Genomic DNA, 56,671 nt, shown 5'->3' on the forward strand with positions numbered 1-56,671 from the left:
CGTACGGTGCGGGCCCGGGCGGCCCTGGCGGAGGCCGACGCGCTGGCCGCCCGCGGCGACCTGGACGCACTGCCGCTGGCCGGGGTGCCGGTCGCGGTCAAGGACAACCTCGGAGTGCGGGGCGAGTCGACCCGGGTCGGCTCGGCCGCGACACCGGACACCCCGGCCGACGCCGACCATGTCACGGTGGCCCGGCTGCGGGCGGCCGGTGCGGTGGTCGTGGGCCTGACCAACGTGCCGGAGCTGTGCGTCTTCGGCACCACGGAGGGCGTGCACGGCACCGCCCGCAACCCGTGGGACACCTCCCGCACGGCGGGCGGCTCGTCGGGCGGCAGCGCGGCCGCGGTCGCCGCGGGCATGGTGCCGATCGCGCTGGGCAACGACGGCATGGGTTCGCTGCGCATCCCGGCCGCCAACTGCGGCCTGGTGACGATCAAGCCGGGCCACGGGGTGGTGCCGGCCGGCATCGGGGACGGCGACTGGTTCGGGATGTCGGAGAACGGTCCGCTGGCGACGACGGTCGAGGACGCGCGGCTGATGCTGTCGGTCCTGGCGGACAGCGATGTCGCGGCGGCCGAGGAGCCCGGCGCGCTCAGGATCGCCGTCTCCGTGCGCAGCCCGCTGGCCGGGGTCACGGTGAGCAGGCCCTACACGGGTGCGGCGCGGGACGCGGCCGGGGTGCTGGTGCGGGCGGGCCATCATGTGGAGCGGGCCGAGCCGCCCTATCCCCTGTCGCTGGGCGTCACCTCGCTCGCGCACTGGACGGCGGGCACGGCCGTGGACGCCGCGAGCCTGGACGCCCGGCTGCTGGCCCGGCGCACCCGGGTGCACGCGGCCGTCGGCCGGCGCTTCCTGCCCGGGGTGCGCGGCGGCTCGGCGCGGGAGGTCCTGCGCCGGCGTCTCGAACCGTTCTTCGCGGAGTACGACGTGCTGCTCACGCCGGCGCTGGCGCGACGGTCGCCGAAGTCGGTGCCGTGGCACGAGCGGGGCTGGCTGCGCAACGTCCTGGTGAACACGAACTACTCGCCGCTGACCCCGCCCTGGAACCTGACCGGCTGGCCCGCGATGGCGGTTCCCTTCGGCGCCCTGCCGTCCGGTGCGCCGACCTCCGTGCAGCTGGTGAGCCGGCCGGGACGGGAGGGCGAACTGCTGCGACTGGCCGAGCAGTTGGAGCAGCTGCGTCCGTGGCGGCGGACGGCTCCGCTCGACTGAGCGGAGCCGCGAGCCCGGCGTGGGCGTGCCCGGGGGCACGCCCACGCGGGCGATCACGAGCGGGTTCAGTCCACGCTGGGCAGGATGTGGGGCTCCGCGAGGTCCTCCTCGTAGCCCGCCAGGCGGATGGGGGCGGAGCGGGCCCACACGTCGAGGCTGCCGATCTCGCCGGGCCGACGGCCGGCCCGCTCCGGGCGTTCCTTGGGGCGTTGCTCGCGATTCGTCTTCTCCGGTGTCACCGCGCACTCCTTATGTGTCGGGTCACCCTCGGGGCGTGCCGGCCAGTCTGCGGTCCGGCGTCTGACGCTCCCTCGGGGCTTGCTCAAGTCGGTCGAGGACGCGGTGGCGCCGGCAACTTCTTGGAGGGCGAGCCGTTGTGATGCGGCTTGTCCCATGACGGACCGTGGGTGTGGGTGGCACTCCGTACTGCTGCCCGTCGGTACAGGGTAACCAAATGAGCGGGTGGCCGCTCGATAGGGCTGAAAATTTGGGGTAACCATGGCAAGTCACCCACATGTCCCCGCAGGTGAATTGAACCTTTTTACACCCTGATGCACCTTCTGAGTTCACCCGTTCGGAGGACGGCGGTCCGCGTGGCGCACCAGGAAATCCGCACACTCGCCCGCCGGTCCGTCGCACAGTTCAAGTGCCGTTCGTCCGGAAGCAAGGCGGCCATGGTCTGCCGGCGTCCGGCAACGGCTGTCTCGCGGAAGGACTGAAGCATGGAGCCGCGCAGCGTCGAGGAGCTGATGGACCTGCTGTACGCCTGCCGCGGCGTGCGGGACACGAGGGACCGCGGCGGGCCGGGCGTCGACCTGCACGATCACGCGCTCCAGACTGCCGCACTGCTGCGCCGGAGCCGTCCCGCCGACAAGGAACTCCAGCTCACCGGGCTGGTCCGCCCCATCGGCCACGTGCTGTGCCCCACCGACGCCATCGGCCGGCCTGAGCGGGCCGCCGACGCCGTACGGCACCTGCTCGGCACCCGCGTCTCCCGCCTCGTCGCTCTGCACCCCTGGCACGGCGCCCCCGCCGACGACGACCAGCTCACCCTGCGCCAGGCCGACGAGGACGGCCGGGCGGCCGGGTTCGACGCGGGCGGGCTGGAGGACTGGCGCACCGCGCTGGAACTGGTGGCGACACGGAACTCCCGCCTTGGGGCTGTCGACTGACGGCCCGTCATGAGACGGTACGCCGATGACGTCGTCGTACGGGTTGCGGGGCAGGGCCGCCGTCGTCACGGGGGCCACGCGCGGGATCGGCTGGGCGGTGGCACGGTCGCTCGCCGACGCCGGGGCGCGGGTGTGCGTCAGCGCACGCGATCCGGACCAGGTGCGCCAGGCGGCCGACGAGCTGGACGGCGTCGGACTGGCCGGCGACGTCGGGGACCCGGGGCATCCGCGGGAGCTGACCCGGCTGTGCCTGGACGCGTTCGGCCGGATCGACGTGCTGGTCAACAACGCGGCGACCAACCAGCCCTACGGACCGCTCATGGACGCCGATCCGCTCGCCTGGCGGGAGGCCTTCACGGTGAACGTCGAGGCGCCGCTGCGGCTGGCGCAGTGCGCGTGGCGGGGCTGGATGCGCGAGCACGGCGGCGTGATCGTCAACGTCTGCACGGAGGGCGCGGTCCACGTCGGTACCGGCGTCGGCGCCTACGGCACCAGCAAGGCGGCCCTCCTCCACCTCACCCAGCAGCTGGCGGGCGAACTGGGCCCCGGAGTGCGGGTGAACTCCGTCTCCCCCGGCCTGGTACGGACCGAGATGGCCCGGTTCCGATGGGAACCGGGGGAAGCGGAGATCGCGCCGGCTCTGCCGCTCGGCCGGATCGGCGAGCCGGAGGACGTGGCGCGGGCGGTGCTGTGGCTGGCCTCGGACGAGGCCGACTGGGTCACCGGCGCGGACCTGGTGGTGGACGGCGGCACGCGAGTGCGGGCGGCACGCACCGGGCCCCGGAAGGACGACCGGTCGGGCGCCACCCGCACCGCGGGGCATCACCACTTGCCGGGCGCGTAGTCCTTCAGGAACACCCCGTACAGGTCCTCGCCGTGCTCGCCGCGCACGATGGGGTCGTAGACGCGGGCCGCGCCGTCGACCAGGTCGAGCGGGGCGTGGAAGCCCTCCTCGGCGAGGCGCAGTTTGTCGTAGTGCGGGCGCTCGTCGGTGATCCAGCCGGTGTCGACCGAGGTCATGAGGATGCCGTCGCTCTGGAACATCTCCTGGGCACTGGTCCGCGTCACCATGTTCATCGCGGCCTTGGCGGCGTTCGTGTTCGGATGCCCCGCGCCCTTGTAGCCGCGGCCGAAGACGCCCTCCATCGCCGAGACGTTCACGACGTACGCGCGCCCGCTCGTCGCCTTCCCGGCGGCGGCGGCCATGGCCGGGCGGAGCTTGCTGATCAGGATGAACGGTGCCGTGTAGTTGCACAGCTGGGTCTCGAGCAGCTCCACCGGGGAGATCTGCTCGATGGTCTGCACCCAGGTGTTGCTGTCGACGACGTCGGGGACCAGACCGCCGGCGTCGATGGCGGTCCCGTCGAGGTGCCGGGCGATGCTGGCGTTGCCCGCCACCAGGGCGAGGTCGGCGACCTTCTGCGCGTCCGGGCCGCCGGTCCCGAGCGGCAGCGCGGCGAGCCCGTCGACCGCGCCGGAGCCGAAGGCGCCGATGACGTGGTGGGCGGGCAGCTCGCCGGCCGGCAGCGGGGCGCTCTCGCCGCCCACCAGGGCGGCGTAGGCGGAGGGCAGGCGGCGCACGGTCTGCGTCGCGTTGTTGACGAGGATGTCGAGCGGCCCCGCCTCGGCGACCCGGTCGGCGAGGGCCACGGCCTGCGCCGGGTCGCGCAGGTCGATGCCGACGACCTCCAGGCGGTGCATCCAGTCGGCCGCGTCGTCCATGGCCATGAAGCGGCGGATGGCGTCCTTCGGGAAGCGCGTCGTGATCGTCGTGTGGGCGCCGTCGCGCAGCAGCCGCAGGGCGATGTACATGCCGATCTTGGCGCGGCCGCCGGTGAGCAGCGCGCGCTTGCCGGTGAGGTCGGCACGGGCGTCGCGGCGGGACCGGTTCTCCGCGGCGCAGTCCGGGCAGAGCTGGTGGTAGAAGTAGTCGACCTCGACGTACCGGTTCTTGCAGGTGTAGCAGGAGCGCGGGCGCTGAAGTATCCCCGCGATCCTGCCCTCCTCGGTGACCGAGGACGGCAGGATGCCCTCGGTCTCGTCGTCGATGCGCTGGGCGGAGCCGGTCGCGGTGGCCTCGGTGACCGCCTTGTCATGGGCGGTCTTGGCGGCCCGGCGGTCCTGGCGGCGGCGCTGCTTCACGGTGCGGTAGACGCCGGCGGTGGCCCTGCGCACGGTGATCGCGTCGGGGTGGTCGACGTCCAGCTTGTCGAGCTCGTCCAGCACGGCGAGGCAGACGGCGAGCCGCTCCGGGTCGATACCGGGCCCGTGCACGACCTCGTCCACGACCTCCTGCGTGATCGCCGCCGAGCCGTCCTCTGTCACCGTCATCGCGCTGCCGCTTCCCTGATCACCCGCGCGGCGCTCCGACCGAGTCCGCTCTCGAACGGTGAATTTTACGGAGCGCCGGGCCTCTCCTCCAAACCCGCTCCCGTCAAGAGCCGCAGGCCGTGATGAGCGTCTCCACCTCGGCGGTCAGGGCCTTCGCGAACCGGTCGAGGTCGGGAACCGCCTCGGCGTCGGCGACGAGCCCGTAGTGAACGTGGCCGCGGTAGGTGGAGACGGCGACCGCGAGGGCCTGGCCGCGGGCGAGCGGGGCGTACGGGAAGACCTCGGTCACCGGGTTCCCGCCGAGCTTCAGACCGAGGCTGGGCAGGGGCACGCTGGTGACGAGGATGTCGAACCAGAGCCGGGCGGCCTGGCTGACCAGCGGGCCGCCCAGGCGGTGGCCGAGGGCCGGGACGTGGTCGGCGAGCAGGGCGACGGCGCCGGCGCCCCGGCCGGGTCCCGCGTCCTTGTTGCGGTCCATGGCGGCGCGGACCGTGCCGAGGCGGCGCAGCGGGTCCGGGTCGTCGACCGGAAGCCGCATCAGGTACCCGGAGAGCCGGTTGCCCTGGGGGTGGGCGGTGCGCGGGCGGCGCTTGGAGACGGGGATGAGCGCACGCGGTACGACGCCCTCACTGCCGTCGCCGCGGTCGTCGAGCCAGCGGCGCAGCGCCCCGGCGACGACCGCGATCAGCACGTCGTTGACGGTGCCGCCGGCGACCTTGCGGATCCGGTGGACGTCGTCGAGGTCGATGACGACGCCGGCGGTACGGCGGGTGCCGGTGGGCGCCGCGGTGAGGGCGGGGGTGGGCCGCATGGCCAGGGTGTGCACGGCGACGGAGGCGCCGATGTCGAGGGCGCGGCCCACGTCGGAGACCGCTCCGCGCAGCAGGTCGGGCAGCCGGCGCACGTCGGGGATCAGCCCGCGGGCCGGTTCGGCGGGGCGCGTCCGGGGGGCCGGCAGATCCATGGGGTCGAGGACGGCCGCGGCCAGGGTCAGGGCGCGCAGACCGTCGGCCAGGGCGTGGTGGAACTTGAAGAGCACGGCGAAGCGGCCACCGTCCGCGCCGGGCAGGACGTGCGCCTCCCAGGGCGGGCGGCCACGCTCCAGGGGCCGTTCCATGAGCCGGCCGGCCTCGGCCTGGAAGTCGGCGGCGGGTGGGTGCAGGGTGACGTGGTGGAGGGGGTCGAAGCCGGGGTCCGCCTCCCGGGTCGCGCCGCCGAAGGCGAGCGGCCGGCGCAGGTCGAACGGCTCCGAGCGGTCGAACGGCCGCCACACGTCCCGGATCCGCATGCGCAGTCCGGGGACGGCGGCGGCCCGGGCCGCGAGGAGGTCGGCGGCGTGGGCGCCCGCGGTGGGCGACTGCGCCGAGAAGACGCCGAGCGCGCCCAGGTGCATGGGGTGCTCGGCCGACTCGAGGTTCCAGAACGCCAGGTCGAGGGGCGCCAGCAGATCATCAGCAGTCAAGGGCTTGCCTCGCGTCCGACTAAGGGTGAGGCAAGCAGTCAAGCGCGCCCATGCGATTACGGTCAAGTACGATCAGGCTACGCACAGTTAACAGCGCATTAAGTTCAGGGCACCTGCTGGCCCTTTCCCAGGGCGATCACGCCACCCTTCGACACCGTGTAGAGCTCCGCGTCGCGCTCCGGGTTCACGCCGATGGTCGCACCCGGAGGGACCTCCACGTTCTTGTCGAGGACCGCCCCGCGCACGACCGCACCCCGTCCGATGTGCACGTTGTCGTGCAGGATCGAGCCCTGCACGACCGCTCCCGGGTCGACCAGGACGCCCGGCGAGAGCACCGAGCGCGAGACCTGGCCGCGGATCAGGCAGCCGGCGCTGATGATGGACTCGCTGGCGATCCCGCCGGCGTTGAAACGGGCCGGGGAGAGCTGACCCGAGTGGGTGTAGATGGGCCAGCTGCGGTTGTACAGGTTGAAGGCGGGGCGCTCGGCGATCAGGTCCATATGGGCGTCGTAGTACGCGTCGAGCGTGCCGACGTCCCGCCAGTAGCCCTGGTCGCGGGTGGTCTCGCCGGGCACGTGGTTGTCGTGGAAGTCGTACAGCTGGGCCTCGCCGCGCTGGGTGAGCTGGGGCAGGATCGAGCCGCCCATGTCGTGCACGGAATTCTCGTCCTCGGCGTCCCGCTGGAGCGCCTCGATGAGCGCCTTGGTGGTGAAGATGTAGTTGCCCATCGACGCGAACACGGACTCCGGGTCGTCGGCGAGCCCCGGCGGGTCGGCGGGCTTCTCCAGGAAGCGATCGACCGTCAGCCCGTCCGAGCCCGGGGTGATCACCCCGAAGGACGAGGACTCACCGCGCGGGACACGGATCCCGGCCACGGTCACGCCCGCGCCGCTCTCGATGTGCTGCGCGAGCATCTGGCGCGGATCCATGCGGTACACGTGGTCGGCGCCGAAGACTGCCACGTACTCGGGCCGCTCGTCGTAGATGAGGTTCAGCGACTGGAGGATGGCGTCGGCACTGCCGAGGTACCAGCGCGGGCCGAGCCGCTGCTGGGCCGGCACCGGGGTGACGTAGTTGCCGAGCAGGCTCGACATCCGCCAGGTGGTGGTGATGTGCCGGTCCAGGGAGTGCGACTTGTACTGCGTCAGCACGCAGATGCGCAGGACGTCGGCGTTGACCAGGTTGGACAGCACGAAGTCGACGAGCCGGTACGTGCCACCGAAGGTGACCGCCGGTTTGGCGCGGTCCGCGGTGAGCGGCATCAGCCGTTTGCCCTCACCGCCCGCGAGCACGATTCCGAGCACCGATGGCCCACCACGACGCATGGTCGCTCCCCTCACGCTGGTTGAACCATGGTTGCCCCCGGCCGGGGGAACTAAGCCTTTTTGACGATCTCCTCATACAACCCGACCGTACGCCTGGCCACCGCGTCCCACCCGAACTCCCCCACCGCCCGGGTCCGCCCCGCCTCACCCATGCGTCGCGCGGCCTCGGGGTCGCCGAGGACGGCGTCCAGCGCGCGGCCGAGACCCGCCTCGAAGGCGGCGCCCCCGTCGCCCACCGGCACGAGCGTGCCGGTCACCCCGTCCTCGACGACCTCCGGGATGCCGCCGACCCGGGAGGCCACGACGGGAGTGCCGCAGGCCATCGCCTCCAGGTTGACGATGCCGAGCGGTTCGTACACCGAAGGGCAGACGAACACGGAGGCGTGCGTGAGGAGCTGGATCACCTCGGGGCGCGGCAGCATCTTCGGGATCCAGTGCACGCCGTCCCGGGCGCGGCTCAGCTCGGCGAAGAGGTCGCGGAACTCCTGGTCGATCTCGGGCGTGTCGGGCGCTCCCGCGCACAGCACGACCTGCGCCGCGGGGTCGATGTCCCGTACGGCCCGCAGCAGGTGGGGAACGCCCTTCTGCCGGGTGATGCGGCCGACGAACAGCACGAAGGGCCGGTCCGGGTCCAGGCCGATCCGGGTGAGCGCGTCGGTGCCGTGGTCGGGGCGGTAGAGGGCGGTGTCGATGCCGTTGTGGACGACGTGGACCCGCTCCGGGGCGAGCGTCGGATAGCAGGTGAGGATGTCCTCGCGCATCGCGCCGGAGACGGCGATCACCGCGTCGGCCGCCTCCACCGCGGTCCGCTCGGCCCAGCTCGACAGGGCGTAGCCGCCGCCGAGCTGCTCGGCCTTCCAGGGCCGCAGCGGCTCCAGCGAGTGCGCGGTCACCACGTGCGGCACGCCGTACAGCTCCTTGGCGAGGTGGCCGGCGAGGTTGGCGTACCAGGTGTGGGAGTGGACGAGTTCACGGCCTTCGAGGGCGGCCGCCATGGCGAGGTCCACGGAGAAGGTGCGCAGCGCGTCGTTGGCCCCGTCGAGCGCGGACCAGGGGCGGTGCCGCTGGACCCCCTCGGTGCGGCCCTCGCCCCAGCAGTGCACGTCGAGGTCGACCAGCTGCCGCAACTCGCGGGCGAGGAACTCGACGTGGACGCCGGCGCCGCCGTACACGTCCGGGGGATACTCCCGGGTCAGCAGTCCCACTCGCACCCGTAACCCCCATCTCAGCGACCGGCTCCCTTCATGGTCACCCAGACGGGGCGCGTGGGGAAGAGCGCGGGGGTCGTGTGAAGCAACAGTCCCCGCAGACGCCTCCGCCGGGCACCCGGTAGTACAGGCAGCAGCTTCGGCGCCGGAAGGCGGTGCCGGTCAGCGTGCCGGTGTCCGCGAGGAGGGGGTGGGTGAACAGCTCGGCGGTGAGGGCACGCGCGCGTGCGGCGACGTCCGGGCGGCCGTTCGTACGGGCCCACAGGTCCAGTTGGCGGGCGGCTCCGGCGAGCGCCGACGCGGAGTTGCCGCGCAGCAGGCCCGGCGCTACCGGGTGGCGGGCGCGCAGCGCGGCGGAGAGCGGTTCGAGGTGGCCGTCCAGGACCGCGGCGGCCACGGTCGCCGCGTCCCCGGGCCGGGCCCGCACCTCGGTCAGCCACAGGTCGTCCGGGGCGGTGGCGTCCGGATCCCAGAGCAGCAGCCCCGGGTCCGGCTCGGGAATGCTGCCGTACAGGACGGCGCAGCCCAGCGTCACCGACCACAGCCGGGCGGCGAGGCCCTGCTGAGCCACGGAGGCCCCGATCCGGCCCTCGGGGGCACGCAGAGCCCGGGTGACCTTCCGGACCCGGAAGGACAGCGGATCTCCGTGGACGTCCGGCGCCCCGGTCCCGGGGGCGTCCCGGTAGGCCCGGGCGAGGGTCGGCAGCGGTCGCGCCGGGTCTCTCGGGCCGACCGGCCGGGTGCGCAGGGCGAAGAAGGGGCCGAGCGGGCGGAGTGCGGCGAGATCGAGGTCCAGGTCCACGACGTGCAGTAATACCAAGGCCGGTAGGGGTGCGGGTCAGGGGGATCCCTGGTCCGTCACCCGCCTGAGGGAGGACAGAGGGCCCGCCGTACTCCATCGGTAGTAGGACTTATTGCGTGCTTAGGTACGACGACGGGAACAGATCGACAAGGCATCGTGTTGGTCATGAGAGCCGACCGTTCGCCGCGCCGGGCCCCGCGCCCCCGCCTCACGCAGAGGAGCTGCTCATGAGCGCCCTCGCGTTGTCCGTGGTCCTGTCGCTCGTCTCCGCTGTCGCGTACGCGGCCGGGGCGATCGTGCAGGAGCAGGTCGCGCTGTCCTCGCCCGCCGAGGAGTACGCCCCGCTGCGCCGTCCGGGCTGGTGGGCGGCGGTGGCGCTGAACGGTCTCGGCGGACTTCTGCACGTGGTGGCGCTCGCCTACGGTCCTCTCAGCCTGGTCCAGCCGCTGGGCGCGCTGACCATCGTGTTCGCACTGCCCATGGCCGCGCTGTTCGTCGGCCGCAGGGCCGGGGCGACGGCCTGGCGGGGCGCGATCATGGCGACGGTCGGTCTCGCCGGTCTGCTCTCCCTGGTCGGGGCGGCCGACGCGCAGTCGCTGAGCACCCCGCAGCGGGTCACCGTGGCCGTGGTCACCGCCGGCGCGGTCGTGGCCCTGATGGTGGCCGGGCGGGCCGCGCACCGGCACCCGGCGGTGCGCAGCATGCTGCTGGCGACCGCGTCGGGCATAGCGTTCGGCATGTCGTCGGTGTTCACCAAGACCGTCGCGGTCGACTGGACCGGCGGCGTCTCGGCGGCCGACATCCCCTCCCTGGCCGTGATCGGCGTGCTGGCCACGACCGGCATGCTGCTGTCGCAGGCCGCCTACCGGGGCGCGGGCCTCGCGGCCCCGCTGGCCACCCTGACGGTGGTCAACCCGGTCGTGGCCGCCGCGGTCGGCATCACGATGTTCGGCGAGACGTTCCGCTACGGCACCACGGGCACCGTGCTCGCCCTGGGCTGCGGTGTGGTGGCGGCGGGCGGACTCATCCTGCTCACGACGGAGCGCCTCCAGGCAGAACGTCCGGAGCCGGCGACGACCGGTCTCCCGGCCGCGCGCGACCGTGCGGAGACCGGTACGGCGACGGTCACGGCCCAGGCGGCCGGCAGGGCGACGTCCGGGATCGGGTTCCCGAAGCAGCCGGTCGCGCCACGGCCGGTGAACGTGCGGCTCGCGGAAGCGGTGCTGGAGGACCTTCGGCCGGCCTTGGAGGACCTGCGGCCGGTCGCGGCGGCGCTCGATGACGTACGGCCGGCCGGGGTACGGGACGAACGGCTCGTACCCGCACCGGCCTCGCCCGGCGGCGATGAACGCGTCGAGGAGGAGGGACCGCCCGGCGTGGACGTCCCTCCGTCGTTCTACACCCCGCTGTACGGAGGTCTGTACGTCCCGATGCCGGTCGTGGACCGGCATCGGGAGCGGGTCAAATCCTGACGCCGCCGGCGCGCAGATAGGCGACCGGGTCGACGTCCGTCCCGAACCCGGGCCCCGTCCGCACCTCGAAGTGCAGATGCGGGCCCGTGCTGTTGCCGGTGGAGCCGGACCGGCCGATGCGCTGCCCGCCGCTCACCGACTGCCCGTCCCGTACGGAGATCGCCGACAGGTGCGCGTACTGCGAGTAGCGGCCGTCGGCGTGCCGGACGACCACCTCGTAGCCGAACGAGCCGGCCCAGCCCGCGCTCACCACTTCGCCCGCCGCGACCGCCTTCACCGACGTGCCGGTGGCCACGGGGAAGTCGACACCGGTGTGATAGCCCTTCGACCAGGAGGAACCGGTCGCGTGGTAGGGCGTTCCGGTGCCGGCGCCGACGGGCGACACGAGCGAATGGCCGGTCGTCGCCCCGTCGTCGTCCTTGGCCCTGGTGCTCTTCGCCGGCTTGCCCTTCTTGGCGCCCGGGGAGGTCTTCGGCTTCTCCGTCCGGGGCTTGGTGCTGCTCGGGGACCTGGTCGCGGCGCCGGCCCGGTCGCTCAGGCTGAGCCGCTGGCCCGGCATGATCAGGTCGGGGTCGCCGCCGATGGTCGTCCGGTTGGCGGCGTAGAGCCCCTGCCACCCGCCCTCGACGTCCTCGGTGTCCGCGATGCCGGAGAGGGTGTCGCCCCGGACGACCGTGTACATCTGCGCGGTGCCCGCCCGGGACTGGGGTGTGCTCTGGGGCCGCACGTCGTCGAGGGACGTCTTCGACGTCCTGGTGGACGACTTGGCGGACGTCTCGGACGTCTCGGACGACTTGGACGACTTGGACGACTTGGACGACTTGGACGACGGCCCGGGCTTCGCCGACGCGCCGTCCGGGTGGATGTCGGGGGTGTCGCCGCCCCGGCTCAGTCCGGCGCGCACCGAGCACACGGGCCATGCGCCCGGCCCCTGCCCGTCCAGCACCTTCTCGGCCACGGCGATCTGCTGGTCCCGGGTGGCCAGATCCGCACGGGGCGCGTAGCGCGTGCCGCCGTACGCCTCCCAGGTGGACTGGGTGAACTGAAGCCCGCCGTAGTAACCGTTGCCGGAGTCGATGTTCCAGTCGTTGGTCGACTCGCACGCGGCGACCTTGTTCCAGGTGTCCACGTCGGCCGCCTGAGCGGCACCGGTGCCCAGGAGCGGCAACGCCATACCGGCACCGCCCGCCGTCACGGTGAGTGAGGCCCGGTTGATCCTGTTCGGCTGATACCGGCGGTGCCGACCGCGTACGGCCATCGGAGATCCCCCTCGACATGCGTCAGGAGGGGCAAAAGTAAGGGCGGCGAACAGGCCATGACAAGACGACAACCGGCCGCTCCGACTCGCGTGCGACCGCGGGACGCCCCGCGCGGGAATCCGGCGGCGCACCCGTCAAGATGGTCCTCAGGACGATACTGACCGGATGCACGGGCACACCCCTCAAGGAGCCAACCGTATGAGCACTTCAGCTCAGATCGGCGTCACGGGACTCGCGGTCATGGGCCGCAATCTCGCCCGCAACTTCGCACGCAACGGCTACACGGTCGCGTTGCACAACCGCACGGCGGCACGGACGCACGCCCTGGTCGAGGAATTCGGACACGAGGGCGAGTTCGTCGCCGCCGAGACCGCCAAGGAGTTCGTGGCGGCACTGGAGCGGCCCCGCCGCCTGGTCATCATGGTGAAGGCCGGTGAGCCGACCGACGCGGTGATCCGGGAGTTCGCCCCGCTGCTCGAACCCGGCGACATGATCATCGACGGTGGCAACGCGCACTTCGCCGACACCCGCCGCCGCGAGCGCGAACTGCGCGAGCAGGGCCTCCACTTCGTCGGCACGGGCATCTCCGGTGGCGAGGAGGGCGCGCTGCACGGCCCGAGCATCATGCCGGGCGGCTCGCCCCAGTCGTACGAGTCGCTGGGCCCGATGCTGGAGAAGATCTCGGCGAAGGCGGCGGACGGAACGCCCTGCGTCACGCACATCGGCCCGGACGGCGCCGGCCACTTCGTGAAGATGGTCCACAACGGCATCGAGTACGCCGACATGCAACTGATCGGCGAGGCCTACCAGTTGCTGCGCGATGTCGCCGGGTACGAGCCCGCGCAGATCGCGGACATCTTCCGCACCTGGAACACGGGCCGCCTCGACTCCTACCTGATCGAGATCACGGCCGAGGTGCTGTCCCACGTGGACGCTGCGACGGGCCGGCCCTTCGTGGACGTGGTCGTCGACGAGGCGGAGCAGAAGGGAACCGGCCGCTGGACGGTGCAGATCGCGCTGGACCTGGGCGTTCCGGTGTCGGGCATCGCGGAGGCGGTCTTCGCGCGGTCCCTGTCGGGGCACGCGCCGCTGCGCCAGGCCTCACGCGACCTGGCGGGACCGAAGGCGTCCGCCCTGGGCAGGGCGGAGGCGCAGGCCTTCGCCGACCGGGTGGAGCAGGCGCTGTACGCCTCGAAGATCGTGTCGTACACGCAGGGCTTCCACGAGATCGCCGCGGGCAGCGAGGAGTACGACTGGGACATCGACCTGGGCGCCGTCGCCTCGATCTGGCGCGGCGGCTGCATCATCCGCGCGGCCTTCCTCGACCGGATCCGCGCCGCGTACGACACCCGGGCGGATCTGCCCAGCCTGCTGTCCGACGCGACGTTCGCCTCGGAGATCGCGGCGGCGCAGGACCCGTGGCGTGAGGTGCTGGTGGCCGCGACGCTCCAGGGCGTGCCGACCCCCGGGTTCGCGGCGGCGCTCGCGTACTACGACGCGTTGCGTGCGGAGCGGCTGCCGGCGGCGCTCACCCAGGGACAGCGGGACTTCTTCGGCGCGCACACCTACCGGAGGGTGGACCGGGAAGGGGCGTTCCACACCCTGTGGGGCGGGGACCGGTCCGAGGTGGACGCGTAGTTCCCGCGCCCTCGGGCCCTCGCGGTGGGCGGCGGTCTCCCGCCGCCCACCGTCGGCACCTCAGGTGAGGGGCGGGCCCGGTTCCGGGGCCGGAACCGGTTCGGGACCCGGCGGGATCGGCGACGGTGAGGGGTCCGGGGGCGGGCCGGGCTGCGGGGGCGGCACCGGGTCCGGACCGGGCATCGGGTCCGGGCCGGGCGGCGGCTCGGGAGCGGGCACCGGGCCGGGGAACGGTTCCGGGGGGCCCGGCGCCGGGCCGGGCGTCGGTGCGGGATGGACGGGATCGGGGTGGACGGGGTCGGCGTACGGGTCGGTCATCGTGTCCTCCGGCCAGTTGCAGAGCTTGGCTCTGGACTCATCCCCCACGTACCCGGGGCGGCCCCGGCCACTCACCCGGGTGGACCCGGCCGGCCACTCGTCCTGGACGAGGCGCCGCCGACCCGCCGGTCAGAAGCGGCCGGGATGCGCGCGCAGCCAGTCCTTGGCCGCGCGCAGCAACTCGGGGTCGGCTGCCGGAGCCTCGTCGGGGTGACGCTCGGCCCACTTCACGACGTACGGGCACAGCGGCGCCACGGGGATGCCCTCACGCCCGGAGAGGGTGTACAGCTCCCGCGCCAGCGACCCGGCGATGCCCTTGCCCTCGTGGGCCGGCTCGACGACGGTGTGCACCGGCACCAAGGCGGCCGCGGGCGACTCCAGGACGAAGTACTCGATGCGGCCCACGACTTCACCGCCGTCACCGAGGGCCTCGAGGCGGCCCGCCGCCCGGTCGTCGCGGATCTCGATGTCGCTCATGGGCACTCCCGGTGCGATGGGTGCGAGGGCTGCTTCGGTCAGACCGACACTGCCTGCGGGCTGCGCTCCTGGTCGGAGCCCGGTACCGGCTCCGAGGGGTCCGCGCCGAGGGCCACGATGCGGTTGTCGCGGTCCACGTGCACGACTCGCGGCTCCAGGGCTCGCGCCTCCGCGTCGGTCACCTGAGCGTAACTGATGATGATCACCAGATCACCGGGGTGCACGAGATGGGCGGCCGCCCCGTTGATCCCGACCACGCCCGAGCCGCGCTCCCCCTCGATGACGTACGTCTCGAGCCGCGCCCCGTTGGTGATGTCGACGATGTGGACGAGCTCACCCGGCAGCAGATCGGCGGCGTCCAGCAGATCCGCGTCGATGGTCACCGAGCCGACGTAGTGCAGGTCGGCCTGGGTGACGGTGGCTCGGTGGATCTTGGACTTGAACATGGTACGAAACATGGAGAAACTCCCGATTTGTCAGCTCCCTGCCTGCTTAACGCAGGTCAAGGGCGGTCTTCGGAGCGTACAGGGATTCGCATGTTCGGTCAGCTGTCCCCAGGTGTTGCAGGGCTCACTCTGACTCAGTGCCGACTTCTCCGATGGGCCATCAGCCCCGAGTGCGATGTGTCGCCGGCCGGCCGTAACCGCGCCGGTGGTGATGCGGTGGTCACCTGTTCGACGACTCCTACGGACGCTCGGATACCCAGGCCGGCATCACTCACCGTGCGTTGCCACCGCAGTGTGTTGTCCCGGTACCTCGGTGACAGGCGACACGCCCTGAACGGCCCTCGACACTACGGTTCCAGGCGGCGGCTTCGGTCATCCGCAGCAGGGTCTCTGCGAGGTGCGGCGGCTCACCCTGCTGCACGAGCCCGCCGAGCGTGCCTTCGGCGTCTCCCGCGGCCGCTTTTTTCCATGTGTACGGCAGGTCAGGCAATGACACCTCGTATGTGCTCGACACCTTCAACGTCACTCGTGACAAGGACATGAAGGCTTACGGAACTTACCGAACCAAGGAACTGGTCCTCGCCGAGTACGACCGCATGGCCGCCGCCGGCCTCACCCTGGAGACGCCGCTCGTCGAAGGCGAGAACTACACCTCCACCCTCACACCACCCCCAGGCCACGGCCCCCGCCACCCCGCCTGACAGCTCGCGGCGACCTGACCTGACGAGTCACCTACTCGTGCATCACCATCCACGCCCCAGGGGGGACCATGAGCAACCCGCAGTACCCGCAGCAGCCCGATCAGCTGCCCTCGGACTACGAGCTCGACGCATGGCGTGCCGTCCAGCAGTTCAAGGGCCGCCCGCTGTCGCAAGCGATGAGAAACGCCGGCGAACACGTGGCCAACGGCGTCGCGGAGTTCGGCAAGCGTGCCGCGAAGCAACTGGAGAACCACCCGCGGGCCAAGTCGGCGGTTTCACGTGGACAGGAATTCGTCACCAAGGGCGCTCAGAAAGTCGGTGCCGGAACGCGCAAAGCCGCCGACGCCCTGCCGGACTGGAGCGGCACCGCCGTTCAGTCCATACAGAAGACGCTGGCGCGGGCCTCGCGAGCGGGCCTGTCCCCCAAACGTGTGGTGGCGCTCCACAAGAAGCGCGGGCACGACATCGCGTCGCTGCGCGACCTGCGCCGCCTCGACCTCGAACAGGTCGACGCGGTCCGCGGACGGGCGGCGAGCTGGTACTTCCCGGCCGCCGCAGCGCTCTCGGGAGCGGGTGCGGGGCTGGTGATCTCTGGAGGAGAGCTCGTCATCGCCGCCTCCGCCGGCGCCGCGGCAGCCCCTTCGGGAGGCGCGATCACCGGAGCCTTCGTCGCCGATGCCGCAGTCGTCCTCGGACTCGCGTCCCGCGCCGTCGGTCAGGTCTCGTTGTTCTACGGCTACGACCCTGAGGAACCCGCCGAGAAGCTCTTCGTGCTGTCTGTTGTCAACGTTGGGACGGCAAGCTCGGTCGCCGCGAAGAACCGTGCGATGTCCGACGTCTCGCGACTCACCCAGGCGCTCTTCCGCGGAAAGGCGTGGGACGTCCTGAACGACGCGGTCGTCACCAAGGTTTCCCAGCAGTTCGCGAAGGCCTTCGGCTTCCGTCTCACCAAGAAGGGACTCGGCAAGGCTGTACCCGCATTCGGGATCGTCGTGGGAGGCACCCTCAACTGGACCACTCTGGAGGGGATCGTCGATGCCGCCGACATGGCGTACCGGCGGCGGTTCCTGCTGGACAAGTACCCGCATCTCGCTGACGAGGAGGCATCCGAATCGTTTCCCGACACCGGCCCGGACGTCACGGACGACGCGGACGAGGAGATCAGTTTGCTCGGTGAGATCGTCGAGGCGGGCGGACCCGACCTCCGCTGACCCGGTGTCCCGGCGGTGAAAGTCCTCACGCGACCGCCGGGACGAACACCGGTCAGGCCTCCGCCGCGAACCCCACGAACCGCGACCACTCCTCACGCCCGACGGCGAAGTGAGGTCGCGTCACGTCCTTGGAGTCCCTTACGCGGATGACCTGTTCGGTGACGGCGACCTCCACGCAGCTGTCGCCCTGGGTGCCGCTGTAGCTGGACTTGAACCAGGCGAGTTCCGTCGTGCTCATAGCTCTCCTCGCAGTCGCTCCAGCAGACCCCGCGAGTCTTTGGGGTTCAGGGCCTGCGAGCGCAGTGTGTCATAGCACTGATAGAGGAGGCTCACCTCTTTCGCGTCGGAGATCAGACGACCATTCTGCTGCCCTTCCGAGTACGCGAGCCGCCGTCGCTCCGGCGTTTCCAGGAGCTGCACGGGACCGTCCAAGCAGGCATGGAACTCGGCATCGAGCGGCATGACTTGCAGGGTCACATTGCGCGGTGCCGTCAGTTCCAGCACGTGATCGAGCAGCCCCCGTGTCACTTCCCGCCCACCGAGCCTCCGTCGGAACAGGTGCTCCTCGACGATGAAGCTGAACGGAACGTTGGGCCGCTCGTACAGCATCCTCTGCCGCTCCATCCGCGCAACGACCTGAGCCTCCAACTGCTCATCCGACAGCGGCGGAATGCTGTTGTCGAACACCGCCCGCGCATACCCCTCCGACTGCAACAACCCCGGCACCAGCCTGCACTCGTACGTACACAGGCTCACCGCCACCTTCTCCAGCCGGGCCCACCGCCGGAACCAGGCCGCCAGCCCCGCCTCGCCCCGCGTCAGGTGCCCGGCCGCCTTCCGCAGCGCGCCCGTGTTGCCCAGCGCCTCCTCCGCCCGCTCCACGAACGACTCGTCGGGCATCCGGCGTCCCAACTCCACGGACTCCACGGTGTGTTTGGAGAACCGGACCCGCGCCTCGAAGTCCACCCGACTGAGCCCCGCATGCTCGCGCAGGGCCTGGACGACCGCACCGAACGTCCGCAGACTGTCGGAGGGGTCAGGCTCGCGCTCCCAGTCGCACGCCGTCACGTCAATGCTGTCCGTCATACGCGGCCACCTCCAGATGCTTACGTCCTCTGCGGTTTCTCCGCGATCGACAGCACCCAGAGTGACGGCAAGATCCCCGTACCGTCCACAGAACGTGCCCGTACGCTGACGCAGCGTACGGGCCGCGCTACTGGAACACACCCCCGCACGCCCGTCACGGTTGCTCCATGCACGCCTCTACGCCCCAATCCTGCGCTACCGTACGCACGTTCGCGCAGCGACTCTCCTCCACCCGTCGCGGCGCCCGCCTCGCCCGCCTCCTGGCTGTGGAACGGCTGACCACCTGGGGGACGTCACCCCACGTCATCGAGCGAGCGGAACACGTCGTCGCGGAACTGGCGGCGAACGCGGCGCTGCACGGCCGCGCCCAGGGCCGCGACTTCCTGCTGGCGCTGACGCTGGACGACGCGGCCGGCACCCTGCGCATCGCGGTCAGCGATACGCGGGGCGAGCGCCGCCCCGCGATCCCCCCGGAGCGGGGCCCGGACCACGAGTCGGGCCGCGGACTGCTCCTGGTCGTCGCCCTGGCCGACTGCTGGGGCACAGAGCCGTTCCCGCCCTCGGGCAAGACGGTGTGGGCACTGCTGACGCAGTCTCCGCCGCGCGACCGGCCGTTCCCGGACGTGACCGGACCCGTCGGCTGAGGGCGCCCGGCCGTCATGGCGTCAGGAGGCCCAGTCCGGCAGGCGCGGGTCGCTGACTTCCCCGGGGATGTCGCACCAGGGACGCAGTTCCTTGTAGGCCTTCGCCTCGTCGTAGGCCGGGTAGGAGCCGTATCCGCTGTAGGCCTGGACGAGGGCGACGCACGCGGCCTCCGTCCTGGTGTGCACCGTCCCCGGGTCCTGTTGCTCGGCGCCGTTCGCCGCGACGTCGTAACAGTAGGTCAGGGTGCCGTGATCGTCGGTCTGCTCACCACTGGCGGCGGCCTTGTCCAGAGCCACGACGGCGTCCGCGCAGTCGCGCGGCATGTCCGTGGCCTGGAAGCCGATTCCGCCGATCAGTTCGTCCACGGCCGCCTCGGCGGCCTTGTCGTGCTCCCCGTAGGTGTAGAGGAGGTACTTGCTGTAGGGCAGCCACCAGACGCGATGACTGCTCTTGCGGGAGCCGTCGTAGTCGGGGAGCACGTCCGTGCCGAACATCCAGCTCATGGCCTTCTTGCCGCCGATCTTGTGCAGCGAGCCGTCCTTCACGGAGGTCACCGACTCCTCCGTGACGGTGTCACTGCCCTCGCTGTCGACGGACCACATCGAACCGGAGTCCGTCTGGCCCTGCTTGATCTGGTCCAGCGTCAGACTCGGGAAGTACATGAGGCGCACGCCGGTTTCGGAGTCCCCGTGCAGGATGAAGTCGACGCTGGTCGCGGCGGTCGTCACCGAGGCGTCCGGGGTGTCCGAGGAGAATCCGGCGTCCGCGTCCGCGTTCTCGCCGTCCGGCGGGGAGAACTCCAGCTCCGAGTCGGCGGCGAGCGTGACCCGCAGGCCGCCGAAGAGGGCCACCGGCGCCGGCTCGGGTTCCTGTACGACGCTCTCCTCGGCGCTCGGGGTTCCGGACGCGGAGGGCGGCGCGGCGACCGGTTGCCCGCTCGCCGCCGTCCGCTTCGGCTCGGCCGCCGGGCCGGCGGCAGGATGCCCCGCAGGGCCTGCGGTTCCGCTGTTGCCGGCCGCCACGGCGCCGGCCACGGCGCCCAGCACCGCGGCGGCGGCCACCGTGCAGAGGACGGCCCGGCGTCGTCGCGTACGGCGCCCGGTGGGTGCGGCCCCCGGGGTGGCGGCGGGTTGTCCCGGAGCGTGAGAAGGAGGCGGAATCGGGGGAACGTCCCCGCGTGCGTTCTGCGCGGTGGTGGCCGAGGGCGCCGGCTCCTCGGACGCCTGCCGCGGGACCGAGGGCGTCGACGGCGGCGCAGCGGCGGCCCCCTCGTCGCCCATCGGTTCCCTGCCCACCGGCGCCTCGTCAGCCGTGCGTCCGTCGCCCGCCGCCGGTTCCTCGTCGGGGGAGGGCTCGGCGGGCAGCGGGACGTCCCAGCGCATGCGGTCCAGGGGGACGGTGACACCGGTGTCGGGCCGTTCGAACGACCGCGTGTAGGCCATGGTCGGGAAGACGGCGGTCCCCGTCGGCCCGTACACGGCGGCCGCCCGTTCGGCGATGTCCGCCGCGCTCGGCCGCTCCCCGGGGTCCTTGTGCAGAGCGTCACGGACCAGGGGCAGCAGGGCGTCGGGCACGCCCTGGAGCGACGGCGTGGCACTGATGATGCGGTGGTTGATCCCCGTGGGGGCCCCGAAGGGGTGGGCCGCTGCCGCGGCGTAGGCGACGAGCAGCCCCCAGCAGAAGATGTCGCAGGCCGGGAGGGTGGTGCCGTCGGTGAGCTGCTCCGGTGCCATCCAGCCAGGAGTGCCGGTCGTCACCGAGGTCGCGGTGATGGCGGTGGCGTCCAGGTGGTGCGCGATGCCGAAGTCCACGACGTGCGGCCCGTCGGCCCCCAGGAGGACGTTCGTCGGCTTCAGGTCGCGGTGGGCGACCCCCGCGCCGTGGATACAGGCCAGCGCGTGGGCGACGGCCGCCGCGAAGGTGAGCAGATTGTCCGCGCGCAGGGGTCCGGCGTCCCGGACGTGCTGGTGCAGGGTGTCGCCCTGGACGTAGGCGGTCGCCAGCCAGGGCAGCGGGGCGTCCGGGTCGGCGTCGACCAGCGGTACGAGGTACGGGCCGGTGACCTTGCGGAGCGTGGTGGTCTCCCGGCGGAAACGGGCCCGGTGCGAGGGGTCGTCGGCGTAGCCCTGGTGAAGGACCTTCACGGCGAGGGGACGTCCGCTGTCGGGGTCGGTCGCGTAGTAGACCGTGCCCATACCGCCGGTTCCGAGGTGCCGGACGGGCCGGTAGGGGCCGATGCGTTCGGGCAGGTTCACCGGCACGGGACACTCCCTCGTGCCGGGCACGGACGTACGGCCGACACCGTCCACCCGCGCAGATCACGCCGCAGACCGTGCTGACGACTCATGTACCCCCCTGGTGTTCTGCGCCTTCACGTACCGATGGGAACGGTGCGACGCGGCCGACTTCGGGCGTCGGCGAACCTGCGGCCGACCGGCGACTCGCCCTTGCGGGCAGCGGCGGTCGTGCGATGAAGCCCCCCTCATCAGCGGACACTCTAGTACCGGGCTCGTGACCGGCGGCAGAGGGGCCGTCGGCTCCGCTCGCCTTGGGGTCGGTGTCGGTCGGCGTCATCACTGGCTCCGTACACCCCGGCGGTGACGGTTGCGCAAAGGGGCGTCGACGCACGCCTTGACTGGTCACACGTTCAACATGCGTACACAGATTCGATCGCTGCAAGCTTGCCGTTAAGGACGCACTACGTGTACCTGATGCCGTTGCTTCGCGATCCATGCTCGCCGTCCGGTGACCTTCGGGGAAACAGCAGCCGGTGCGCCGTGTACGCCATCCGCTCCGTTCGGCGGCAACGGCACGGCACCCCCGGTGCGTCCTCAGCCGGTCCGCCACCCGGCGGGGCCTTTCACCCGAGGTCCTCCAGCAGGAGATCGAGCGCCGCCTCCTCGTGCAGGGCGATGCCCAGGGCGTCCATGGCGGGTGCCGGTTCCGCGTCCCACACGGCCTCGGCAGGCGGTCCGGCGAGGGCGATCCGCGGTGTGCCATGAACCTCCGTGCGCGTCGCAAGGCACAAGGATCGGTCGAGGGCCGTGACGGCCAGGCCGAGAGCGTCGGCGACCAGCAGCGCGGTGCGCAGCTGATCGCCGTCGAGCGTTCCTGCCGTCACGAGGTACAGGTCGAGGGTTCCCAGCACGGATCCTCAGCCCACATAGCGGCGGGCGGCCGAGCGCTGCTGCGCCTCCTCCAGGATCCGCATGCGCGTCTCGACCTCCGCCGGCAGCACCCGGCGCTCGCGCAGCACCCATGGCAGAGCGGCCGCGGCCTCCACGAAGGCCCGTAGAGACACGGTGTCGCGGGGGACCGTGCGGGCCAGGTACACGGTGCGGCGCAGCGCGGGTCCGGCCGGGCGGCGCAGCCAGGTGAACCAGAGTGTGTTGCGGATGCCGTGCGCCCGGCGCAGCGTCGAGTCCCGCACCGCCGACGGCTGGTGATGGATCGTCAAGTGTTCGGCGTACGTCAGCCACCAGCCGTTCGCCGCCAGGTCGACGGCGAGCAGCTCCTCCTCGCCGCCCAGCCACAGCCGGGGGTGGAAGCCGCCCGCGGCGCGGAAGGCGTCGGTGCGCAGGACGGTCGCGGCAGCCAGGAAGGAGCCCAGCGCGGGTCCGGGCAGCCAGTCCGGAGCCGGCACGGGCGAGTTGCGCAGTTCCTCGTTGATCGGGTCCTCGGCGCCTCCTGGTTCGACCAGGATGCGGGCCGTGACGGTGGCGAGCGCCGGATGCCGGTCGAGGAGGTCGGCGGCGCCGGACAGCGCGCCGGGGCTCCACCAGGAGTCGTCGTCGCAGAACGCCACGTAGGGCGTGCGGACCTCGCGGACCGCGAGGTTGCGGCCGACTGCGCCGAGGTTGCGGCCGGGGCACAGCAGCCGTGCCCGGGGGTGGTGGCGGGCGATCGCGTCGGCGGTCCCGTCGGTGGAGGCGTTGTCGACGACGATCACCGGGGGCCGCTCGGGCAGTTCCGCCAAGTGGTGGAGGGTGCGCAGGAGTTCGGGGCGGCGGTTGTGGGTGATGACGACGACGGTGGTGCGGGGGTCGGTCACGGCTGTGCTCCGTCCAGCATGCGCGCGGCCCGTTCCAGGTGCGGTGGCAGGGCGCGGCGGGCGCGCAGGGCGGCCGGAAGGCGCGTGAGGGTCTCGCGCAGCGCCTGCCGGGCGGCCGGGTCGCGGCGGGCGTCGGCGGCCAGGCCGCGGGTGCGGGCGAGGGCGTGGGGCAGAGGGCGGCGCAGCCAGGCGGTGAGGAGTTCGTTGCGGCGCTGGACGGCCGGGCGGCCGTTGCGGGGCGCCGGGTCCGGGTGGTGGTGGGCGACGACGTCGGGGCAGTGGGTGACGCCCCAGCCGCGGGCGGCGAGGTCGTAGGCGAGGAGGGTCTCCTCGCCGCCGAAGAACAGCAGGGGGTGGAAGCCGCCCGCGTCGAGGTAGGCGCTGCGGCGGACGACGGAGGCGCAGGCGAGGAAGCCGAGGACCTGGGTGCCGGGCAGATCCCGAGCCGAGCCGAGCGGGGAGGCGGCGAGGACGTCGTTGAGGGGGTCGGGTTCCTCGGCGGGGCCGACCAGCGTGGCGGCCGAGATCAGGCCGAGGCGTGGGTGGGTGTCCATCAGCTTGGCCGTGAGCTCCAGGGCGCCGGGTGCCCACCAGGAGTCGTCGTCGCTGAACGCCACGTAAGGGGTGCGCAGGGCGCGTACGCCGTGGGTGCGGGCGATCGCGCCCCGGTTGGACGGCAGGGACAGCACGCGGACCGTGGGGAAGTCGTGGGCCAGCCGGGCGCGGGTATCGTCGGTGGAGGCGTTGTCGACGACGAGGATCTCCGGCCGCTCGGGCAGGTCGAGGAGCCGGCCCAGGGTGCGGGCCAGGGTGGCCGACCGGTTGCGGGTGGCGAGGACGATGCCTATGGGCGCTTGGTTCATGGCGTGTCGCTGAGTTCGTCGAGCCGGTCGAGGGCGTGCAGTACGTCGCCGGAGCTGATGCGCAGCAGCGCCGGGTCGGTGCGGCGGCCGTGCGGGTCGCCCTCCTGGCCGGGGTGCCACAGCACGCGGTGGCGGGGGTGGGGCGGCGGGCCCCAGCGGCTCGGCGGAACGGGACCGAACAGGGTGACCGTGGGGGTGGCGTGGGCGACGGCGAGGTGGGCGATGCCGGTGTCGCCGCTGACGACCGCGGAGGCGTCGGCCACCAGCGCGGAGAGCCGTTCGAAGGGGAGGCCGCCGCCGAAGGTGTCGGTGTCGGGCAGCCGCGCCTGCTTGGCGAGGCGTGCCACGAGGTCGTCCTCGCCCGCTCCTCCGGTGACCACGACCCGGTGGCCGCGCTCGCGCAGGGCGGTGGCGACGGCGGCGTAGCGGTCGGCGGGCCAGCATCGGGAGGGGGCGCCGGCGCCCGGGTGCAGGACGACGGCCCCTGGCGCCGGGGAGGCGCCCGGTGGCCGGGGCAGTCGTAGGTCGGCCGGGTCGGCGGGGACGCCGTAGAACTCCAGGAAACGGCACCAGCGGTCCCGCTCGTGTTCCTCCGCCCACCAGCGGGGACCGTCGATCTCCGGGGTGTCCGGGTGGGCGAAGGCGAAGAGGCGGCGCGGGCGCAGCGCCTGGAGCAGGCGGTGGCTGGGCGGGCCGTTGCCGTGCAGGTCGACGGCGATGTCCGGTGGCGGGCCGGTCCGGTCGAGGGTGCGCGGTACGGCGCGGCCGGGGGCGGAGGCGGGCAGCAGCCGGTCGACGGCTCCCGTCGCCGCCGCCACCGGTTCGAGTTCGGCGGGGGCGGCCAGCACCAGTTCGTGGCCGGGGAAGGCCCGGCGCAGGGCGCGCAGGGCGGGAACCCCCGCCAGGAGGTCGCCCAGGCCGAGCGCGCGCAGGACGAGCAGGCGGGGGCGCGTCATCGGGCACCCTCCGCCGCGCGGTCCAGGAGCGTGGTCGAGGACCGCCCGGCGAGGTAGGGCAGCAGCACCGCCTGCCCGCCCCATTCCTGCAGCAGCGCCGCCTCGGGCAGGTCGGCGCCGGTGTAGTCGCCGCCCTTGACCCAGACGTCGGGCCGCAGCTCGGCGAGCAGCTGTTCCGGGGTGTCCTCGTCGAACACGGCCACCGCGTCGACGCACTGCAGGGCGAGCAGTACGCGGATCCGGTCGGCGAGGGGGTTCACGGGGCGGCCCTCGCCCTTGCGGCGCCGTACCGACTCGTCCGAGTTGAGGCACACGACGAGGCAGTCGCCGATCCGCCGGGCTGCCTGCAGCAGGCCGACGTGCCCGGCGTGCAGCAGGTCGAAGCAGCCGCCGGCGGCCACGACGGCACCGCCGGAGGCCCGCACCCGGGCGATCACGGCGTGTGGGTCCGCGGCCGTCTCGGGGCCGACGCCCTCCTCGCCGGACGGGCGGGAGTCCGCCTCGGGGAATGCGCCGTCGGCCAGTGCGCCCGCGCCGCCCGCGGCGACGAACTCGCTCGCGGCGGCGACGGCGCCTTCCACCGCCTCGCCGACGAGTGTCCCGTCGGCCAGCAGACCGGCCGCCGTGGCGGCGAACCGGTCGCCGGCGCCACAGGCGTCGCCGTGATGGGCGGCGGGCGCCGGGACGAGCAGGGGATGCTCGCCGTAGGACAGCAGCGCGCCGCGGGCGCCCATGGTCACCACGACGCAGGCGACCCGCCAGTGCCGTACGAGCGTGGCCGCCTCGCGGGCGGCGACGCTCAGGTCGCTGCCCGGCTCCTTGGTGGTGTGGTGGTCCTCGGCGGTCGCCGCGAAGGCATGCGCCTCCGACCGGGCCGGAGTCACCAGCCGTGTGCCCGGCACCGGCGGCCCTCCGCGCGGGTGCGGGTCCCAGACGACCGGCGGGCGTTCGGCCAGTACGTCGCGCAGGGCGTCGGCAGCGCCCCGGCCGTAGTCGGAGACCAGGACGGCCGGGGCCGAGCGGACCGCCTCGCGGGCCTCGTCGGTGGCCTCGCGGACGCGGCCGTCACCGCGGTCCAGCCGCACGACGGGGCGGCCCTGCGCCAGCACGCGGGTCTTCTCCGGCAGCGCCCCGGTCAGCGGCAGGACGATCACCTTCAGCCGGCCGTCGAGCATCCGGCGCAGTTCCTCGCTCGCCGGGTCGTCGCCCACGCCGGTGATCAGGGTGACGTCCCGGCCGTCGCGGGCGGCGAGACAGGCCGCGAGGGCGGCGCCGCCGGGCCGCGCCCGCCGCGTGTGCTCCGCGACGACCGGTACGGGCGCGTCGGGGGCGAGCCGGTCGGCGGTACCGGTCAGGTCGCGGTCGAGCAGGGCGTCGCCGATCACGACGAGGGCGGACTTGCCGGCACCGGAGCCTGGCATGGTCACCTCCCGTTCCTCTCCAGTGCCGCCCTCTCCACGGCCGCGTCGAACGCCTCGCACACCATGTGCACCGCCACCAGGTGGAGTTCCTGGACGGTCGCGGTGGAGGAGCCCGACACGCACAGCGCCTCGTCGCTGCCGGCCGTCAGCGGGTTGGGGGCCGGGCCGGTCAGCGCCCACACGGTCAGGCCCGCCGCACGTCCGGCGTCGGCGGCGGCCAGCAGGTTGGCGCTGGCGCCGGAGGTGGACAGCAGCAGCAGGACGTCGCCGCGGCGGCCGTGGGCGCGGACCTGGCGGGCGAACACCTCGTCCACGCCGTAGTCGTTGGCGATGGCGGTGGTGGAGGAGGTGTCGGCGTGCAGCGCGAGCGCGGAGAACGGCGGGCGGTCGTCGCGGTAGCGGCCGACGAGTTCGGCGGTCAGGTGTTGGGCCTGGGCCGCGCTGCCGCCGTTGCCGGCGGCCAGCAGCCGTCCGCCGCCGCTGAGGACGGCGGCAAGTCGCTCGCCCCAGCGCTCGGTCAGATGAGCCCGTTCCCGGAATCGGGCCAGGGCGTCGAGCAGTTCGTCGCAGTGCGCGGTGACGGACGATTCGGCGTCGGTGCTCATCAGGCGACCTCCGTACGCAGTTCATGGCCCAGGGCGGTCTGCCGGTGGACTTGTTCCACTCCGTCCGCGACGCGCCGCCAGGTGTAGCGGGCGAGCACACGCTCGCGGCCGGCCGCGCCGAAGCGGTTACGCCTGCGCTCGTGTCCGAGCAGGTCACGGATGGCGTCGGCGATCGCCGGGACGTCGCCCGGCGGCACGAGCCGTCCGGTGCGGCCGTCGGCGACGGAGTCCCGGTGGCCACCGACGGCGGTGGCGACGACGGGCGTCCCGCAGGCCATGGCCTCCAGCGGAACGATGCCGAAGGGCTCGTACACGGGAGTGCACAGGACCAGGTCCGCGCCGGCCATGAGCGCCGGCATCCGGCGCGGGTCGACGGCGCCGAGCAGGCGCACCCGGTCGGCCACGCCCTGCTCCTCGGCCAGTTCCAGCAGCCGTCGGGCCTCGGGCTCGGCGTGCAGCCGGTCGGGGGGCGGGCCGCCGGCGATGAGCAGTTCGGTGTCCGGGATCCGGGTGAGGGCGCGGATCGCCTGGTCGTAGCCCTTGCGGGGGACCAGTCGGCCGCAGGCGAGCAGCCGGTGCCGCTGCTCCCGCAGGGGGGCGGCGGCGGTGTCCGCCCCGGGGTGGAAGTGGTCGGCGTCGACGCCGCACGGCACCACGGACACCCGGCCGGCGGACACGCCCATGGCGGCGAGCTCCTGAACCTCGTCGGTGCAGGTCGCCAGGACCCGCTCACAGGTGCGTCCGATCTGGCGTTCGATGCCGATGCGTTCGATCGGACTGGTGTCGTCCCGGCCCTGGTGGCGTCGCTTGACGGTGCCCAGGGCGTGGAACGTCTGGATGACCGGGATGCCGTGCGAGTGGGCGCCGATCAGGGACGCCATGCCGGACATCCAGAAGTGGGCGTGCACCACGTCGGGCCGCTCCCGGCGCCAGGCCCGGGACAGGTGGACGGCGAAGGCGGGCATGTGCTCGAACAGGGCGTCCTTGGGAATCACCTCGGGCGGACCGGCCGGCACGTGCTCGACGACGGCGCCGCCGGGCAGCGGCACACGGTCGGGCAGGTCGGCCGCGTCGCGCCGGGTGTAAACGGTGACGTCATGGCCGCGACGCGCCAACTCCTCCGAGAGTCGGGCCACATACACGTTCTGGCCGCCGGCGTCGACACCGCCGAGCGCGGCGAGCGGACTCGCGTGCTCGGACACCATGGCGATCCTCATCGGGTCACCTCCTTCAACAGCCGCTCCCAGTCGTCCAGGAAGCGGGACAGCCCGTAGCGGGCGAGCGCCGCCGCGCGTGCTCCCTCGCCGACCGTGCGTGCGTGCAGCGGGTCGGCGACGAAGTCACGGACGGCATCGGTCAGTACGTCGATGCGGTTGGAGACCACCCCGGCGCCCGGCGGCACCGCCTCGCCGACCTCGGTGGTGGCGAGGGCGACCACGGGCATGCCGAGGTGCATGGCCTCCAGCAGGGACAGGCCGAGGGAGGTCCAGCGCACCGGGTGGAGGTAGAGGCGGCGCCTGGCCATCGCCACATGCAGCTCGCGCTGGACGAGTTCGTGCGAACGGCAGCGCTCGGGCGGCAGACCGAGGTGGTCGGCGAGGCCGTCGGTCTTCATGCCGAAGACGTCCAGCGGGGCGGCTTCGGCGAACGCCGGCAGCAGGTCGGCGCCGGTCGTACGGCCGCGCCGGATCGGCTCGTTGACGGCGACGGCGGCGTGCGGGATCTCGCCGGTCCACAGGGGGCCGGGGTCGACGATGCCGTGTTCGATGACGGTGGCGTCGGCGGTCCCGGCGTCCCACATCAGGCGGTTGAAGTGGGTGACGTGGACCAGCGGCACACCGGGCAGGTCGGCGACCGGGTGCCGGGTGTCCGGTACTCCGGGAGAGCCGTGGGGGGCGTTGTGCTCCAGGTACACCATGGGCGGGCGCCGACCCAGCCACTGCTCCGCGAGGGCGTGCTCGTGCGGGCGTTGCAGGATCACCACGTCGATGTCCGCGTCCCTCAGCCGCTCCGGCGGGAGCTCGACCACCGAATCCGGCCAGTCGAAGGTGCGGGCGCGGCCGAGACCGTCGGGCCCGCGGTCCGGCGTGACGGGGACGACGTACGTGTGCGGGCCCTGCACGAAGGCCGTGGTCCACGACCCGTGCACGTGCCAGATCAGGATCCTCATTCCGCGACCATCACCTTCTCCACGGCGGCCACCACGTCCTCGGCGGTCACCGACTCCAGGCACGGATGGCCGGGCACCGGACAGTTCCGGGCGCGGCTGTCCACGCAGGGCGCGTGCTGGTCGCCGAGCAGCACGTACGGGACGCCGTAGGGGCGCCAGCGCTCGGCCGGGACGACCGGGGCGAACAGGGAGACGACGGGGGTGCCGACGGCGGCGGCGAGGTGGGCGGGCCCGGTGTTGCCGGTGACGACGGCCCGCGCTCCGGCGAGCACACCGGCCAGTTCGACGGCGTCGGTACGGCCGCCGAGGTCGAGGCCGTGCTCGCCGGCGACGTACGCCGTCAGCTCGCGCTCCCCTCGGCCGCCGGTCACCACGACCCGCTGTCCGGCCGCCGTCAGTTCACGCACGGCCTCGGCGCACCGCCGGCGGCTCCAGGCCCGGGCGGGGACGCTGGCCCCGGGGTGCAGTACGACGTACGGCTCCGGGCCGGTCAACCGGGTGGCCCTGGGCGGGGTCAGCACGCGCAGCAGACCGTCGTCGACGCGGGGGAAGCCCGCCGCCTCGGCGAGGTCGAGCGCGGCCTCCGCCTCGTGGGCGTGCGGGGCGCGCTGGTGGCGCACGTCGAGCAGCGAGCCGGGGTAGTCCATGCTGTCGGCGGCGATGTGCGCCACGCCGGCCAGGCGCAGCAACAGGGCGGCGGGCAGAGGGGACTGGTGGAAGGAGGTCAGGATCAGCGCCGCGTCGGCGTCGATCGTGTCGACGAGCAGCTCCACCTCGCCGCGGCCGACCGGCGGGGGCGTGAAGCCCACCCAGGGCGCGTCCCAGACGAGGATGTCGTCGACGCCCGGCAACATGCGGGCCGCGGGGGCGCCGAGCCGGCCGCACAGGACGGTGACGTGGTCGGCCCGAGCGGCGACAGCACGGATCGCGGGTCCGGCGAGCAGCACGTCGCCGAAGCTGTCCAGGCGGCTGACGAGGGCTCTCATCGGATCCTCCCGGTGGTGCCGTAGGCGGCCTCGACGGGCCCCTCGTCGGCAAGGCCGGGTCCGAGCGGCAGCCGCCCGGACAACATCGCGCGCACGGCGGTCGGCAGATCGCGTGCCACGTGTTCGGCAGCCGCTGTCTCCTCCGGCCGGGTCTGCGCGGTGGGGACGAGGACGCCGAGGGCGCCGGCCCGGCTCGCGGCCTCGACGTCGGCGCCGATGTCGCCGATCACGGCGATCCGCTCCGGCGGGGTGCGCAGCCGGTCGGCGGCCCAGAGGATCATGCCCGGGCGGGGCTTGCGGCAGTGGCATCCGTCGTCGGGGCCGTGCGGGCAGACGGCCCACACGTCGAAGGGTCCGAGCAGCGCGTCGATCCGCTCGTTGACCCGGCGGACGTCGGCGGTGGAGAGCAGCCCGCGCGCGATGCCGGACTGGTTGGTGACCACGCCGGTGCCGATCCCCCGGGCGCGCAGCAGGTCGAGCGCCTCGTGGGCGTCGTCGACCGGGCGGACCAGGTCGGGGTCGCCGTTGTAGGGGACGTCATGCACGAGGGTGCCGTCGCGGTCGAACAGCACGAGGTCGATGTCGTTCACCGCGTCACCTCCGGCCAGGGGGCGGCGTCGCGGTGGCGCCACAGGCCGCTCGTCCAGTGCCAGGTGGCCGCGGGCGGGATGAGCACGCTGGTGGCGAGCATGGTGTCGACCTCGTGCCGGGTGCGCGGGCCGGGAGCGATGCGCGCCCAGGCGAACTCGCCGGTACCGGCGGCCCAGCCGAGCGCGGCGGCCGCGGCGGCCCGGCGCCGCCCGGCCACGGCGAGCGCGCAGGCGGCCAGGCCGGCGGCCGTGATCGCGAGGTGGTTGCGCAGCCGGCCGCGCGGCGCCAGGGCCCGGTGCCACCAGTCGGGACCGTGCAGGCGCCGCATCAGGGCGTCGTCGGCGTTGCCCCGCTGGGCGCGCAGCGACACCCAGCGGTCGGCGGGCCGCACCGGATGCCGGGTGGTGCGCCGCCCCTGTACGACGCGCCATCCGGCGTCCAGCACCCGTAGGGCGAGATCGGCGTCCTCGCGGAAGGCCCGCCGGAACCGCTCGTCGAAGCCACCCACCTGCTTCAGCGCCGTGGCGCGGAAGGCCATGTCGGCGGTGATCCAGCGCGCCTGCGCCAGACCGGCGGTGCCGCGCTCCCAGTCGGTGGGCCGGCGCTCCCCAGGAAGCGGTACGGCGATGACGCCCTGCACGCCACCGGTCTCGGGGCCGGCTTCCGCCAGGTCCTGGGAGAGCTGGTCGCACCAGTGGGGGCCGACCTGCACGTCGTCGTCGAGGAAGGCGACCCAGGGCGCGGTGACCGCGCGCGCCCCGCTGTTGCGGGCGGCGGCGGGCCCGCGCCCGCCACTGTGGATCACCAGGGTGCGCTCGCGCAGCTCGCCGAGGACGCTCAGCGGGTGCTCCAGCGCGCCGGGGTCCGGTTCGGGCTCGGGCCGGTCGTCGACGAGGACGATCTCCTCGGGCTTCGGACCGGTCGCGGCGGCCAGCGCGGCGAGGCAGTCGGCGAGCGTGTCGCGGACCAGTGTGGGGATGACGACGGCGTACGCGGTCATACGTCAGGCCCTCCCGAACATCGCGCCCCGGCGCACCGCGAAGGGCCCGATGGCGAGCAGGTCCACGGGAGCGGAGCCGAAGCACTCCAGGGCGTCGCGCGGATCGTCGACCATGGGCCGGCCGGCGGTGTTGAGGCTGGTGTTGACCACCACGGGCACCCCGGTGCGCTGCTCGAACGCGGTCAGCATGCGCGCCACGAGAGGCTCCTGGCGGGGGTCGACGGTCTGGATGCGGGCGGTGCCGTCGACGTGCACGACGGCCGGAATACGGTCGCGCCACTCCGCGGCGACGTCGTGCACGAACAGCATGTACGGGCTGGGCAGCGGGCCGCCGGAGAACAGCTCGTGGGCGCGTTCGGCGAGCACCATGGGCGCGACCGGCCGGAACTCCTCGCGGCCCTTGACCCGGTTCAGCCGCTCCAGGTTCTCCGCCCGGCCCGGGTGGGCCAGCAGGGAACGGTGGCCGAGGGCGCGCGGCCCGTACTCGCTGCGTCCCTGGAACCAGGCGACGACGCCGTCCCGGGCCAGTTCCTCGGCGACGGCCTCGGCGATGTCGGCGGGCTCCTCGTACGGAACGCCGGCCTCCTGGAGCCAGGCGCGGATCTCCTGGTCGCTCCAGCCGCGGCCGAGGTCGGCGCCGGGCATGGGCTCCGGGTTCTCCGCCAGGTGCAGGGCACCGCCGAGCGCGGTCCCGGCGTCCCCGGCGGCGGGTTGGACCCAGACGTTCCGGTACGGCCCACGGGCGGCGATCTTGGAGTTGGCGACGCAGTTGAGGGCGACGCCGCCGGCCAGGGCGAGGGTCTCGCCGCCGGCCTCGCGGTGCAGCCAGTGCACGAGGTCGAGCAGGACTTCTTCGAGGACGGCCTGGGTGCTGGCGGCCAGGTCGGCATGGTCCTGGTTCCATGGCTCGCTCTTGCCGCGGGGCGGGGCGAGGGCGGCCCAGTCGACGCCGTGGGCGCGGAAGCCGCCGTCACCGGTGGCGTGCACGTACTGCCGCAGCTGGGGCAGGAAACGGGGCTTGCCGTAGGAGGCGAGGGCCATCACCTTGTACTCGTCGCTGCTGCGCAGGAAGCCCAGGTGCTGGGTCAGGTCCTCGTAGACCAGGCCCAGCGAGTCGGGCAGCGGCTGCGTGAAGAGGGTGTCGAGCTTGCCGTCGTCGTAGCGGCCTGCCAGGTGGGAGGCGCTCTCGCCGCGGCCGTCCAGCACGAGAACGGCGCTGTCGGGGTGCGGGGCGGCGCGTCCGGCGGAGGCGGCGTGCGCCACGTGGTGCGGGACGAAGACGACCCGCTCGGGGTCCAGGCCCGGCAGCGCCTCGGCGAGGAACTCGGGGGCGCGGCGGGCGTAGTCCTGGCGGACCGGGTCCCAGGGGTCGTCCAGGCCCATGTCGGCGGCGGGCCGGGCGAGCTTGGGGTCGTAGGAGTAGGTGACGGCGTCCAGCTCCTCGGGCCGGACGCCGGCGTGCTCCAGGCACCAGCGGGCGGACAGCTCCGGCAGCTCCCAGGCGGAGAACGGCACCGGCCGTTTGCCGTGCTTGCGGCGGCTGAAGCGCTCCTCCTCGGCGGCGGCGACCGTGCGGCCGTCCACCAGGAGGGCGGCGGCGGGATCGTGGAACAGGGCGTTGATTCCAAGAATGCGCATAGGTGCTCCGTCCCGGGCGGCGTCCGACGTCATTCCGGTCTCAGCGAGTGCCGCACTGCAGTTGTCTCAAACATGTAGAGACAACTCATCCGGTGATAGGCCAGACGTCCCATGTCAAGTAGTCGTTTGTCACGCAATGTGCTGACACGGCAGAGGCTGCGTTCAGGCGCCAAGCGCTGCCTCAGGCGGCCACGGACCGCGAGAACCAGCCGATCGTCCGCTTCAGGCCCTCGGTCCAGTCCACCCTGGGCTGCCATCCGAGCCGCTCCCGAGCCAGCCGGGTGTCGGGGCGGCGCCGGCCGGGGTCGTCGACCGGACGTTCGACGAAGCTGATGCGGGAGGAGGAACCGGTGATCTCGACGATGCGGCGGGCGAGGTCGAGCATGGTGATCTCCTCGCCGCCGCCGATGTTGACCGGGCCGGGTTCACCGGAGGCGGCCAGGGCCAGGACACCGTCCACGGTGTCGGCGACGTAGCACAGCGAGCGGGTCTGGCTGCCGTCACCGGCGACGGTCAGCGGCACGCCGTCCAGGGCCTGCGAGATGAAGGCGGGGACGGCGCGGCCGTCCCCGGTGCGCATGCGCGGGCCATAGGTGTTGAAGATGCGGACGACGGCGGTGTCGGTGCCGTGCACCTGCCGGTGTGCGGTGACCAGGGCCTCGGCGAAGCGCTTGGACTCGTCGTAGACGCTGCGCGGGCCGACCGGGTTGACGTTGCCCCAGTACGTCTCGCGCTGCGGGTGCTCCAGCGGGTCGCCGTACACCTCGGAGGTGGAAGCCAGGACGAGGCGGGCGCCGTCGGCACGGGCCCGCTCCAACGCGTGGCGGGTGCCCGTGCTGCCGACTTCCAGCGTCTCCAGCGGCAGCCGCAGGTAGTCGACGGGCGAGGCCGGGCACGCGAAGTGCAGCACCAGGTCGAAGCGGCCGGGCAGTGCCCGCCAGGCCGCGGGGTCGGTGGCGTCCGCGTGCACGAAGCGGAAGCCGGACTGCTGCCGGAGTTCGGCCACGTTGCTCCGGGAGCCGGTGGCCAGGTTGTCGAGGCACACGACGTCACATCCGGAGTCGAGCAGCCGACCGCACAGATGGGATCCCACGAATCCGGCGCCGCCGGTCACCAAGGCCCGGCGCCAGGTCTGTCGGCGCATGGGACCCTCCTCGCTCTTCGGTTCACTTGCGTGGCCGCTTGAGTAACCGGACCCGACGGTTGCATGCGTGGAACCGACGGGTGTCCCCCGCCGCCGTTCGGGCACCCGGCCCGAGACCCCACGGGACGAATGAGGAGGAAACGTGCAGCTGTCATTCCTGGAACCACTCTTCGACCGGCCCGGCCCCTGGGCCACCGTCTACTTCGACCCCGGCGAGAACGACGAGTCGGGCGCCAAGCGGCGCGAGCTGTCCGCACGGGACGTCTGCCGGACGCTGGAGGAGCAGGGGGCCGACGCCGAGACCACCGGGGCGCTCCACGACGTCCTGAACGGCATCAGCCCCGCCGGGGACCCGGCGGGCCGGGTGGTATTCGCCACCGGTGGCGAAGTGGTGCTCAGCCATCGTCTTGCCCGCCCGCCGCAGCGACACCTCGCGTCCTGGGCTCCACTCCCCCGGCTGACGCCGCTGCTGGAACTGTGCGGCCAGGACCCCGTCTGCCTCGTGGCGTACATCGACCGGACCGGCGCGGACTTCGAACTGCGCGGGGCGGCCGGGCCGCGGGACGCCGGGCGAGTGGAAGGGCGGCAGTACCCGGTGCACCGTACGGCCTCGGCGGACTGGTCCGAGCGGCATTTCCAGCTCAAGGTGGAGAACACCTGGGAGCACAACGCCGGCGAGATCGCCGAAGCGCTGAGCACGGCGTACGAAGAATGCGGCGCCGAACTGGTGGTGCTGGTCGGCGATCCCCGGGAACGGCCGGCGGTGCACGAGAGGCTCCCCGACGCCGTCCGCGCGGTGACGGTGGAGACCGAGCACGGAGGCCGCGCCGCCGGCTCGTCCTCTCCCGCCCTGGAAGAGGCCATCGAGCAGGCCCGGCACCAGCACACCCGCCGTCGCGTCGAGGAGGCGCTGGACCGCTTCCGCGCCGGACGCGTGGGCACCGACCGGCCGACGGACGCGGTCGAGGGCGTCCCGGCCGTGGTGGAGGCGGCACGCGAGCACCGCATCGACACGTTGCTGGTCCGGCCCGACGGATCCGACCTGGACCGTGAGACGTGGGTGGGCGAGCGACCCGACCAGGTCGCGGTGCGCCGGACCGACGCGCAGACCCTGGGCGAGAGCGATCCCGTCTCCGTACGCGCGGACGACGCGCTGCTGCGCTCGGCCGCGGTCACGGCCGCCGACGTCCTGGTCATTCCCGCTGTGGATCCTCAGGACACCTCGGACGGTTCGGACGGTTCCGAGGCGTCGGGGGAAGACGCCGACATCCCGGTCGGCGGTCTCGGCGCCCTGCTGCGCTGGACGTACGCGCCCACCGCGGGGTGACGACGGCAGACGGGGCCTTCCCGGCCGACCGGCGGACCGTAATGGACGTCCTGGCGGCGCACCACGCGACCGGCCCCGTGCTGGAGGCGGCGCGCAGCCTGCCGGACAGCGGCTCCTACGCGAACGTGACCGAGATCGGCGACGCGCTCGGCACGGGGCGGCGAACAGGCTGAGACGCGGGATGTCTCACGCCCCGAGTTTCGACACCATGATGTTCAAAGTGGCGGCCAGGGCGTCGAGTTCGCGTTCCGAGCGGGCGCCCGGCGTCGCCTGGCGGGTGAGTTCCTCGCCGAAGACGACCTCGAGGGCACCGGCGTAACGGTCGGACCCGAGGTCGTCGGCGGGCACCACCTGGGCCCGGCCCTCCACAACGACGAGGGTCGACCCGTCGTCACACGCCTCGAGCGACTCCCGCACATGCTCCCGCCTGACCGGCCCGGTGCCTTCGCCCCCCTGTGCGGCCTGCGCGGACTTCTGGACACCGGCAAGAGGGTCGTCCCGCGCCGTTCCCGTTCCGCTCGGCGACGGGTAGCCCTCGGCGGCACTCGCCGTGCCCGGCAGGACCCGCTCCCGCGCCTGGCTCTCCCCACCGGAATGAGCCCCCGGCTCCTCGTCGCTCCGCGCCCGGGCCTACCTGTCCGGCTCTTCCGCGGAAGGCGTCTGCTCGCTCATCGGTTCATCTCCTCCCTCGGAGGCCGGGATGCGGCGGGGGTAGGAGAAAGGAGGTGCGCGCGCCGGCTGAGCACTGGACGGGAGGCCGTGCACCGTACGAGGCGGGACTTCCCGCACGGCAGGTGCGTCCAAGGAGGTTGGAGTGCGTCTTCATCACAGCCGTCCCACCGACCCCGGCTACCGCCGCCTGCGCCACGGACGCGGCTTCCGTTACGTCGACGCCCACGGTGAGCCGCTGCGTGATCCCGAGGAGCTGGTCCGTATCCGGGAGCTGGTCATACCGCCGGCCTGGCGGGACGTGTGGATCTGCACCCGGCGCAACGGGCATCTGCAGGCCGTCGGCACCGACGCGGCCGGACGCCGCCAGTACCTGTACCACCCGCAGTTCCGTGCGGCGCAGGAGCAGGCCAAGCATGAGCACGTGCTGGATGTGGCCGAGTCCCTGCCCGCCGTACGGGAGGCGGTCGAGGGGCATCTGCACGACCGCGGACTGACCCGGCGGAGGGTCCTCGCCACCGCGGTGCGCCTGCTCGACCTCGGCTTCTTCCGCATCGGCAGCGACCGCTACACCGCACTGAACAACAGCTACGGCCTCACCACGCTGCTGCGAGAGCACTCCCGCTGCCAGGCCGGCGCGATCCTGTTCGCCTACACCGGCAAGCACGGCAAGGAGATCATCCAGACGGTCGCGGACCCCGCCGCCTGCCGCAGCCTCACCGCGCTGCTGCGGCGCCGGGGCGGCGGTGAACGGCTCCTGGCCTACTGGGACCGGCAAACCTGGCACGACGTGAGCGGCCATGACGTCAACGCGTACCTCAAGGAACTCACCGGTCTCGACATCACCGCCAAGGACTTCCGAACCTGGCACGCCACCGTACTGGCCGCCGTCGCGCTGGCCGTCTCACAGCCCGTCGCACGCAGCGAGACCGCCCGGCGCCGTGCCATCGCCCGGGCGGTGCGCGAGGTGTCCGGCTATCTCGGCAACACGCCGGCCGTCTGCCGGGCCTCCTACATCAACCCGCGGGTGGTCGAGTTGTACGAGGAGGGCGTGACGGTGGCAGCCGCGCTGCCCCATCTCGGCGACGAGGGCGCGTACGGCGTCCCCGCGACCCAGGGACCCGCCGAACGGGCTGTGCTGCGCATGCTCCGCAACGGACACGCACCCGAGGGAGCGTAAGGAGCATGGCCTTTTCCTTCCCCCGGCTCTCGGCCCGATGTCCGCCGCGGCCAGCGCCGGCCGCCTGCAGGGACCGCCCCGCCCCTTCCGGCTCGTACCCGGATCGCCGGCCGAGGTGACTCGGTGGTCTCGGGCACCCGTCTGCCGTCGGAGCCGGACACGACAGCACCGGCAGGGGCCGAGCCCAGGGAGGTAACCTCGCGGTCCAAGTGCGTGTGGCGTTACGGCTACGACTCACTCACCGGCACCCTGGTGGCTGCGTGCTCGGTCGTCAAGGCTGCTCGTTGCGTTCGACAGGACCCCATGGCCCGGGCTGCTCCTCGATCACCCTCGTCACCTCTTCGATGACCACGTCGGCGACCCATGCCAGCGGCTCGACGTGAGTCACCAACGGCTCATTGTCGGGACCGCGCCCGTTTTCCCGGCCTCGCAGCAACCATGGCCGTACGCCATCCCCTCGGTGACGAGGCAGGTGACAGTAGTCGTACAAGCGGCGAGCGACCCAGATGCGCACCGGCCGGTCGCGCCACCAGGGCTCGACGTCCAGCGAATTGGCGGACAGCCCGGGAAGAGACACACCTGTGAGCTCGTCCCGACTGGAGGTGTCGCGCAGGTCCGTCTCCGGTCCAAGTGACCAGCGGACGTACAGGCGGTCTTGCCGACGGACCCTTTCGGCGACCTCGTCGAGCGTGTGCAGAGTGGTCAGCGCGGTGATCATGCGCTTCTCGCGCAGCGCCCGTACATGGCCGACACTCTCACCTACTGAGGGTGGTCCGGACGTTGCGCGGGCGGTGTGCCACCGCCTTCGCCGCCACCTTTGGCACCCCGGTCCGTTCCGTGCACCCTGCCCCCGTGCACCGACTCCTGCGATGCCTCGAGCTCCCGGCTGTCCTGTGGGGTGCTCGCACCTTTGTCGCTACGCCGTATCTCTGGTTGCTGTGGATTCGACATCGCGCTCCGTCCTCGTTCTTTTTCCGGTATCGGCGGACATCTCGCCCTGCCGGCCAGTGGTCCGGGTAGCCCAGCCCTTCCGGTGGCAAACGTCAGAGGCACGTGAGGTACGGCGGCGCAGTGGGGCGGCGGAGCCGGCCCGCAGGGTGGGTCAGCAGCTCACGCCCGCGAGCGCGCCATGGCCTGACGGTCCACGACGCCCGGCCGCAGATCCAGGAGCGATCTGATCGCCAGGCCGGCTTCGCCCTCGCCGTCCTCGAAACGTCCGCGCCGTCCGCGCCGCCGACGTCGTCCCGGCCGACCTGTTGGCCGAGCGCCGGCCGTCCGGGACAGCGGTTCCTCGAAACACCGGAAAGGACACGCTCCCGGCCCGCCCCGCCGGGGACGAGCCGGCCGAATGCTCAGAGCACGGTCGCCCCCGTCATCCCCGGCTGGTCGAACTGCGTCCGGTGCAGTTCCGCGTACCGCCCGCCGATCGCCAGGAGTTCCTCGTGCGTGCCGCGCTCCACGACGATGCCGGACTCGACGACGAGGATCAGGTCGGCGGCGCGTACGGTCGACAGACGGTGGGCGATGACGACCGCCGTACGGTCCGCGAGGGCCTCGGCCAGGGCTTCCTGGACGGCCGCCTCGGAGGTGTTGTCGAGATGGGCGGTGGCCTCGTCGAGGATGACGACGCGCTGACGGGCCAGCAGCAGCCGGGCGATGGTCATGCGCTGGCGCTCACCGCCGGAGAGCCGGTAGCCGCGTTCGCCGACGACCGTGTCGAGGCCGTCGGGAAGGGAGCGGACGAGATCCTCGAGGCGGGAGCGGCGCAGCGCGTCCCACAGTTCGTCCTCGGTGGCTCCGGGGCGGGCGAGCAGGAGGTTCGCGCGGACGCTGTCGTGGAAGAGGTGGCCGTCCTGGGTGACCATGCCGAGGGTGGCCCGCAGGGAACCGGCGCTCAGATCACGGACGTCGACCCCGCCGATACGGACGGCGCCCGCGTCGACGTCGTACAGGCGCGGCAGGAGCTGGGCGATGGTCGACTTGCCCGCGCCGGACGAGCCGACGAGGGCGACGGTCTGCCCGGGGTCGGCGCGGAAGGAGACGCCGTGCAGGACCTCGGCGCCGCCGCGGGTGTCGAGGGAGGCGACCTCCTCCAGGGAGGCCAGGGAGACCTTGTCGGCGGACGGGTAGCCGAAGCGGACGTCGTCGAACTCGACGGAGACCGGGCCCGGGGGCACCTCGCGGGCGTCCGGCTTCTCCGCGATGAGCGGCTTCAGGTCGAGCACCTCGAAGACCCGCTCGAAGCTGACCAGGGCGCTCATCACCTCCACGCGGGCCCCGGCGAGGGAGGTGAGCGGGGCGTACAGGCGGGTCAGGAGAAGGGCGAGGGCGACGACGGCGCCCGGTTCGAGAGTGCCGTTCAGGGCGAGACGGCCGCCGAGACCGTAGACGAGGGCGAGGGCCAGGGCGGAGACGAGGGTCAGGGCGGTGATGAAGACCGACTGGGCGGTGGCCGTACGGACGCCGATGTCCCGGACGTGGGCGGCACGGGCCGCGAACTCCGCCGACTCCTCCTCGGGTCGGCCGAACAGCTTGACCAGCGTGGCGCCGGGCGCGGAGAAGCGCTCGGTCATCCGGGTGCCCATCGCCGCGTTGAGGGCGGCCGCCTCGCGCTGCATGCCGGCCATCCGGCTGCCCATGCGCCGGGCCGGGAGCACGAACACCGGCAGCAGGGCGAGCGCGAGCAGCGTGACCTGCCAGGACAGGGTGAGCATCACGGCGAGCGTGAGCACCAGGGTGACGAGGTTGGAGACCACTCCGGAGAGGGTGTTGCTGAAGGCGCGCTGGGCGCCGATCACGTCGTTGTTGAGTCGGGAGACGAGCGCACCCGTACGGGTACGTGTGAAGAACGCGACCGGCATCCGCTGCACATGATCGAACACAGCCGTGCGCAGATCGAGGATGAGTCCCTCCCCGAGCGTCGCCGAGAGCCTCCTGCCCAGGATGCCGAGCGCCGCCTCCAGCACCGCGATGACCGCGATGAGCAGGGACAGCCGGACGACCGCGTCCGCGTCGCCGTGCGACACGATCGCGTCGACGACACGTCCGGCGAGGACGGGCGTGGCCACGGCCAGCAGCGCGGTCAGCACCCCCAGCAGGACGAACAGCGCGATGCGGCGGCGGTGCGGGCGGGCGAACGCGCCGATGCGGCGCAAAGTCACCGGGTCGAAGGGGCGGCGTTCCTGCTGGGCGTTCATGACGCTGTACAGCTGCGTCCAGGCGGTGCTCTCCATGCTCATGGGAACGACCGTAGAACCTCGAGCAACCTTGAGGTCAAGATTTTCCCCACATGCCCGTCGAAGACGTCCTCGGTGACAGTGGCGTCGACGGCGGCAAAGTCGACGTGCCCGGTGACAGAGTCGACGTGCCCGGTGACAGAGTGGTCGCGCTCGGTGACAAAGGATCAGACGAAGGACCCGATGACCGTACGTAATGTTCCGTCCCCGCTTCCGCAACCCGCAGTTGGCACCGTGCGGAGAGCCTCTTCGAGTGTGACAACGGTTCCTGTTCCCGTACCCGTACTCGTCCCCCTTCCCCCGGGCAGGCCGGGCCGGCGCGTGCCGGTGCGCCGGATGCTGTGTCTGCTTCCGCTTCTGCTCGTCACCGTGGTCGCGGTGCGGCACCGGTCCGTGCTCGTCGAGGGCTTCGCACAGTTGCGGAGCGCCGAGTGGCCCTGGCTGCTGGCCGCGGTCGGGGCGACCTGCCTGACGTGGGTCGCGGCGGCCGTCACCCGACAGGGCGCGGTGGTGGAGCGGCTGCCCGCACGGCGGCTGCTGGCCGCGCAGTTCGCGGCGGGCGCGGCCAACCACCTGCTGCCGACGGGACTGGGCGCCAGCGCGGTCAACCTGCGGTTCATGACCGTGTGCGGGGTCCCGCTGGCCCGCTCCTCCGCGGCCCTCGCCCTGTACGTGCTGGCGGAGGGCGTGGCCCGGGTCGGGCTGCTGGGTGTGCTGCTGCTCGTCTTCCCCGACGCGCTGAGGCTCGGCTCCCTGCTGCCCGACGGGGCGCTCGGCCCGCTGCTGGGCGGGATCGGGGCGGCCGTGCTCGTGGTGGCGGGCGCGCTCGCGCTGGTGCGGCGGCTGCGGTCGGCGGTCTGCTCCTTCCTGCGCACCGCGCTCGGCGAGGCGCGCTCGGTGCACTCCCGTCCGGCCCGGGTGCTGGCCCTGTGGGGCGGCTCGCTGGCCTTCCCGTTGCTCCAGGCGGCCGGTCTGGCCGCGGTGGGACAGGCGTTGGGGCTGCCGGTGCCGGTGGCGCACGTGGCGGTCGCGTATCTGGCGGCGACGGCGGCGGTCGCGCTGGTCCCGACGCCGGGCGGGATCGGCTCGGTGGAGGCGGCGCTGATCGTGGCGCTGGTGGCGGCGGGCGGCCCGGTGGCGATCGCCACGGCGGTGGTCCTCGGCTACCGGATCATCACGGTGTGGCTGCCGCTGCTGCCGGGAGCGTTGACGCTCGGGGCGCTGGTACGGATGAAGGTCATCTGAGGCGGTCACCGACGTGGGCGGCCGCCCGCCCGCGTACGCCGTCCCGGCGCTGCCGCATCAGGGCGCCCGGGCGGTTTCCAGCCACCCCGGCCCGCCCGTCGCGCTCGCCCCCGCCCCGCCCCGCCCGCCCGTCGCGCTCGCCCCAACCCCCGCCCTCGCCCGACGGGCCCGCACCACCGCACGCGCGGAACGCGCCGCGCCGCCGCACCGTCCCACACCGGCCCGACGGCGCTCGCACCACCGCACGCGCGGAACGCGCCGCGCCGCCGCACCGTCCCACACCGGCCCGACGGCGCTCGCACCACCGCACGCGCGGAACACGGCTCCGCACTCATCCCTCCCCGGCCCGACGGCGCCCGCACGTGCGGAACGCGCCAACGCGCTCGCCCCACCCCGGCCGCGGCTCCCGCCCCGCCGGTTCCCGTACCACCGCTCGTGGCGGACGGCCGCGAGCGCGGCCCCGGATCGCACGCGGTGTCCGCGGTTGGCCGAATGCGTCGCCCGAGCTGCGGGATCCCGCCATCCCGGCCGGATCCTCGGGTACGAACTCCCGTGCCGGATACGGCAGGATGGACGGTCGCGCCCGTTCTACGGACGGGCGCGACCGCACACCCCGGAACGAACAGGTGACATCGTGACGAGACTTCACATCCGGCCGTCGGCGGCGGCCCCGTGTGCCGCGGATCGACTTCCCGGAGGTGACCGGTGAACCGCGCCCTGACCCTGGACGACGGAGTGATCGCCGGAATCGCCCTGGCGACCGGCCTCCTGGCCGCCTTCCTGTCACGCACACTGCTGCGCTGGCTGGCGAAGCACGCCAAGCGCACGAGGTGGAGTGGCGACGACGTCGTCGTGGACGCGCTGCGCACCGTGGTGCCGTGGTCGATGATCGCCGGTGGCGCGGCGGCCGCGGCCGCGGTGCTGCCGCTGACGAAGGCCGTGCAGCACACGGTCAACCAGTGCCTGACGGTGCTGCTGATCTTCGTGGTGACCGTGTCGGCGGCGCGGGTCGTCGCCGGGCTGGTGCAGTCGGTGACCTCCTCCCGCTCCGGCGTCGCCGGGTCGGCCACGATCTTCGTGAACATCACCAGGATCCTGGTCCTGGCGATCGGCTTCCTGGTGATCCTGCAGACGCTGGGCATCTCCATAGCCCCGCTGCTCACCGCCCTGGGCGTCGGCGGTCTGGCCGTCGCGCTGGCTCTCCAGGACACCCTCGCCAACCTCTTCGCGGGCATCCACATCCTCGCCTCGAAGACCGTCCAGCCCGGTGACTACATCAAGCTGAGCAGCGGCGAGGAGGGCTACGTCGAGGACATCAACTGGCGTCAGACGACCGTGCGCGCGCTCTCCAACAACCTCGTCGTCATCCCCAACGGGCAGCTCGCCAAGACGAACATGACGAACTACATGCGTCCCGAGCAGCAGTTGACGATCCTGGTGCAGGTGGGCGTGGCCTACGACAGCGACCTGGAGCATGTGGAGCGGGTGACCTCGGAGGTCATCGCGGAGGTCATGACGGGCGTCGACGGCGCCCTCCCGGACCACGAACCCGCCATCCGCTTCCACACCTTCGGCGACTCGCGGATCGGTTTCACGGTGATCCTGGGCGTCGGCGAATTCAGCGACCAGTACCGGATCAAGCACGAGTTCATCAAGCGCCTGCACCGCCGCTACCGCGAGGAGGGCATCCGGATCCCGGCGCCCGCCCGCACCGTCGCGTTGCAGTCGGGCACGGTCGTCATCCCGCAGCAGCGGACCGGCGACGGGGTCGTGCAGGGCGAGCTGCCCGCCCTGCACGACTGACGGAGGCCGATCCGCTCAGAGGGTGGCCGAGTTCTCGTGCCACCGCGCGCCCGCCAGGCGGCGCGGGGCGGTGAGGGACGGCGTCACCGGGGTGACCGTCCAGTCCGGATGGCCGGGCATCCTCGGTGTCGTCGTGCCGTACAGCCAGTCCCGCAGGAAGCCGGACACGTCCTGGCCGCCGGCCTGGGAGGCGATGGCGATGTAGTCCTCCGTCGACGCGAAGGAGTTGCGGTGGCGGGCCAGGAAGGTCCGTTCGACCTCGTGGAAGGCGTCCTCGCCGATGAGTTGCCGCAGTGCGTACAGGACGAGGACGCCGCCGAGGTAGCGCTGGCTGTCGAAGAGGTTGGCCGCGTTGGGCGCGGCGACCGGGCCGGACGTCTTGCGCCACTGGTCGCCGCGGGCGTAGGTGTCCTTCATCCGGGCCTCGAACGTGGTCAGGCCCAGGGAGTCCGGCCAGCCCCGCTCGTAGCGGTACAGCAGCCCGTAGAAGTCGGCGTGGCCCTCGTTGAGCCAGAGGTCGGCCCAGGTGGCGGGGCTGACGCTGTTGCCGAAGTAGGAGTGGACCAGCTCGTGCATCATGTGCGAGCCGATCTTCGGCTCCGCCTGGAGCAGGTAGTTCGGCTTGTAGAGCGTGAGGGTCTGGGTCTCCAGGCCCGTGAAGTCGAAGGCCTGCGGGTCGTCGGAGTTGCAGGGCAGCAGCCCGTACGTCTCGAAGGGGTAGGCGCCCAGCCGCGCCTCGATCCACTCGACCAGGCCCGGGGTGAGCGCGAGGGCGGGCTCCAGGGCCTCGGCCCGCGCGGTCGGCACGACGTCGCGCAGCGGCAGTCCGTGCGGGCCCCGGCGCTCCTTGACGACGTAGTCGCCGACCGTGATCTGCACCAGTTCGGTGGCGATCGGTGAGCGGGACCGGTAGGTGTACGCGGTCCGGTCGCCCGCCAGGTTCTCCGTGCACACCAGCGAGCCGCTCGCGACGGCGCGCAGGGTGGCGGGGACGGTGATGCGGAAGGTGAAGTCCGCCTTGTCCGACGGGTGGTCGTTGCAGGGGAAGACGGTGTGCGCCGAGTCCGGCTGGGGGCAGATCGCGAACCCGTCCGCCGTGGGGACCCACGCGGTGTGGGCGAGCGTACGGCGCGGGTCCGCCGTGTAGGTCACGCACACGGTGACCCGGGCGCGGGCGGGCAGGGCCCGGACCGGGGTGATCCGCAGCTTTTCGTCCACCTGCTCGAATTCGGCGGTGCGGCCGTCGACCCTGACCGTGTGTATCTCCAGACCCAGGGCGTCGAGCGAAAGACGGGTGAGGTCCTGGGTGGTGCGCAGCTCCAGGGTCGCCGTCGCCTCGACGAGGGCCGTCGACGGGTCGTAGGAGAGGTCGAGGTGGTAGGCGCCGACGCGGTAGCCGTCGTTGCCGAGGGTCGGGAAGACGGGGTCGCCGAGGGTCTCGGGGGCCGGGGCTGCGTCGGTCTTCGGGTTCGCGTACGCCGTGTTTCCCCCGGCCAGGACTGCTGCCGTGCCGATCAGCGCGGCCGCCGGGGCCGTCACTCTGGTGCGATATCTCATGGTCCGCTTTCGCTCGGGCGGCCGAGTGGTCGGTCCGGCCGTCGGATCAGGTCGACGATCTACCTGCATGACCACGAAAAGCGGAACTTCGGTTGCACCGAAAATGAAACATGTACATGCCGAGACAGGAGGACACCCCTGTCGAGCCGATCCCCGTCACGAGATATCTTGATGTCGAGCAATGTTGCAGACGTGGAGCGGAGCACCCGGTGACTGACTCGACCATCATCTATACGCACACTGACGAGGCCCCGGCCCTGGCGACGTATTCCTTCCTGCCGGTGGTCCAGGCCTACGCCTCGCAGGCGGGTGTCGCGGTCCAGACGCGGGACATCTCGCTGGCCGGGCGCATCATCGCCGTGTTCCCGGAGTACCTGGCCGAGGACCAGCGGATCCCGGACGCGCTGACCGAGCTCGGCGAGCTGGCCAAGACGCCCGAGGCCAACATCATCAAGCTGCCGAACATCTCGGCGTCGATCCCGCAGCTCAAGGCCGCGATCGCCGAGCTGCAGGCCCAGGGCTACGCGCTGCCGGCCTACCCCGACGACCCGAAGACCGACGAGGAGCGGGACATCCAGACCCGCTACGACAAGGTCAAGGGTTCCGCCGTGAACCCGGTCCTGCGCGAGGGCAACTCCGACCGCCGCGCCCCCGCGTCGGTCAAGAACTACGCGAAGACCCACCCGCACCGCATGGGCGCCTGGTCGTCGGAGTCGAAGACCAACGTCGCCACCATGGGCGAGAACGACTTCCGCTCCACCGAGAAGTCGGTCGTGATCTCCGAGGCCGGCACCCTGCGGATCGAGCTGGTCGGCGACGACGGCTCCACCAAGGTGCTGCGCGAGTCGGTACCGGTCCTCGAGGGCGAGGTCGTCGACGCCTCCGTCCTGCACGTCGCGCCGCTGCGCGAGTTCCTCACCGCGCAGATCGCCCGGGCCAAGGCCGAGGACGTGCTGTTCTCCGTGCACCTCAAGGCCACGATGATGAAGGTCTCCGACCCGATCATCTTCGGTCACGTGGTGCGCGCCTTCTTCCCGAAGACCTTCGCGAAGTACGGCCAGACGCTCGCCGCGGCCGGCCTGACCCCGAACGACGGTCTGGGCGGCATCCACAAGGGCCTGGAGTCCCTGCCGGAGGGCGCCGAGATCAAGGCCTCCTTCGACGCGGAGCTCGCCGAGGGCCCGGCCCTGGCGATGGTCGACTCCGACAAGGGCATCACCAACCTGCACGTGCCGTCCGACGTCATCGTCGACGCCTCGATGCCGGCCATGATCCGCACCTCCGGCCACATGTGGGGCCCGGACGGCCAGGAGGCCGACACCCTCGCGGTGCTGCCGGACTCCTCCTACGCCGGCGTCTACCAGGCCGTGCTCGACGACTGCCGCGCCAACGGCGCCTACGACCCCTCGACCATGGGCTCCGTCCCGAACGTCGGCCTCATGGCGCAGAAGGCCGAGGAGTACGGCAGCCACGACAAGACCTTCGAGATCCCGACCACCGGCACGGTCCGCCTCGTCGACCAGGCCGGCAACGCGGTGATCGAGCAGACGGTCTCCGCCGGCGACATCTTCCGCGCCTGCCAGACCAAGGACGCCCCGATCAGGGACTGGGTGAAGCTGGCCGTCACCCGCGCCCGCGCCACCGGCGACCCGGCGGTGTTCTGGCTGGACGAGACCCGCGCCCACGATGCCAACCTGATCGCCAAGGTCGAGCAGTACCTGGCGGAGCACGACACCGAGGGCCTGGACATCCGCGTCCTGAACCCGGTCGAGGCGACCAAGCTGTCGGTGGAGCGCATCCGCCGCGGCGAGGACACCATCTCGGTGACCGGCAACGTGCTGCGTGACTACCTCACCGACCTGTTCCCGATCCTGGAGCTGGGCACCAGCGCCAAGATGCTGTCGGTCGTCCCGCTGATGGCGGGCGGCGGCCTGTTCGAGACCGGCGCCGGCGGCTCCGCGCCGAAGCACGTCCAGCAGCTGGTCAAGGAGAACTACCTGCGCTGGGACTCGCTGGGCGAGTTCTTCGCGCTCGTGCCCTCCCTCGAGCAGTACGCCGACTTCACCGGCAACACCCGCGCCAAGGTCCTCGCCGACACGCTCGACCGCGCCACGGCGACCTTCCTGAACGAGGACAAGTCCCCGACCCGTCGCGTCGGCGGCATCGACAACCGCGGCAGCCACTTCTTCCTGTCCCTGTACTGGGCGCAGGAGCTGGCCCGGCAGACCGACGACGCGGAACTGGGGAAGGCCTTCGCCCCGCTCGCCGAGACGCTCGCCGCGAACGAGCAGACCATCGTCGACGAGTTGCTCGCCGTCCAGGGCAAGCCCGCCGACATCGGCGGCTACTACCAGCCCGACCCGGCCAGGGCGGCGGCGTTCATGCGCCCGTCGACCACCTGGAACGAGGCCCTGGCGTCCCTGAGCTGACGCACGGAAGCACTCGACCGCAGCCCCGACCGCACCCGCCGGCCGGGGCTGCGGTGCGTTCCGGCCCGTCCGCAGGTGCCCCCTCCGGGGGAGTTCGAGGACGAGGCCCTTCGGGCCGAAAGCGGGTCCGGGGGCGGCAGCCCCAGAGGCGATGAGCCCCCGCTCGAGCGAAGCCGGGAGCGGGGGAGAGCAGGGCGGCGGGGGTGGGGGGAGCAGGGCGGCGGGGGTGGGGGGAGCAGGGCGGCGGGGGTGGGGGGAGCAGGGCGGCGGGGGTGGGGGGAGAGCAGGGCGGCGGGGCCGAAACACCACGCTGACCTCAGCAGACGCCGCCAACCCCCTTTCGTGAACGTTGCGTTGCACGCCCCGCCCGCCGCTGGCCCACGCCGGAGCGCTGTGCTTACCTCAAATCCATGACCGTGCTCGTGACCCGCCGCCACGTCGACTACGTGCGCGTCACCACCACGGGTTGTCGCGCCGCGAGCTGACCCGCCCCGGCCGCCCACCCCACTTCCGCGCCGCGTCCTCGCACGCGCGCTCAGTCACGCCCTTTCGCACGAGGAGCACCATGAGCCAGCCCATCGACTCCGTCACCGCCGGTCACACCCCCGACGAGCCGTCCGCCGGACCCGACACCTCCGCGTGGTCGTTCGAGACCCGGCAGATCCACGCCGGAGCCGCGCCCGACCCGGCGACCGGCGCCCGCGCCACGCCGATCTACCAGACGACGTCGTTCGTGTTTCGGGACACCCAGCACGCCGCCGACCTGTTCTCGCTCGCCGAGCCCGGCAACATCTACACCCGCATCCACAACCCCACCCAGGACGTCTTCGAGCAGCGGATCGCCGCACTGGAGGGCGGGGTGGCGGCCGTGGCGCTGGCGTCGGGGCAGGCCGCGGAGACCCTGGCCATCCTGACGCTGGCGAGCGCGGGCGACCACATCGTCTCCAGCACCTCGCTGTACGGCGGCACGTACAACCTGCTGCGGCACACCCTCCCGAAGTTCGGCATCGAGGTGTCGTTCGTGGACGACCCGGACGACGCCGAAGCCTGGCGGGCGGCGATCCGCCCGAACACCAAGGCGCTGTTCGCGGAGACCCTGGGCAACCCGCGCGGCAACGTGCTCGACGTGCGGGCCGTCGCCGACGTGGCGCACGCGGCGGGCGTGCCGCTGATCGTGGACAACACCGTCCCGACGCCCTATCTCCTGCGGCCCCTCGAGCACGGCGCGGACATCGTCGTGCACTCCGCGACCAAGTTCCTCGGCGGCCACGGCACGACCATCGCCGGTGTGGTCGTCGACGGCGGCACCTTCGACTTCGGCGCGCACGCCGAGCGCTTCCCGGACTTCACCGAGCCCGACCCCAGCTACCACGGTCTGCGGTACTGGCCGGCGCTCGGCCCGGGGGCGTTCGCGATCAAGCTGCGGGTGCAGCTGCTGCGCGACCTCGGCCCGGCCCTGTCCCCGCACTCCGCGTTCCTGCTGCTCCAGGGCGTGGAGACGCTGAGCCTGCGCCTCGAACGGCACTCCGCGAACGCGCAGGCGCTTGCGGAGTGGCTGGAGCAGCGGGACGAGGTGGCCGCCGTCCACTACCCGGGCCTGCCGTCCAGCCAGTGGTACGAGGCGGGGCAGAAGTACCTCCCGCGCGGTGCGGGCGCGATCGTCTCCTTCGAGCTGCGGGACGGCGTCGAGGCGGGCAAGCGGTTCGTGGACGCGGTCGAGCTGTTCAGCCACCTCGCCAACATCGGTGACGTCCGCAGCCTGATCATCCATCCGGCGTCGACGACCCACAGCCAGCTGGACGAGGAGCAGCTGACGGCGACCGGCACCTCGCCGGGGCTGGTGCGGCTGTCGGTCGGCATCGAGAACCTCGCCGACCTCAGGGCCGACCTGGAGGCCGGTTTCCGGGCGGCCAAGGGCGCGTCGTCCTGAACGCCGTACCCGCCCTTCCGCATACGGGCGTCTCCCTCCCGCCGGCCTCCGGGGCCTGGCGGGAGGGGGACCCGCCGGGGCGCCGGCAGTGGTACGCGGCGCGGGAGCCGCTGCCTTTGGAGGCGGGCGGTGAACTGCCGGGCGCGCAGCTGGCGTTCGAGACGTGGGGGCGGCTCGCGCCGGACGGCTCCAACGCCGTGCTCGTGCTGCACGCGCTCACCGGGGACAGTCACGTCGTGGGTCCGGCCGGGCCCGGTCATCCGACGCCCGGCTGGTGGGACGGGCTGGTCGGGCCCGGCCGGCCGCTCGACACGGACCGGTGGTTCGTGGTCGCGCCCAACGTGCTGGGCGGCTGCCAGGGCAGCACCGGGCCGGCGTCGGCACGTCCCGGCGGACGGCGGAGCTGGGGCGGCGCCTTCCCGTTCCTGACCCAGCGCGACCAGGTGGCGGCCGAGGCGGGGCTCGCGGACGCGCTGGGCATCGACCGGTGGGCCCTGGTCGTCGGCGGGTCGATGGGCGGGATGCGGGCCGTGGAGTGGGCGGTGTCGTACCCGGACCGGGTCGAGGCCCTCCTCCTGCTCGCCACGACGGCGGCGGCGAGCGCGGAGCAGATCGCCTGGGCCGACGTCCAGCTGCACGCCGTCCGCGGCGACCCGCACTGGCGCGGCGGCGACTACCACGACGGCGGCCCGGGGCCGCACGCCGGGCTCGGCATCGCCCGGCGCCTCGCCCACATCACCTACCGCAGCGAGTCCGAGTTCCGGATCCGCTTCGGCCGAACGCCCCAGGACGGTGAGGACCCGTTCGGCGGCGGCCGGTACCAGGTCGGGTCCTACCTGGACCATCACGCGGCGAAGCTGGCGCGCAGGTTCGACGCGGGCAGTTATGTCGTGCTGTCGGAGGCGATGAACGCGCACGACGTCGGCCGGGGCCGGGGCGGCGTCCGGGCCGCGCTGGGGCGGGTGACCGCGCGCACCCTGGTCGCCGGCGTCGACTCCGACCGCCTCTACCCGCTCGCCCAGCAGGCGGAGCTGGCCGCTCACGTGCCGTCGGCCGACCGGCTCCGGGTCATCGAGTCGCCGTACGGGCACGACGGGTTCCTGATCGAGACCGAGCAGGTGGCGAAGCTGGTGCGGGAGGTTCTCGACACCGCGAGTCTCGACACCGGGAGACCCGGCGACCGCGGCCTCAGCACCGGAAACCCCCGCACCGACCCCCTCGGCACCGGAGGCTGAACGACGGCGAACCCGGCATGACCAGTCCCCGCGGCGGACTCGGCGCCGGGCGCTCCGCGATGACGCGCTCGGCACCGGGGGCCCGGGGGCTCGACACCCCGACAACCGCGGCCTCCGCACCGGGCTCCGGCGATGGCGTCACGGCACCGGAGGTCTCGGCCGGGCGGACGATGTGGCACCTTGATCACACGCCGCCGACCGACCCTCCAGGAGTTGCCCCGATGTCGTCCTTCGCCTTCCTGCCCGGTGCTCCCGACTCACCGGTGATCCTGCATGTGCCGCACTCGGCACGGGAGATACCGGCCGGGGTGCGGGCGGGCATCGTACTGGACGAAGGGGCGCTGGAGCGGGAGCTGGACCACATCACCGACTCGCACACCGCGGAGATCGCGGAGGAGGCGGCGCGGCTGGCGGGAGTGACGCCCTGGCGGTTCGTGAACCGGCTGTCCCGGCTCGTCGTCGATCCGGAACGGTTCCCGGACGACCGTGAGGAGATGCGGGCCGTCGGCATGGGGGCCGTGTACACGCGGACCACGCACCGTGAGGTGCTGCGGCCGGAGGAAACCGATCCCGAGCCGCTCGTCGCCCGCTACTTCCGGCCGTACGCGCGGGCGATGACCGACGCCGTCGCCGAGCGGCTGACGGCGGTCGGACGGGCCGTCGTCGTCGACGTGCACTCCTACCCCGTCGAGCCGCTGCCCTACGAACTGCACGGCGAGGGACCGCGGCCGCCGGTCTGCCTCGGGACCGACGCCTTCCACACCCCGCCCGGACTGCTCGCCGCCGCGCGGAAGGCGTTCGGGGAGGTGGGGGAGATCGGGTTGGACAGCCCGTTCTCCGGGGCGTACGTGCCTCTGGCGCACTATGGGAAGGACGCGCGGGTCAGCGCGCTGATGGTGGAGATCCGGCGGGACACCTACATGACCGAGCCGGGCGGACCGGCCGGGCCCGGCCTCACCGTGCTCGCCTCGGCCCTGGCGGCCCTCGTGGACGCGGCCACCGGCTGACCACAGGCGACCGGGCAGGCGAGCGGGGCGGGCGACGGCGGGCGGTGCGACGGCGGAGACCGTCGGGCGACCGGACGGGCCCGGGCCACCGGCGACCCCGTGCGCGCCGGCCACCGCCGGATGCCGGGGCTGCGACTCGCAGGTCCCGGACGGCAGGCCGCCTCATGGAGGAAGACCAGGGTCCGGGGCCGCGACACCGGCCCCGGCGCCTGGGACCTCAGGCGCGCAGCCACTCCGTCACGACCACCTCCGCGCCGGTCCGCAGCCGCAGGGCGAACGGGCCGCTGGGCGGCGCGTCGCAGGCGAAGCGGCCCAGGTCGTCGGCGGTGAGCGCGGTGCCCGCCCGGGGGCCGTGCAGGACCTCGATCGAGGCCGACTGGGGCGGCAGCAGCTGACCCAGCAGTCCCTCGTCGGTCACCTCGACGTCGACCGTCAGCCCGCCCGTGTGGAAGGTCAGCATCCGCGGCACGTCCACCGCGCCCCGCACCGGGATGGCGTCGACCAACGAGTCGAACGTCAGCTCGGCGATCCGCGCGTCCAGGTCGTGCAGCGCGTAGGCCTCGATGGCGGCCCGTCGCAGCTCGGCCGGCACCGGGTCCAGGATGGCGGCGGCCTGGCGGAGTTCCTCCTCCAGCCGGTCGTGATCGAACTCCTCGTCGACGAAGGGGACTTCGCCGAAGATGTCGTCGCCCTCGTCGTCGTTCATACCGTTCATGCCGTTCACAGAGCTCCCCGTGCGTCGAGTCGGGCGCGCAGGCGGCGCAGACATCGCTGGCGCATCGGTCCGATACTGCCGACGGCGATGCCCAGGGCGGCCGACACCTGCTGATAACTGGGCGGCGGCGAGGCGATCAGCACCCGCAGCAGTTGCCGGCAGCGCTCACCGAGCGCCTCGAACTCCTGCCACAGGAACCGGACACGCTCGCTCTGCGCGGCCGCCTCCTCCGAGTCGAGCACCCACTGCTCCGGCGTGCGGTCCTCACTGGCCCGGTCGAGCAGCAGGGGATCGTCGGTCGGGGTCAGTCGCCTCAAGCCCTTGATCACTTTCAGGCACTCGTTGCGCGCGGTGCTCGCGAGCCACGAACCGGCCTTGTGCGGCTCGCGGATCCGCCCGAGATGCTGGGCGAAGCGGAACCAGACGGTCTGGTACACCTCGTGTCCGTCGGCGTCGGAGAGCCGGTGTGCGCGCACGACCGACCACACCAACGGGCTCAGCCCGTCCACCAGCGCTTTCCAGGCCGCCGTGTCACCGTCGACGGCGGACTGGACGAGCGCGCCGACATCAGTACGGTCCACGGCCCCACCCCTCGTGTACGGCCTGTCATCGTACGCCGCGGCGGGGCCCCTCCCGGACGTCATGCCGCCCTCACGCCGGACCGACCGGGACCGGTCGCCAGGTGGGCGGAAGCAGTGCCGGGACGTGCGCACCCCGCACCTCGGCGAACTCGGAACGCTCGGCGAGCAACCGGCGGGCGGCGGCTCGCGGATCGCTCACCTGGTTCGCGGTCATGTAGGCCGCGACCAGCCCGGCCACCACCGGAGTCGCGAAGGAGGTGCCGCTCCAGGACGCCAGTCCCTCGAACATCACCTGGTCCGGCTTGCCCGGCGGGACCTGCTGCACCTCGCTCAACACGCCGACGTGCCGCGGGGAGCGGCAGGTGCAGGCGTAGGCGAAGCCGTAACGGCAGGCCTCGTAGGTGGAGTGCTGGTAGACGTACGGGACGGGGGTGTCGAAGCCGGTGAGGGCACCGATGAGGCGCTCGCCGGGGGCGTAGACCTTCACCCAGGCGCCGTGGTTGCTGAAGCAGGCGCCGAACTCGCCGTCGCCGCGCAGCGCGCCCACCGACAGCACCGCGTCGGCGTACTCGGGCAGCGAGGCGTACGCGGCGGGCCAGAAGGGCGAGGCGCTGCCGTTGTTGCCGGCGGCCGCGACCAACAGGGTGTCCCGGGACTGGAGTTCCTCCATGAACGCGGCCACGCCGAGCAGACCGTCGACCCGGCCGTTGGAGGTGCCGGCGGAGAGGCTGAGGATGTCGGGCCAGCCGTCCTGGACGGCGTCGAAGAGCCGCTCGCCGAACTCGGACTCCAGGATCGCGCCCGCGTCGTTGAGGGTGCCCCGCACGGTGACGTCGGTGTGCGGCGCGACGGCCGCGACGAGTCCGGCGATGAACGTGCCGTGGCCGACGTACTGCTGGAGGACCCCGTCCTCGTCGGTCTCCCTGACCTGGGCGTCGCCCTCGGTGCGGGCGAGCAGCGGATAGGAGCGGTAGTCGTGGGTCAGGCCGGTGTCGACGACGAGCACCTCGACGGCGTCGGCGCCCCCCGGGTCCTGAGCCGCCTGTACCGCGGCCGGGTTGGGCTGCGCGCTGCGCGGGGCCGGCACCGGCTCGTCACCGGGGCAGGCGTTGACCGCGATCGACACCAGGTGATTGCGGCTGACGAGTCGGCGGCCCGCGCGGCCCTCCGTCTCCCGCAGCGCGCTCAGGGCCCCCGCGACGGTGTGGTCGGCGCCGCGGCCGCCCTCGCCGGGATCGCCGACCCGGATGCGGGTGATGCCCGAGCGGTTGGTCTGCGGGCCCGCCCGGCGCACGTGCTCCGGGACCAGGCCCTCGGTCGCGGTGAAGTGCGAACGGACGGCGTCCTCGACGACCCGGGCCTCCTCGCCGTCGCGTGCGAGAACGACGCCCTTCTCGTAGATGAACTCGGCGGAGTCGTCCGGTCCCATCGCCAACGGGACGTCGGGCAGCGCGCGTTGGAGGTGATCGAACTGCTCGTGGAATCGCTGTGGTGCCATGGGCGTGTCCTCCCCTACAGCCGGTGGTCGTCAGCAAGACCCGTGAGGCGGTCGTCTGATACAGGTGGTGCGACGGCGGATGGGGGTGGTGCGGTTGCGGCCGCACGCCCCCTCGCGACGCCGAGTCCGTTGACGCGACGTCCAATTGTTACTGGTGGATACGGTGCCGAACCGGTGTGGCGTGCAGGCCGGAGCACTACCATCCGTGGAGTGACAGCGGGAAACGACACGGTTCTCGAACTGCTGCCGATGGTGTTCGCCGCCCCCAACGAAGCGTTGTCGCGGGCGGAAGGAGTGCTCGACACCGATCCGACGCCGCTGCACGCCTCGGTCGCCCACCAGGTGATCGGCATCTGGCAGCGGGACTGGGGCGACATGCGGCTCGCCCTGGACCATCTGCGGCGCGCCCGGGATCTCGCGGCGCGCTCGGACTCGGCCGAGCGGGAGGCGGACGTCCTCGGCACGCTCGGCGTGGCGCTGGTGCACGCGGGCCGCACCCGGCAGGGGCTGGCCGCGTTCGAGCGGGGGGTCGAGCGCGGGACCGGCCATACCCGCGCCCGCGTGCTGTACCGGCGGGCCTACTCCCTGTGGGTCCTCGGCCATCATCGCGAGGCGCTGGAGGACGTACGCCGGACCATTCCCGTACTGCGCCAGGCCGACGACGTCATCTGGACGGCGCGGGCCCTCACCCTGCGTGCCACCGTGCATCTGGCCCTCGGGGCGGTGGACCGGGCCGAGGCGGACTTCACGGCGGCCGAGGCACTGTGGGACACCACCGGCCAGGAACACGACAAGGCGGACGCGGTGGAGAGCCGGGGACTGGCCGCGTTCCGCTCCGGGGACGTCCCCGCCGCGCTGCGACTGCTCGACGAGGCGGAGGAGCGGTACGCCAAGCTCGGCACGCCGACGTTCATGCTCAACATCCGGCGCTGCGAGGTCCTGATGGCCGCCGGTCTCGCGCCCGAGGCGCTGGCCGAGGCGGACGCGGCGATCGCGGTGCTCGACGGCATCGGCGGGCAGTCCACCCGCAAGGCGGAGCTGCTGCTGGCGGCCGCGAGGGCGGCGCGGCTCGCGGGCGATCCGGGGACGGCCATCGCGCGCGCGGCGGTGGCCGAACGGCTCTTCGCGGCGCAGCGGCGCACCTGGTGGGAGGCGCACGCCCGGCTGGTGCTGATCGAGGCGCGGGTCGCCACCGGGCGCGGCTCGGGACGACTGGTCGCGGACGCCGTACGGCTCGCCGAGCGGCTCGCCGCCTTCCAGGCGTCGGCCGCGCCGGAGGCCTGGCTGCTGGCGGGCCGGATCGCGCTGGACCTGAACTGGAGCACCGACGCCGAACGGTATCTGCAGATCGCGGCGCGCAGCCGGCACAGCGGGCCGCCGCTGGCACGGATGACGGGCTGGGCGGCGCAGGCGCTGTGGGCGCGGGCCACCGGTTCGGGCCGGGGCGTGCTCGAGGCCTGCCGGCGCGGGCTCGACGTCCTCGACGACCACCGGACCACGCTGGGCGCCTCGGAGCTGCGGGCCCGGGCCACCGCGCAGGGCGCGGAACTCGCCGCGCTGGCCCAGGAGGTCTCTCTGGAGCGGGGCGGGCCGCGGCAGTTGCTGGTGTGGAGCGAGCGGTGGCGGGCCACGGCGCTGTCGACACCGCCCACCCGGCCGCCGGCCGACCCGGCGCTGCTGAGCGGACTGACCGCCTTCCGGGTGATCGCCGCCCGCGCGGAGGCCGCCCGGATGGACGGCCGGCCGGTGCCGACACTGGAGCGTGAACAGCGGCGCCTGGAGCGGGAGATCCGCTCCCGCACCCTGCACATCCGCGGGGTCACGCCCTGGGGCGGCGACCGGTTCGGCGGCGACCGGTTCGACGCGGGACGGCTGCTGGAGCGGCTCGGCGAGGGACGGTTGGTCGAACTGGCCGTACTGGACGGGCGTGTTCAGGTACTGCTGTGCGGGGACGGGCGGGTGCGCCGCTTCGCGGGCGGGCTGCTGGCCGAGGCGGAACGGGAGGCCGAACACGTCCAGGCCGGACTGCGGCGGCTGGCCCACCCCGGCGCGGAGAGCCGGCTGCCGGT

At 72.9% G+C, this 56,671-nt stretch carries 50 protein-coding genes (2 of these 50 cut by a window edge); 18 read left to right on the forward strand and 32 right to left on the reverse strand.

The genetic code is table 11. From position 1 onward, the window contains the following. A protein-coding gene (locus ACIPFH_RS15070; RefSeq protein ID WP_401826500.1) for an amidase crosses the window boundary here: on the forward strand, nt 1-1,212 show its 3' portion. It extends 132 nt beyond the left edge of the window; 1,212 of the gene's 1,344 nt are visible here — the last part of the coding sequence; the start codon falls outside the window, past its left edge; the stop codon is at nt 1,210-1,212. 65 nt (nt 1,213-1,277) lie between these two features. Here the strand turns inward: ACIPFH_RS15070 and ACIPFH_RS15075 are convergent, their stop codons facing one another. After that, on the reverse strand, nt 1,278-1,451 hold the full coding sequence (locus ACIPFH_RS15075) for a hypothetical protein (protein ID WP_020127513.1): 174 nt from the start codon (nt 1,449-1,451) through the stop codon (nt 1,278-1,280). A gap of 483 nt (nt 1,452-1,934) precedes the next feature. Between ACIPFH_RS15075 and ACIPFH_RS15080 the strand changes: the two genes are divergently transcribed. Both ACIPFH_RS15080 and ACIPFH_RS15085 read left to right on the forward strand, forming a co-directional pair. Beyond that, nucleotides 1,935-2,384 (forward strand): hypothetical protein, encoded by a 450-nt coding sequence (locus ACIPFH_RS15080; protein WP_401826504.1) that lies wholly within the window; start codon nt 1,935-1,937, stop codon nt 2,382-2,384. A 25-nt stretch (nt 2,385-2,409) separates the two neighbouring features. Then, the gene (locus ACIPFH_RS15085; protein WP_401826507.1) at nt 2,410-3,228 is read left to right on the forward strand and encodes an SDR family oxidoreductase; all 819 of its coding nucleotides are present in this window, start codon (nt 2,410-2,412) and stop codon (nt 3,226-3,228) included. On the opposite strand, the gene ACIPFH_RS15090 is transcribed toward ACIPFH_RS15085, so the two are convergent. From ACIPFH_RS15090 to ACIPFH_RS15110, 5 genes are all read right to left on the reverse strand, one after another. Further along, nucleotides 3,207-4,715 carry an SDR family NAD(P)-dependent oxidoreductase gene (locus ACIPFH_RS15090; protein WP_401826509.1) on the reverse strand — a complete coding sequence of 503 codons (1,509 nt, stop codon included), beginning with the start codon at nt 4,713-4,715 and terminating at the stop codon, nt 3,207-3,209. The genes ACIPFH_RS15085 and ACIPFH_RS15090 overlap by 22 nt on opposite strands. A 103-nt stretch (nt 4,716-4,818) precedes the next feature. Next, complete coding sequence (locus ACIPFH_RS15095; protein ID WP_401826511.1) at nt 4,819-6,177, reverse strand: wax ester/triacylglycerol synthase family O-acyltransferase; 1,359 nt, start codon at nt 6,175-6,177, stop codon at nt 4,819-4,821. A gap of 104 nt (nt 6,178-6,281) precedes the next feature. Then, nucleotides 6,282-7,502 carry a glucose-1-phosphate adenylyltransferase gene (gene glgC / locus ACIPFH_RS15100; RefSeq protein WP_356257985.1) on the reverse strand — a complete coding sequence of 407 codons (1,221 nt, stop codon included), beginning with the start codon at nt 7,500-7,502 and terminating at the stop codon, nt 6,282-6,284. 50 nt (nt 7,503-7,552) lie between these two features. Beyond that, nucleotides 7,553-8,713 carry a glycogen synthase gene (glgA, locus tag ACIPFH_RS15105; protein ID WP_401826514.1) on the reverse strand — a complete coding sequence of 387 codons (1,161 nt, stop codon included), beginning with the start codon at nt 8,711-8,713 and terminating at the stop codon, nt 7,553-7,555. A 37-nt stretch (nt 8,714-8,750) separates the two neighbouring features. After that, nucleotides 8,751-9,530: a (2Fe-2S)-binding protein gene (locus ACIPFH_RS15110; RefSeq protein ID WP_401826516.1), complete on the reverse strand. Its 780-nt coding sequence runs from the start codon at nt 9,528-9,530 to the stop codon at nt 8,751-8,753. A gap of 209 nt (nt 9,531-9,739) precedes the next feature. On the opposite strand from ACIPFH_RS15110, the gene ACIPFH_RS15115 reads away from it, so the two are divergent. Then, the gene (locus tag ACIPFH_RS15115; RefSeq protein ID WP_401826518.1) at nt 9,740-10,984 is read left to right on the forward strand and encodes a DMT family transporter; all 1,245 of its coding nucleotides are present in this window, start codon (nt 9,740-9,742) and stop codon (nt 10,982-10,984) included. Here the strand turns inward: ACIPFH_RS15115 and ACIPFH_RS15120 are convergent. Next, complete coding sequence (locus tag ACIPFH_RS15120; protein ID WP_401826520.1) at nt 10,974-12,242, reverse strand: transglycosylase family protein; 1,269 nt, start codon at nt 12,240-12,242, stop codon at nt 10,974-10,976. The genes ACIPFH_RS15115 and ACIPFH_RS15120 overlap by 11 nt on opposite strands. Before the next feature lie 199 nt (nt 12,243-12,441). On the opposite strand from ACIPFH_RS15120, the gene gndA reads away from it, so the two are divergent. Then, entirely contained in the window at nt 12,442-13,881 is a 1,440-nt protein-coding gene (gene gndA, locus ACIPFH_RS15125; protein ID WP_401826523.1) for an NADP-dependent phosphogluconate dehydrogenase, read from the forward strand. Between the two features lie 447 nt (nt 13,882-14,328). Here the strand turns inward: gndA and ACIPFH_RS15130 are convergent, their stop codons facing one another. Next, the gene (locus ACIPFH_RS15130; RefSeq protein WP_356258002.1) at nt 14,329-14,676 is read right to left on the reverse strand and encodes a GNAT family N-acetyltransferase; all 348 of its coding nucleotides are present in this window, start codon (nt 14,674-14,676) and stop codon (nt 14,329-14,331) included. 38 nt (nt 14,677-14,714) lie between these two features. Continuing rightward, nucleotides 14,715-15,134, reverse strand: a complete 420-nt coding sequence (panD, locus tag ACIPFH_RS15135; RefSeq protein WP_401826526.1) for an aspartate 1-decarboxylase — start codon at nt 15,132-15,134, stop codon at nt 14,715-14,717. A 491-nt stretch (nt 15,135-15,625) separates the two neighbouring features. Here panD and ACIPFH_RS15140 point away from each other — a divergent pair, with 491 nt between their 5' ends. Both ACIPFH_RS15140 and ACIPFH_RS15145 read left to right on the forward strand, forming a co-directional pair. Continuing rightward, nucleotides 15,626-15,823 carry a hypothetical protein gene (locus tag ACIPFH_RS15140; protein ID WP_401826529.1) on the forward strand — a complete coding sequence of 66 codons (198 nt, stop codon included), beginning with the start codon at nt 15,626-15,628 and terminating at the stop codon, nt 15,821-15,823. Between the two features lie 68 nt (nt 15,824-15,891). Further along, nucleotides 15,892-17,034 carry an EcsC family protein gene (locus ACIPFH_RS15145; RefSeq protein ID WP_401826532.1) on the forward strand — a complete coding sequence of 381 codons (1,143 nt, stop codon included), beginning with the start codon at nt 15,892-15,894 and terminating at the stop codon, nt 17,032-17,034. A 52-nt stretch (nt 17,035-17,086) separates the two neighbouring features. On the opposite strand, the gene ACIPFH_RS15150 is transcribed toward ACIPFH_RS15145, so the two are convergent. Further along, nucleotides 17,087-17,272: a DUF397 domain-containing protein gene (locus ACIPFH_RS15150; protein WP_401826534.1), complete on the reverse strand. Its 186-nt coding sequence runs from the start codon at nt 17,270-17,272 to the stop codon at nt 17,087-17,089. After that, a complete protein-coding gene (locus ACIPFH_RS15155; RefSeq protein WP_401826537.1) occupies nt 17,269-18,120 on the reverse strand; it encodes a Scr1 family TA system antitoxin-like transcriptional regulator in 852 nt (283 codons plus the stop codon). The genes ACIPFH_RS15150 and ACIPFH_RS15155 overlap by 4 nt, the downstream gene beginning before the upstream one ends. 167 nt (nt 18,121-18,287) lie before the next feature. Between ACIPFH_RS15155 and ACIPFH_RS15160 the strand changes: the two genes are divergently transcribed. Beyond that, the gene (locus ACIPFH_RS15160) at nt 18,288-18,764 is read left to right on the forward strand and encodes an ATP-binding protein (RefSeq protein WP_401826540.1); all 477 of its coding nucleotides are present in this window, start codon (nt 18,288-18,290) and stop codon (nt 18,762-18,764) included. Between the two features lie 21 nt (nt 18,765-18,785). Here the strand turns inward: ACIPFH_RS15160 and ACIPFH_RS15165 are convergent, their stop codons facing one another. The 14 genes from ACIPFH_RS15165 to ACIPFH_RS15230 form a co-directional block, all read right to left on the reverse strand. Then, a complete protein-coding gene (locus ACIPFH_RS15165; protein ID WP_401826543.1) occupies nt 18,786-21,026 on the reverse strand; it encodes a serine/threonine protein kinase in 2,241 nt (746 codons plus the stop codon). Between the two features lie 599 nt (nt 21,027-21,625). Further along, entirely contained in the window at nt 21,626-21,913 is a 288-nt protein-coding gene (locus tag ACIPFH_RS15170) for a DUF2399 domain-containing protein (protein ID WP_401826546.1), read from the reverse strand. A gap of 6 nt (nt 21,914-21,919) precedes the next feature. Continuing rightward, complete coding sequence (locus tag ACIPFH_RS15175) at nt 21,920-22,816, reverse strand: glycosyltransferase family 2 protein (protein WP_401826549.1); 897 nt, start codon at nt 22,814-22,816, stop codon at nt 21,920-21,922. After that, nucleotides 22,813-23,679, reverse strand: a complete 867-nt coding sequence (locus ACIPFH_RS15180; protein WP_401826552.1) for a glycosyltransferase family 2 protein — start codon at nt 23,677-23,679, stop codon at nt 22,813-22,815. Before ACIPFH_RS15180 ends, ACIPFH_RS15175 begins: the two co-directional genes overlap by 4 nt. Then, on the reverse strand, nt 23,676-24,635 hold the full coding sequence (locus ACIPFH_RS15185) for a glycosyltransferase family 9 protein (protein WP_401826555.1): 960 nt from the start codon (nt 24,633-24,635) through the stop codon (nt 23,676-23,678). Before ACIPFH_RS15185 ends, ACIPFH_RS15180 begins: the two co-directional genes overlap by 4 nt. Continuing rightward, nucleotides 24,632-26,056, reverse strand: a complete 1,425-nt coding sequence (gene rfaE2, locus ACIPFH_RS15190; RefSeq protein ID WP_401826896.1) for a D-glycero-beta-D-manno-heptose 1-phosphate adenylyltransferase — start codon at nt 26,054-26,056, stop codon at nt 24,632-24,634. The genes ACIPFH_RS15185 and rfaE2 overlap by 4 nt, the downstream gene beginning before the upstream one ends. 2 nt (nt 26,057-26,058) lie before the next feature. Then, the gene (locus ACIPFH_RS15195; RefSeq protein WP_401826557.1) at nt 26,059-26,661 is read right to left on the reverse strand and encodes an SIS domain-containing protein; all 603 of its coding nucleotides are present in this window, start codon (nt 26,659-26,661) and stop codon (nt 26,059-26,061) included. Further along, entirely contained in the window at nt 26,661-27,878 is a 1,218-nt protein-coding gene (locus tag ACIPFH_RS15200) for a glycosyltransferase (RefSeq protein ID WP_401826560.1), read from the reverse strand. Before ACIPFH_RS15200 ends, ACIPFH_RS15195 begins: the two co-directional genes overlap by 1 nt. Further along, on the reverse strand, nt 27,875-28,831 hold the full coding sequence (locus ACIPFH_RS15205; RefSeq protein ID WP_401826563.1) for a glycosyltransferase: 957 nt from the start codon (nt 28,829-28,831) through the stop codon (nt 27,875-27,877). The genes ACIPFH_RS15200 and ACIPFH_RS15205 overlap by 4 nt, the downstream gene beginning before the upstream one ends. Beyond that, nucleotides 28,828-29,817 (reverse strand): glycosyltransferase family 9 protein, encoded by a 990-nt coding sequence (locus ACIPFH_RS15210; protein ID WP_401826564.1) that lies wholly within the window; start codon nt 29,815-29,817, stop codon nt 28,828-28,830. The genes ACIPFH_RS15205 and ACIPFH_RS15210 overlap by 4 nt, the downstream gene beginning before the upstream one ends. After that, a complete protein-coding gene (locus tag ACIPFH_RS15215) occupies nt 29,814-30,407 on the reverse strand; it encodes a D-glycero-alpha-D-manno-heptose-1,7-bisphosphate 7-phosphatase (RefSeq protein WP_401826566.1) in 594 nt (197 codons plus the stop codon). Before ACIPFH_RS15215 ends, ACIPFH_RS15210 begins: the two co-directional genes overlap by 4 nt. Further along, complete coding sequence (locus ACIPFH_RS15220) at nt 30,404-31,408, reverse strand: glycosyltransferase family 2 protein (RefSeq protein ID WP_401826569.1); 1,005 nt, start codon at nt 31,406-31,408, stop codon at nt 30,404-30,406. The genes ACIPFH_RS15215 and ACIPFH_RS15220 overlap by 4 nt, the downstream gene beginning before the upstream one ends. Nucleotides 31,409-31,411: 3 nt before the next feature. Beyond that, the gene (locus tag ACIPFH_RS15225) at nt 31,412-33,046 is read right to left on the reverse strand and encodes a carbamoyltransferase (protein WP_401826572.1); all 1,635 of its coding nucleotides are present in this window, start codon (nt 33,044-33,046) and stop codon (nt 31,412-31,414) included. A gap of 181 nt (nt 33,047-33,227) precedes the next feature. Next, nucleotides 33,228-34,190: an NAD-dependent epimerase/dehydratase family protein gene (locus tag ACIPFH_RS15230; protein ID WP_401826574.1), complete on the reverse strand. Its 963-nt coding sequence runs from the start codon at nt 34,188-34,190 to the stop codon at nt 33,228-33,230. 142 nt (nt 34,191-34,332) lie between these two features. On the opposite strand from ACIPFH_RS15230, the gene ACIPFH_RS15235 reads away from it, so the two are divergent. Beyond that, entirely contained in the window at nt 34,333-35,517 is a 1,185-nt protein-coding gene (locus tag ACIPFH_RS15235; RefSeq protein WP_401826577.1) for a Vms1/Ankzf1 family peptidyl-tRNA hydrolase, read from the forward strand. After that, nucleotides 35,514-35,690: a DUF2795 domain-containing protein gene (locus ACIPFH_RS15240; RefSeq protein ID WP_401826580.1), complete on the forward strand. Its 177-nt coding sequence runs from the start codon at nt 35,514-35,516 to the stop codon at nt 35,688-35,690. The genes ACIPFH_RS15235 and ACIPFH_RS15240 overlap by 4 nt, the downstream gene beginning before the upstream one ends. A gap of 13 nt (nt 35,691-35,703) precedes the next feature. On the opposite strand, the gene ACIPFH_RS15245 is transcribed toward ACIPFH_RS15240, so the two are convergent. Then, on the reverse strand, nt 35,704-35,934 hold the full coding sequence (locus tag ACIPFH_RS15245) for a hypothetical protein (RefSeq protein WP_401826583.1): 231 nt from the start codon (nt 35,932-35,934) through the stop codon (nt 35,704-35,706). Between the two features lie 397 nt (nt 35,935-36,331). On the opposite strand from ACIPFH_RS15245, the gene ACIPFH_RS15250 reads away from it, so the two are divergent. Further along, complete coding sequence (locus tag ACIPFH_RS15250; RefSeq protein WP_401826586.1) at nt 36,332-37,366, forward strand: DNA topoisomerase IB; 1,035 nt, start codon at nt 36,332-36,334, stop codon at nt 37,364-37,366. A 271-nt stretch (nt 37,367-37,637) separates the two neighbouring features. Here ACIPFH_RS15250 and ACIPFH_RS15255 read toward each other — a convergent pair whose 3' ends face one another. Both ACIPFH_RS15255 and ACIPFH_RS15260 read right to left on the reverse strand, forming a co-directional pair. Continuing rightward, a complete protein-coding gene (locus tag ACIPFH_RS15255) occupies nt 37,638-38,084 on the reverse strand; it encodes a DUF6098 family protein (RefSeq protein WP_401826589.1) in 447 nt (148 codons plus the stop codon). Between the two features lie 634 nt (nt 38,085-38,718). Continuing rightward, nucleotides 38,719-40,599: an ABC transporter ATP-binding protein gene (locus ACIPFH_RS15260; RefSeq protein ID WP_401826898.1), complete on the reverse strand. Its 1,881-nt coding sequence runs from the start codon at nt 40,597-40,599 to the stop codon at nt 38,719-38,721. A 339-nt stretch (nt 40,600-40,938) separates the two neighbouring features. Here ACIPFH_RS15260 and ACIPFH_RS15265 point away from each other — a divergent pair, with 339 nt between their 5' ends. Further along, entirely contained in the window at nt 40,939-41,847 is a 909-nt protein-coding gene (locus ACIPFH_RS15265; protein WP_401826592.1) for a YbhN family protein, read from the forward strand. 705 nt (nt 41,848-42,552) lie between these two features. Further along, nucleotides 42,553-43,650 (forward strand): mechanosensitive ion channel family protein, encoded by a 1,098-nt coding sequence (locus tag ACIPFH_RS15270; RefSeq protein WP_401826595.1) that lies wholly within the window; start codon nt 42,553-42,555, stop codon nt 43,648-43,650. Nucleotides 43,651-43,665: 15 nt separating this feature from the next. Here the strand turns inward: ACIPFH_RS15270 and ACIPFH_RS15275 are convergent, their stop codons facing one another. Further along, nucleotides 43,666-45,207: a M1 family metallopeptidase gene (locus ACIPFH_RS15275; protein ID WP_401826598.1), complete on the reverse strand. Its 1,542-nt coding sequence runs from the start codon at nt 45,205-45,207 to the stop codon at nt 43,666-43,668. 209 nt (nt 45,208-45,416) lie between these two features. On the opposite strand from ACIPFH_RS15275, the gene ACIPFH_RS15280 reads away from it, so the two are divergent. The 4 genes from ACIPFH_RS15280 to ACIPFH_RS15295 all read left to right on the forward strand — a co-directional run bounded on the left by ACIPFH_RS15280 (nt 45,417) and on the right by ACIPFH_RS15295 (nt 51,808). Further along, the gene (locus tag ACIPFH_RS15280; protein ID WP_401826601.1) at nt 45,417-47,636 is read left to right on the forward strand and encodes an NADP-dependent isocitrate dehydrogenase; all 2,220 of its coding nucleotides are present in this window, start codon (nt 45,417-45,419) and stop codon (nt 47,634-47,636) included. Between the two features lie 565 nt (nt 47,637-48,201). Next, entirely contained in the window at nt 48,202-49,566 is a 1,365-nt protein-coding gene (locus ACIPFH_RS15285) for a bifunctional o-acetylhomoserine/o-acetylserine sulfhydrylase (RefSeq protein ID WP_401826603.1), read from the forward strand. Further along, nucleotides 49,563-50,801 carry a homoserine O-acetyltransferase gene (locus tag ACIPFH_RS15290; protein WP_401826900.1) on the forward strand — a complete coding sequence of 413 codons (1,239 nt, stop codon included), beginning with the start codon at nt 49,563-49,565 and terminating at the stop codon, nt 50,799-50,801. The genes ACIPFH_RS15285 and ACIPFH_RS15290 overlap by 4 nt, the downstream gene beginning before the upstream one ends. Nucleotides 50,802-51,022: 221 nt before the next feature. Continuing rightward, nucleotides 51,023-51,808: an N-formylglutamate amidohydrolase gene (locus tag ACIPFH_RS15295; protein WP_401826606.1), complete on the forward strand. Its 786-nt coding sequence runs from the start codon at nt 51,023-51,025 to the stop codon at nt 51,806-51,808. 217 nt (nt 51,809-52,025) lie between these two features. Here the strand turns inward: ACIPFH_RS15295 and ACIPFH_RS15300 are convergent, their stop codons facing one another. From ACIPFH_RS15300 to ACIPFH_RS15310, 3 genes are all read right to left on the reverse strand, one after another. Beyond that, nucleotides 52,026-52,514, reverse strand: a complete 489-nt coding sequence (locus ACIPFH_RS15300; protein WP_359129735.1) for a hypothetical protein — start codon at nt 52,512-52,514, stop codon at nt 52,026-52,028. A gap of 14 nt (nt 52,515-52,528) precedes the next feature. Then, complete coding sequence (locus ACIPFH_RS15305; RefSeq protein ID WP_401826608.1) at nt 52,529-53,104, reverse strand: RNA polymerase sigma factor; 576 nt, start codon at nt 53,102-53,104, stop codon at nt 52,529-52,531. A 70-nt stretch (nt 53,105-53,174) separates the two neighbouring features. Beyond that, nucleotides 53,175-54,602: a S8/S53 family peptidase gene (locus ACIPFH_RS15310; protein WP_401826611.1), complete on the reverse strand. Its 1,428-nt coding sequence runs from the start codon at nt 54,600-54,602 to the stop codon at nt 53,175-53,177. 249 nt (nt 54,603-54,851) lie between these two features. On the opposite strand from ACIPFH_RS15310, the gene ACIPFH_RS15315 reads away from it, so the two are divergent. Beyond that, nucleotides 54,852-56,671: the 5' portion of a CHAT domain-containing protein gene (locus tag ACIPFH_RS15315; protein WP_401826902.1), read on the forward strand. 760 nt of this gene lie beyond the right edge of the window; 1,820 of the gene's 2,580 nt are visible here — the first part of the coding sequence; it begins with the start codon at nt 54,852-54,854; the stop codon falls past the right edge of the window.

This window comes from Streptomyces sp. NPDC088157 (genome assembly GCF_044741545.1).
Lineage (GTDB): Bacteria > Actinomycetota > Actinomycetes > Streptomycetales > Streptomycetaceae > Streptomyces.

Bases quoted from the DNA above. Each gene is read 5' to 3' on its own strand.
- ACIPFH_RS15180 (WP_401826552.1), bottom strand. From the start codon at position 23,679: ATGAACCAAGCGCCCATAGGCATCGTCCTCGCCACCCGCAACCGGTCG.
- ACIPFH_RS15185 (WP_401826555.1), bottom strand. From the start codon at position 24,635: ATGACGCGCCCCCGCCTGCTCGTCCTGCGCGCGCTCGGCCTGGGCGAC.
- ACIPFH_RS15130 (WP_356258002.1), bottom strand. From the start codon at position 14,676: ATGAGCGACATCGAGATCCGCGACGACCGGGCGGCGGGCCGCCTCGAG.
- ACIPFH_RS15150 (WP_401826534.1), bottom strand. From the start codon at position 17,272: ATGAGCACGACGGAACTCGCCTGGTTCAAGTCCAGCTACAGCGGCACC.
- ACIPFH_RS15310 (WP_401826611.1), bottom strand. From the start codon at position 54,602: ATGGCACCACAGCGATTCCACGAGCAGTTCGATCACCTCCAACGCGCG.
- ACIPFH_RS15195 (WP_401826557.1), bottom strand. From the start codon at position 26,661: ATGAGCACCGACGCCGAATCGTCCGTCACCGCGCACTGCGACGAACTG.
- ACIPFH_RS15120 (WP_401826520.1), bottom strand. From the start codon at position 12,242: ATGGCCGTACGCGGTCGGCACCGCCGGTATCAGCCGAACAGGATCAAC.
- gndA (WP_401826523.1), top strand. From the start codon at position 12,442: ATGAGCACTTCAGCTCAGATCGGCGTCACGGGACTCGCGGTCATGGGC.
- ACIPFH_RS15260 (WP_401826898.1), bottom strand. From the start codon at position 40,599: ATGGAGAGCACCGCCTGGACGCAGCTGTACAGCGTCATGAACGCCCAG.
- ACIPFH_RS15275 (WP_401826598.1), bottom strand. From the start codon at position 45,207: ATGAGATATCGCACCAGAGTGACGGCCCCGGCGGCCGCGCTGATCGGC.
- ACIPFH_RS15080 (WP_401826504.1), top strand. From the start codon at position 1,935: ATGGAGCCGCGCAGCGTCGAGGAGCTGATGGACCTGCTGTACGCCTGC.
- ACIPFH_RS15085 (WP_401826507.1), top strand. From the start codon at position 2,410: ATGACGTCGTCGTACGGGTTGCGGGGCAGGGCCGCCGTCGTCACGGGG.
- rfaE2 (WP_401826896.1), bottom strand. From the start codon at position 26,056: ATGCCAGGCTCCGGTGCCGGCAAGTCCGCCCTCGTCGTGATCGGCGAC.
- ACIPFH_RS15200 (WP_401826560.1), bottom strand. From the start codon at position 27,878: ATGAGGATCGCCATGGTGTCCGAGCACGCGAGTCCGCTCGCCGCGCTC.
- glgC (WP_356257985.1), bottom strand. From the start codon at position 7,502: ATGCGTCGTGGTGGGCCATCGGTGCTCGGAATCGTGCTCGCGGGCGGT.
- ACIPFH_RS15155 (WP_401826537.1), bottom strand. From the start codon at position 18,120: ATGACGGACAGCATTGACGTGACGGCGTGCGACTGGGAGCGCGAGCCT.
- ACIPFH_RS15295 (WP_401826606.1), top strand. From the start codon at position 51,023: ATGTCGTCCTTCGCCTTCCTGCCCGGTGCTCCCGACTCACCGGTGATC.
- ACIPFH_RS15160 (WP_401826540.1), top strand. From the start codon at position 18,288: ATGCACGCCTCTACGCCCCAATCCTGCGCTACCGTACGCACGTTCGCG.
- ACIPFH_RS15300 (WP_359129735.1), bottom strand. From the start codon at position 52,514: ATGAACGACGACGAGGGCGACGACATCTTCGGCGAAGTCCCCTTCGTC.
- ACIPFH_RS15265 (WP_401826592.1), top strand. From the start codon at position 40,939: ATGCTGTGTCTGCTTCCGCTTCTGCTCGTCACCGTGGTCGCGGTGCGG.
- ACIPFH_RS15205 (WP_401826563.1), bottom strand. From the start codon at position 28,831: ATGAGGATCCTGATCTGGCACGTGCACGGGTCGTGGACCACGGCCTTC.
- ACIPFH_RS15230 (WP_401826574.1), bottom strand. From the start codon at position 34,190: ATGCGCCGACAGACCTGGCGCCGGGCCTTGGTGACCGGCGGCGCCGGA.
- ACIPFH_RS15255 (WP_401826589.1), bottom strand. From the start codon at position 38,084: ATGATCACCGCGCTGACCACTCTGCACACGCTCGACGAGGTCGCCGAA.
- ACIPFH_RS15115 (WP_401826518.1), top strand. From the start codon at position 9,740: ATGAGCGCCCTCGCGTTGTCCGTGGTCCTGTCGCTCGTCTCCGCTGTC.
- ACIPFH_RS15090 (WP_401826509.1), bottom strand. From the start codon at position 4,715: ATGACGGTGACAGAGGACGGCTCGGCGGCGATCACGCAGGAGGTCGTG.
- ACIPFH_RS15220 (WP_401826569.1), bottom strand. From the start codon at position 31,408: ATGACCGCGTACGCCGTCGTCATCCCCACACTGGTCCGCGACACGCTC.
- ACIPFH_RS15285 (WP_401826603.1), top strand. From the start codon at position 48,202: ATGAGCCAGCCCATCGACTCCGTCACCGCCGGTCACACCCCCGACGAG.
- ACIPFH_RS15210 (WP_401826564.1), bottom strand. From the start codon at position 29,817: ATGAGAGCCCTCGTCAGCCGCCTGGACAGCTTCGGCGACGTGCTGCTC.
- ACIPFH_RS15225 (WP_401826572.1), bottom strand. From the start codon at position 33,046: ATGCGCATTCTTGGAATCAACGCCCTGTTCCACGATCCCGCCGCCGCC.
- ACIPFH_RS15145 (WP_401826532.1), top strand. From the start codon at position 15,892: ATGAGCAACCCGCAGTACCCGCAGCAGCCCGATCAGCTGCCCTCGGAC.
- panD (WP_401826526.1), bottom strand. From the start codon at position 15,134: ATGTTTCGTACCATGTTCAAGTCCAAGATCCACCGAGCCACCGTCACC.